This is a genomic window from Variovorax sp. J22R115 (genome assembly GCF_030317005.1).
Classification (GTDB): Bacteria; Pseudomonadota; Gammaproteobacteria; order Burkholderiales; family Burkholderiaceae_C; genus Variovorax.
In genome coordinates this window covers 109936-165877 of the sequence record NZ_JASZYM010000009.1, presented here as the reverse complement: position 1 = coordinate 165877, position 55942 = coordinate 109936, and the positions used below count along the sequence as shown (strand labels likewise).

Here is a 55942-nt window from a genome sequence, read left to right as displayed (position 1 = left end):
CTTCGGGCCACGCGTTCGATGGCTCGTCGATCGCCGGTTGGAAGGGCATCGAAGCATCGGACATGCAACTCATGCCCGACCCGAACACGGCCAACATCGACCCCTTCTTCGAAGAAACGACGCTCATCCTGACCTGTGACGTGGTTGATCCTTCGGATGGCAAGCCCTATGAGCGCGACCCGCGTTCGCTCGCCAAGCGCGCCGAGGCCTACATGAAGGCATCGGGCCTGGGCGACACCGCCTTCTTCGGACCGGAGCCCGAGTTCTTCGTGTTCGACGGCGTACGTTGGCAGAACGACATGTCCGGCTGCTCCGTGAAGATCGAATCCGAAGAAGCAGCCTGGAATACGGGCAAGGAATTCGAGCACGGGAACACGGGCCACCGGCCTGCGGTCAAGGGTGGCTACTTCCCGGTGCCGCCGGTCGACAGTTTCCAGGACATGCGATCCGAAATGTGCCTGGTGCTCGAGTCGCTCGGCATCCCGGTCGAAGTGCATCACCATGAAGTGGCCAACGCCGGCCAGATGGAACTCGGCACCAAGTTCAGCACGCTGATCCAGCGCGCCGACTGGGTCCAACTGCAGAAATACGTGATCCACAACGTGGCCCATGCCTACGGCAAGACCGCCACCTTCATGCCCAAGCCGATCGTTGGTGACAACGGCTCCGGCATGCACGTGCACCAGTCGGTCTGGAAGGACGGCAAGAACCTCTTCGCCGGCGACGGTTATGCCGGCCTGAGCGACTTCGCACTGCACTACATCGGCGGCATCATCAAGCACGCTCGCGCGCTGAACGCCATCACGAACCCCGGCACCAACAGCTACAAGCGCCTGGTCCCCGGTTTCGAAGCCCCGGTGAAGCTGGCCTACTCGGCCAAGAACCGCTCGGCATCGATCCGCATTCCGTTCGTGGCGAACCCGAAGGGCCGTCGCGTCGAAGCCCGCTTCCCCGATCCGCTGATGAACCCGTACCTCGGTTTCGCAGCGCTGCTGATGGCCGGCCTCGACGGCGTGGAAAACAAGATCCATCCAGGCGAAGCCGCGAGCAAGGATCTCTACCATCTGCCGCCGGAAGAAGACGCGATGATCCCGACCGTGTGCCACAGCCTTGATCAGGCGCTGGATTACCTCGACAAGGACCGTGCGTTCCTGACGAAGGGCGGCGTCTTCACCGATTCGTACATCGACGCGTACATCGACCTCAAGATGCAGGAAGTCACGCGCTTCCGCATGGCGACCCATCCGGTCGAGTTCGACATGTACTACTCGCTCTGAGCCTGCCCCAGGCCAGCGTTAAAAAGGACGGCAATTGCCGTCCTTTTTCTTTGGGTGGGAACACCAGCATGGCACTCGTATCGAATTGCACGAAAATGCCGCATTGCTGCGCACTCCAACCATGACCATGAAGACTCTTTCCGTTTTCCTGCTGACCGCGTTCGCCGCGGCCGGTGTTCACGTGCAAGCCCAGGCGCAGGAGCGCGTCTGGCGTTGCGGCAACGAATACACGAACAACGCGACCCAGGCGCAACAGCGCGGTTGCAAGCTGATGGAGGGCGGCAATGTCACCGTCGTGCAGGGCAACCGGCCGATTGCTTCGGCCGCACCGAGCAGCGCGGTTCGTGCCCCGGCAAGCGCAAGCAGCCCGGCGGGCAGCCCGCGCGTCGACGGTGCCGACCAGCGCGCGCGGGACGGCGAGGCCCGCTCGGTGCTCGAATCCGAACTCAGGAAGGCGCAGGATCGGCAAGCCCAGCTGCTCAAGGAATACAACAACGGCGAGCCCGAAAAGCAGGGCAGCGAAGGTCGCAATTACCAGAAGTACCTCGATCGCGTAGCCGACATGAAAGCCGAGCTCGCGCGCAACGAGAGCGACATCGCCGGCATCCAGCGCGAAATCGGCCGGCTGAAATGACGCTCTCCCCTAGACTGCGCGCACTTCGTGTCGCTGCGCCAACCCCCTGCCGGGGGCAACGCCTGCGGCCCGGCAAAGCCGGTTCGGCGGCGTTCCGGGAAGGAATTCCTTCGCGTGGCTTTTGGTAAATCCGCCGGACCGGGCAAACGCTTTCAGGCCTTCGACCTGCTCTCGACGCTGATTGCCGTGGTACGCACCGACGGTTCGGTGTTGTTCGCGAATTCCGGGCTCGAAGACGCGCTCGGGACCTCGCGCCGCACGCTCGAGGGCTCGCAATTCGGCGCCTGCTTTCATGAGCCGCAGGTGTTGCGCACCGCCATCGACGGTGCGCGCAGCAATGACTTCGCCACGCTGCGCTACGAGGCCCTGCTGCGGCGCGTCAACCACGAGCTGATGCCGGTGCAGGTGACGCTCGCGCAGAGCGACAAGGCAGGCGAGTTGATCATCGAGATGTCGCCACTCGAACAGCAGGTGCGGCAAGACCGCGAAGAGCGCCTGCTCGACCAGGCGCAGGCCAACAAGGAACTGATCCGCAACCTCGCGCACGAAATCAAGAACCCGCTCGGCGGCATTCGCGGCGCGGCGCAGTTGCTGCAGATGGAGGTCGAGTCACGCGACCTCATCGAGTACACGCAAGTCATCATCCACGAGGCCGACCGGCTGCAGACGCTGGTGGATCGACTGCTGGCGCCGCACCGGCGGCCGCACGTGGTGGGCGACGTCAACATCCACGAGGTCTGCGAACGCGTGCGCTCGGTGATCCTGGCCGAGTTTCCGCGCGACCTGCACATCGAGCGAGATTTCGACGTGTCCATCCCCGAGTTTCGCGGCGACCGGGAGCAACTCATTCAGGCCACGCTCAACATCGTCCACAACGCCGCCCAGGCGCTGGCGGAACGGCGTGCAGCGGGTGATGCGCAGATCACTTTCAAGACCCGCATCGCGCGTCAGGTTATCTTCAATAAGCAGTGGTATCGACTGGCACTGGAATTGCATGTCGTCGACAATGGACCGGGCGTGCCGGACGCGATCAAGGACCGCATTTTTTACCCGCTGGTGTCGGGCAGGGAAGGCGGGACTGGCTTGGGATTGACGCTTGCGCAGACTTTTGTGCAACAGCATCACGGAGTGATCGAGTGCGACAGCGTCCCGGGCCGGACCGATTTCAAGATACTGATACCGCTGCCCTAGCAGCCACGCAACAAGGAGCTGCATGAAGCCGATCTGGATAGTGGATGATGACCAATCGATCCGCTTTGTGCTGGAAAAAGCGCTACTGCGCGAAGACCTGCCAACCCGTAGCTTCACCAACACGCGCGAAGTTCTCGCCGCACTCGAAGCCGCCGCCGACGACGAACTGCAGGGCCCGCAGGTCCTGGTGAGCGACATCCGCATGCCCGGCGGCTCCGGCCTCGATTTGCTCGACAAGATCAAGGCCAAGCACCCCGGACTTCCGGTCATCATCATGACCGCGTTCTCCGATCTCGACAGTGCCGTCTCTGCCTTCCAGGGCGGCGCCTTCGAATACCTGCCGAAGCCTTTCGATCTGCCGCGCGCAGTGGAGCTGATTCGTCGCGCCGTCGACGAGAGCCAGCGCGAGGAGGTCGCCGAGGAACGCATGGCGGCCGCGCCCGAGATGCTCGGACAGGCTCCTGCGATGCAGGACGTGTTCCGTGCGATCGGGCGACTGTCGCAAAGCAATGTGACCGTGCTGATCACCGGCGAGTCGGGTTCCGGCAAGGAGCTTGTGGCGCGTGCGCTGCACAAGCATTCGCCGCGCGCGAACGGGCCCTTCGTCGCGATCAACACCGCGGCCATTCCCAAGGACCTTCTCGAAAGCGAGCTGTTCGGCCACGAGCGCGGCGCCTTCACCGGCGCGCAGACGATGCGGCGCGGCCGTTTTGAACAGGCCGAGGGAGGCACCCTGTTTCTGGACGAGATCGGCGACATGCCTTTCGATCTCCAGACGCGCCTGCTGCGCGTGCTGAGCGACGGGCATTTCTATCGCGTGGGCGGCCACAACTCCGTCAAGGCGAATGTGCGCGTGATCGCGGCGACGCACCAGGACTTGGAGCAGCGCGTCAAGCTCGGCGGCTTCCGCGAAGACCTCTTTCACCGGCTCAATGTGATCCGGCTGCGGCTGCCGGCATTGCGCGAGCGCGGCGAGGACGTGCCTGCGCTCACGCGCCACTTCCTGCAGCAGAGCGCCAAGCAGCTGGGCGTGGAGCCCAAGCGCATTTCGGATGCGGCGCTCGCGCAGTTGGCGACCTTCGGTTTTCCAGGCAACGTGCGGCAGCTCGAGAACATCTGCCATTGGCTGACGGTGATGGCGCCGGCGCAGCTTATAGAGGCCAAGGACCTGCCGCCCGAAGTGGCGGCCGGCGCACACGTCGAAGCGCCCGCGGCTGCAGCGGCCGTTGTATCGGCGCCGGCTTCCACGATCGAGCGCGACCCCGTGGCAGTTGGCGCCACAGCGGCCGTGGCACCTGCAACGCTGCCCCCGCCGGTCGCCGGCACTGCCGCGGCAGCGTGGGAAAGCGGGCTCGAACTCGAAGCGCAGAGCATGCTGGCGGCCGGTCGTACCGACGTATGGGATGCGCTATCGCGCCGCTTCGAATCACGCCTGATCCTCACGGCGCTGGCGAATACGCGAGGCCGCCGCATCGAGGCCGCGCAGAAACTCGGCATCGGGCGCAACACCATCACGCGCAAGATCCAGGAACTGGGCCTGGAATGATCCGATGACTGACGCTGGGTCAGCGGTTGCGCTGACCCAGCGTCAGCGTGTCGAGCTGGAATTGCCCGCTCTTGTCCCAGAGCCACGTGTCGACGTAGGTGTGGCTGCCCACCTTGCCGGGGTTCGGCAGGGGTGATGCATCCTTGATCAGCTTCTCGATCATCGGGGCCACCTCCGGCGCATGGCTCGGCGTGCGACTGAAGTACACCCCCGTGACCTTGCCCGTGCTGTCGACGTCGGTCTCGGTCACGACCACTGCATACACCAACGGCGGAATCTTGCCCTTGTAGATGCGCTTGGGATAGGTCTTGTAGATGTAGGTCGCGCCGACCTTGCGATAGGCCTTCACTGCGGGGGTCTGTGAGGTGATGAGCCTCTCGGGCGGTACCTTTGCGGAGGGGCCGTCATCCTTCGCGGCCTGGGCAGGCGCCTCGCTCGTCCCATCCTTTTTCAGTGCCTCGCAGCCTGCAAGGCCGAGGGAGACGACAAGAACCGCCAGGATGGGAGTGTGTTTCATGGTGCCAGATCCAGTATCACAGGGGCGTGATCGCTTGGCTTTTCCCATTTGCGCGGCACACGATCGATCACGCAGCCCTTGACGCGCGGGATCAGCGGTTGGCTCACCAGGATGTGGTCGATGCGCAATCCGCGATTCTTCTGATAGCCCAGCATGCGGTAGTCCCACCACGAGTAGCTCTTCTCGGGCTGGTCGAAGAGACGGAAGCTGTCCGTCATGCCCAGCTTCAGCAAGTCCATGAAGTGCTCGCGCTCCGCGGTGGTGTGGTGGATCGTCTCTGCGAGTCCGACTGGATCGAAGCTGTCGCGGTCTTGCGGCGCGACGTTGAAGTCGCCGAGCAGAACCAGGTTCGGATGGGCGACAAGCTCCTTGCGCAGCCAGTCGCGCAATGCGCTCAGCCAGCGCAACTTGTATTCGAATTTCTCGGTTCCCGGCGCCTGGCCGTTGACGAAGTAGCCGTTGACCACGCGCAACTCGCCGGCCGGCGTGTCGATGGTCGCGCTGATGACGCGGGAGTGCTCGTCGGTGAAGCCGCCGATGTTCTTCACGACGTCGCGCACCGGCGCCAGACTCAGGATCGCAACGCCGTTGTAGGTCTTCTGGCCGAACACGGCGGCGTCATAGCCGGCCGACTTCAGCACTTCGAGCGGAAACTTGTCGTCGCTCATCTTGAGTTCCTGCAGGCACAGCACGTCGACAGGGTTGGCGATGAGCCAGTCGAGCACATGCTGCAGCCGTGCGGTGAGGGAGTTGACGTTCCAGGTGGCGATTTTCATGGGTTGCAGGCTCCAGAGCGTGACGTCTCTGTAACGAAGTTCTCAGCAGTAGTCAGCGCCGTTCGAGCGTGACGAAGCTGAACGGAAGACCGTTGGCGGCAGTGTGAGACTCGCGCTCAATCTCGTGCCAGCCGGGGCCAAATCGGGGCGCCCAGGTGTCGCCTTCGTAGTCGCGCTCGATCTCGGTCACGAGGGCGCGCTGGGCCAGAGGTTCGGCCTCCGCATAGATCTGCGCGCCGCCGATCACCCAGGCCTCGGGCGCGTTGTCGCTCTCGCAGAGCGACAGGGCGGCCTGCAGGCTCGGCACGTGCTCCGCACCGTCGCTCCGCCAGTCAGCCTGACGCGTGATGACGATGTTGCGCCGCCCGGGCAGGGGCCGGAATCTTGGAGGTAGTGAATCCCAGGTCTTGCGTCCCATGATCACCGGCGCACCCGCCGTCTGCTTCTTGAAATGCGCCAGGTCCTCGGGCAGATGCCAGGGCATCACGCCGTTGAGGCCGATCACGCCGTTGGCTGCGCGCGCGAGAATCAGGTTGATGCGGGTGCCCATGGTCAGACAGCGACGGGCGCCTTGATGCCGGGATGAGGGTCGTAGCCGATCACCTCGAAGTCCTCGTACTCGTAGTCGAAAATCGATGCAGGCTTGCGCTTGATGACCAGCGTCGGGTACGGCCGGGGCTCACGACTGAGTTGGAGCGCCACCTGTTCCGCGTGATTGCTGTAGATGTGGCAATCGCCGCCGGTCCAGATGAAGTCGCCCACGTCGAGATCACATTGCTGGGCGATCATGTGCGTGAGCAGCGCGTAGCTCGCGATGTTGAATGGCACGCCCAGGAAGATGTCCGCGCTGCGCTGGTAGAGCTGGCAGCTGAGCTTGCCGCGTTCGCCGGCCGCTTGCGGCGGCGCCACGTAGAACTGGAAGAACGCGTGGCAGGGCATCAGGGCCATCTTCGACAGCTCGGCCACGTTCCATGCGCTCACGATGATGCGGCGCGAATCGGGGTTGGTCTTGAGCGTGTCGATCACCTGCTGGATCTGGTCGATGTGGCCGCCATCCGGCGTCGGCCAACTGCGCCACTGCATGCCGTACACCGGTCCGAGATCGCCGTCTTCGCGTGCCCACTCGTCCCAGATCGTGACGCCGCGTTCCTTCAGCCAGTTGTTGTTGCTCGACCCGGTCAGGAACCAGAGCAGTTCCTGGACGATGGAGCGGAGGTGCACCTTCTTTGTGGTGATGAGCGGAAAGCCTTCGGTGAGGTCGAAGCGCATCTGGTAGCCGAAAACGCTTTTCGTGCCGGTGCCGGTGCGGTCGCCTTTTTGCACGCCCGTCGTGTCGACGTGTCGCATGAAATCTTCGTATTGGGAACGGGTGGGGCGGTTCATTGGGAAGTCTCCGTCCGGATCACGCGACCCGGATTCAGGATGTTCTGCGGGTCGAGCCCGCGCTTGATGGCGCGCATCATGCCGAGGGCCACGGGCGACTTGTGCTTTTCGAGTTTGTCGACCTTCAGCGACCCGACGCCGTGCTCGGCGGAGAACGATCCGTCGAACTTCTCGACCGCGTCGTACACCAGCGTGTTGATGCGATCTTCATGGTCGCGCAGGAAGGCCGAGTTGTCGCCACCGGCCGGCGCCTGCACGTTGTAGTGCAAGTTGCCGTCGCCCAGATGGCCGAAGTTCACGAGCCGGACGCCGGGGATCTCGCGCTCGAGGAGTGCGTCGGTATCGGCTACGAAATCGGGGATGCGCGACACCGCGATCGAGATGTCGTGCTTGATGTTCAGCCCTTCTTCGGCCTGCGCCAGCGGAATGCTCTCGCGGACATGCCAGAGCTGATGCGCCTGCGTGAGGTTTTCGGCGACCACGGCGTCGCTCACGCAACCCGCCTCGAAGGCGGTTTCAAGCAGCGCCTCGAAGCGGGCGCGGGCGTGGTCCTCCGACTCGTTGTCGGAGTTCTCCAGCAGCACGCAATAGGGCACCGCCTCGTCCTCGATGAACGGAACTCGCATCGCGGGGAAGTGCTTGGCCACCAGGCTCAAGGCGAACTTGCCCATGACCTCGAAGCCCGTCAGGCCCGCGCCCAGTCGCTTGTGCGCCAGGCCGAGCAGCGTGACCGCGTGTTGCAGCGAAGGCACTGCCGCCCATGCGGTGAGCTGCGCGGCCGGCAGCGGGTAGAGCTTCATGGTCGCAGCGGTGATGATGCCGAGTGTGCCTTCGCTGCCGATCATCAGGTCGCGCAAGTCGTAGCCGGTATTGTCCTTGCGCAGGCCGCTGGTGCCTTCCCAGATGTCGCCCTGCGGCGTGACGACTTCGAGGCCGAGGCACAGGTCTCGCGTGTTGCCGTAGCGCACGACCTGCGTGCCGCCGGCGTTGGTCGCGAGATTGCCGCCAATGGTGCAGCTGCCTTCGGCGGCGAGGCTGAGCGGAAAGAGGAAGCCGGCATTCCTGGCCGCTTCCTGCAAGGTCTGCAGCACGCAGCCGGCTTCGACGGTCATGGTGAGGTTCGCTGCGTCGATGCTGCGGATTGCATTCATGCGTTGCAGGCTCAGCAGCACCTGGGTGCCGGTGTCGTCCGGGATTGAGCCGACTGCGAGGCCGGTGTTGCCGCCCTGCGGAACGATGGACGTTCCGGCGGCGGCGCACGCCTTGACCACGTCCGCAACCTGCCGCGCGTCGGCCGGCCGCACGACGGCCAGCGCCTTGCCACGCGAGCGCTTGCGCCAGTCCTGTTCCCAGGCGGTTAGATCGCCGTCGGTCAACACATTCGAAGCGCCGACGATGGCGCGCAACTTCTCGATCAGGACGCTCATTGCGTCGCTCCTTCCAGGCTTCGTGCCTGCGCGGCATGGCGCAAGCGAAGCCGAACATGCCATGCACAGGCGGTGAAGAGCGCGAGGCACAGCAGCACCTGGATGAGCGCGAGCACTTGCCCGACGCCGTTGGTGTCGCTCCAGGCGCGCACCACGCCTTCGGTGAAATAGAGCCAGACCATCAGGCTGACCCAGCGGTAGGTGTACATGCGGTTCTTGAGAAGTCCCGCAAGCGGGACGACCAGCGGCAGCACCTTGAGCGCCAGCCACGAGCCGCCCGGACGCAACGGCGCGAGCCACAGCTCCCAGGCGAGGCCGAGCACGATCAGCCCGAGGAGGCTGCCCACAGCCAGCCAGCGCGAGGCGGATACAGACGCGGGAGGAAGAGCGGATGTAGTCAAGAGAAAAAGTCGTTCGCCGTCAGTGCACACCGCGGCACGTACATCGCGCCTTCCAGGGATACCGCAGAACTGGCTTCGCCAGGCTGCAGGTATCGCGCCCTCGCAGGGCTAGGCGAAGCGACACGCAGCGCGCGCAGCCTGGGGGTGAGCCAATCATCCGGCATGATACCGGCCATGAATCGCCGGCAGCTGTGGAGGGACCTTTCGCACTTTCCCTGGGGCAACACCGCCGCAGTGCTGGGCGAGCGTTTCCGCGAAGACCGTCTCGGCCTCACCGCGAGCAGCCTGACCTTCACCACCACCATCGCGATGGTGCCTTTCTTCACCGTGGCGGCGGCGCTGTTCACGGTGTTCCCGATCTTTTCCAAGATGCAGGGCCGGCTGCAGCGTTGGCTGATCGAGAGTCTGATTCCGGACAACATCGCGCGGCAGGTGCTGGGTTACCTCAACCAGTTCGCGAGCAAGGCCAGCGGCCTGGGGGTGGCCGGGCTCGTGGTGCTGTTGGTGACGGCGGTCGCCTTGATCCTCACCATGGACAAGACGCTCAACAACATCTGGCGCGTGCGCAGCCCGCGGCCTCTCGCGCAAAGGGTGCTGATCTATTGGGCCGCGATCACGCTGGGCCCGCTGGTGCTGGCCCTGAGCCTGAGCACCACCGCTTCCTTCTTCTCGGCTTCGCGCGATGTGGTCGGCGTCAGCGTCGTCAAGCTCCTGTTCGATACCTTCGAGTTCGTGTTGCTGGCGGGCGGCATGGCTGCGCTGTATCACTACGTGCCCAATACCCACGTCAAGTGGTCGCATGCGTGGGCCGGCGGGTTTTTCGTCGCGGCGGCGATCGAGATTTCCAAGCGGGTGCTGGGCTACTACCTAAGCCTCGTGCCGACGTATTCAGTGCTGTACGGTGCCTTCGCGACAGTGCCGATTCTTCTGATCTGGATCTATGTGGCGTGGGTCATCGTGCTGTTCGGCGCGGTGATTGCCGCCTACCTGCCCAGCTTGCTGATGGGCGTGGCGCGGCGGGGCGGCATGCCGGGCTGGCCGCTGCAGCTCGCGGTCGAGGTCCTGCAGCACCTGCATCGCGCGAAGAGCAGGGCCGGCAAGGGCCTGGGCGCGGCGGAACTGGTGGCCCGGATGCGGATCGATGCGCTGCAGCTCGCGCCGGTGCTCGAAACCCTCGTCGCCATCGACTGGATCGCCCCGCTCGCCGAGGAGCCGGACAACGAAGACCCGCGCTACGTCCTTCTCGCCGACCCGGCCACGACGGCGCTCGAACCGCTGCTGAAGGAACTGCTCATGCCGCAGGTGCCGCCGCTCGAGAGCTTGTGGCGCAAAGGCCCTTTGGATGCGCTCCTTCTGCAGGATCTGCTGCCGAATCGATAATGGCGCGGCACGTTTCATTCCTTTCTCAACTTTCCCCATCTTGGCCTTGACCGACTTCTCCGCTGCCGCAGACCTCCAACCGACCGGCGACCCGCTGTGGGTCGTTTGCCTGTGTGCCGAGTGGTGCGGCGCCTGCCGCGAGTACCGGCCGCTGTTCGAACAAGTGGCTCGTGCGCATCCCGAATTCCGCTTCGCCTGGGTCGACGTGGAGGACCACGCGGACATCGCCGACGATTTCGACGTCGAGACCTTTCCGACGATGCTGGTCGGCAGCACGGCCGGCACGCGTTTTCTCGGTCCCTTGCTGCCGCACGCGGAAACGCTCGCACGCCTGCTGGGCGCACTGCAGCCGGAGCAGGCTTCGACGCCCGAAGTGACCACGCTGCTCGACGCCCTGGCGCGCGATCCCGAAACCTTCACGGTCGCCTGACCCCTCTGGAGCTCTCATGAAAATCATGCTCTTTGGCGCGACGGGCATGGTGGGGCAGGGAGTGTTGCGCGAATGCCTGGTCGATGGCGACGTGACGCGGGTGCTCTGCGTCGGCCGCAAGCCGACCGGCCAGCAGCATCCGAAGCTCAGCGAACTCGTCGTCCCGGACATGAGCGACTTCTCGGCCGTCGAAGACAAGCTCTCGGGTTTCGATGCCTGTTTCTTCTGCTTGGGCGTCTCCTCCGTCGGCATGAGCGAGGCAGACTACCGTCGCATCACCTACGACCTGACGCTGGCGGCGGCGCAGCCGCTGGCCCGTCTCAACCCGCAGATGACCTTCATCTACGTGTCGGGTGCCGGAACGGACAGCACCGAGCGCGGCCCCACGATGTGGGCGCGCGTCAAGGGCGCGACGGAAAACGCGCTGATGCGTCTGCCCTTCAGGGCCGCGTACATGTTCCGGCCCGGCTTCATCGAGCCGATGCACGGCGTGCGCTCCAAGACGGCTCTCTACCAGGCAGCCTACGTGATCGCGAAGCCGGTATTCGGCCTGCTGCGCCGATGGGCGCCCAGCCGCGTGACGACCAGCGTGCAGGTGGGCCGCGCGATGCTCGTGGCTGCCAAGCGCGGCGCCCCCGCGCCGCTGGTCGAGGTGCCCGACATCAACGCGCTGCGTTGAAGCCGGCGCGCGCCCTCAACTCGTCAGGAACGCGCCCAGCGCGAACAGCACGTCGTCGGGCGCTTCAGTCATCAGCGCATGGCCGGCCTTGACGGTCACGACCTTGGCGTCGCGCGCCTTCGAGGCCAGCGTGCGGGCGGCGCGCGGCGGCGTCATCTGGTCGGATTCGCCTAGGAGGAACAGCGTCGGGCACTGCACCGATGCCATCGCCTGTTCGCCGTTCGCATAGTCGTTGCAAGCCTTGAAGCCGATGTGGAACACGTTGGCGTTCGGATTGCTCGCCAGCACGCGGCGCATGAGGGCACGCGAACCGCCATAGAGCCAGGTGCCCGGGCCCAGCGAGGAGGGCGGCGGCGCCAGCAGCGAGTGCGAGAAGTTGTTGACCATGGTGATCGCGCGTTGCGGATCGTTGAGCGCGCCGTCGAGCAGGGCCGGCGACACGGTCATGGGGTACGCCGTGCCCACGAGCGCCAGATGCGTGACACGCTCCGGCGATCGCGTCGTGGTCTCGAGCGCAATCAGCGAGCCAAAGCTGTGGCCCACCAGCGCGGCCTTGGCGATGCCGGCCGCATCGAGCAGCGCGACGATGAACGCCGCCGCTTCCTCGACCGACGCGGGCGGTGGGCCTTCGCTCTTGCAATGGCCCGGCAGATCCACCGCCAGCACGTTCCAGCCGTGGTTCGCGAACCAGCGGCTCTGGAGGATCCACACGCTGTGGTCATTGAGTACGCCATGGATGAAGACCACGGTCGGCTTGGCGCTGTCGATCGATTTGCCTCCGGTGTAGCAGTAAGCGCGGTGGCCGTTGACGATGAAGTCCATCAGGCACCTGCCTTTTCTGCGGCCTTGAGGGCGCGCTTCAGGTCGTCGATCAGGTCGGCCGGGTCTTCGAGCCCGATCGACAACCGGATGGTGCCTTGCGTAATGCCCGCGCCGGCCAACGCGTCGTCCGTCATGCGGAAATGCGTGGTGCTCGCCGGGTGAATCACGAGGCTGCGGCAGTCGCCCACGTTCGCCAAATGGCTGAACAGCTTGAGCGTCTCGATGAACTTCTTGCCTTGCTCACGGTTGCCCTTGAGATCGAAACTGAAGACTGCGCCGGCGCCCTTCGCGCCATGCCGCAGCAGCTTGTTCGCCAGCGCATGGCTCGGATGCGTCTCCAGCAGCGGATGCCCCACGTGCGCCACGAAGGGATGAGAGGCGAGGAACTCGACCACCTTCTGCGTGTTGTCGATGTGGCGCTCCATGCGCAGCGGCAGCGTCTCGATGCCCTGCAGGATCAGCCACGCGGTATGCGGGCTCATCGAGGCGCCGAAGTCGCGCAGCCCTTCGCGCCGCGCGCGCAACAGGAAGGCGCCGACCGTGCTCTCCTCGCTGAAGACCATGTTGTGGAAGCCGTCATAGGCCTGGGTCAGCTCGGCGAATTTTCCGGAGCGCTCCCAGTCGAAGCTTCCGCCGTCGACCACCACGCCGCCGATCACCGTGCCATGGCCCGACAGGAACTTGGTCGCCGAGTGGTAGACCAGGTCGGCGCCCCAGTCGAAGGGCTTGATCAGGTAGGGCGAGGTCAGCGTCGAATCGACCAGCAGCGGCACCTTGGCGGCATGCGCGATCTCGCTGACGGCCGGAATGTCCAGCACATCGAGACCCGGGTTGCCCACCGTCTCGCCGAACAGCAGCTTGGTCTCCGGCCGGATCGCCGCGCGCCAGCCGTCGAGGTCGCCCGGCTTCACGAAGGTCGTGTCGATGCCGAAGCGGCGCATCGTGTAGTGCAAAAGGTTCTGTGAGCCGCCGTAGAGCGCCGTGCTCGCGACGATGTGCGAGCCCGCGCCCATCAGCGTCGCGATCGACAGATGCAGCGCCGCCTGGCCGCTCGCGGTCGCGATCGCGCCGATGCCGCCTTCGAGTGCCGCCACGCGCTGCTCGAGCACGGCATTCGTCGGGTTGCTGATGCGCGAATAGACGTGGCCCGCCCGCTCGAGATTGAAGAGCGCCGCCGCGTGGTCGCTCGATTCGAAGACGAAGGAAGTGGTCAGGTGGATTGGCACCGCCCGCGCGCCGGTGGCGGGGTCGGGTGCCGCGCCGGCATGCAGTGCCAGCGTGTCGAAGCCGGGGTCGGAATAGCCGGACATGAGCGCCTTTCAATGACGTTGCTGCAATGCCCCGTTACGCGTGCAAATACTGCGACGTCGACGTGGGCGAGTGGATGGGCGGCCATTGTGGGCTATATTCAAATTGGCACGCCGCCGAGTAAGAGAGGAGCAACACGATGAAAGTCAGCGACATCCTGCGCGTCAAGGGCAACACGCTCTTCACTTCCACGCCCGATCAACCCCTGGCTGACGCGGTCAACACCATGGCCGACAAGGACATCGGTTCGCTGGTTGTCATGGAACATGGCGATCTCGTCGGCATGCTCACGTTCCGCGAGGTGATCGTTGCCATCGTCGCCAACGGCGGCCAGGTCGGTGGCACGCTGGTGCGCAAGGCGATGGACGACCATCCCGTGACCTGCACCCTCGAAACCGACCTCGACGAAATCCGCCGCATCATGCTGGACCGCCACGCACGCTACATGCCGGTGATGGACAAGCGCATGCTGATGGGCGTGATCAGCTTCTACGACGTCGCGAAGGCAGTGGTCGACAGCCAGAACTTCGAGAACAAGATGTTGAAGGCGTACATTCGCGACTGGCCCGCGGAAGACGAATCTTCCTAGGCTCGCCCCCAGGCTGCGCGCACTTCGTCTCGCTTCACCAACTCAATGGAGCTCGGCCGCCGTGTGGATCGTCTCGCGCACGCGCGGATAGATCTGCGTATTCCACTTGCTGCCGCTGAACACACCGTAGTGGCCGACACCCGCTTGCAGGTGGTGGGTCTTGAGGTAGGGGCGCACGCTGGTGCACAGGTCCTGCGCAGCCACGGTCTGCCCGACGGCACAGATGTCGTCACGCTCGCCTTCCACAGTCAGCAATGCCGTTTTGCGGATGGCCGAGGGGTCGACCTTTCGGTCGCCCACCGTGAGTTCGCCGCGCGGTAGGTCGTAGGTCTGGAACACCCGTTCCACCGTCTCCAGATAGAACTCGGCCGGCAGGTCGTTCACCGCCAGGTACTCGTCGTAGAAGTTGCGGATGGTGGTGGCCTGGTCCAGCTCGCCATCGACCAGATGCTGAAAGAGCTTGGCGAACTGCTGCTTGTGGCGGTCCGGGTTCATGCTCATGAACGCTGAGAGTTGCAGGAAGCCGGGATAGACGCGCCGCATCATGCCGGCATGCGGCCATGGCACGCGGCTGATCAGGTTGCGCTCGAACCAGCCGATGGAGCGCTCGTTGGCGAGCTTGTTCACGGCGGTCGGGTTGATGCGGCAGTCGACCGGGCCGGCCATCAGCGTCAGGCTGCGGGGCGCGGACGGGTTGTCGTCTTCCGACATGAGCGCGGTCGCTGCCAGCGCCGCGACGCAAGGCTGGCATACGGCGACCATGTGCGCGCCGGGGCCGATCGCTTCGAGAAAGCTGATGATCTGCAGCGTGTAGTCGTCGAGGCCGAAACCGCCATGCCAGAGCGGCACGTCGCGCGCGTTGTGCCAGTCGGTGATGTAGACGTCATGGTCGCGCAGCAGGGTGCGCACCGTTTCGCGCAGCAGCGTCGCGAAATGGCCCGACAGTGGTGCGGCCAGCAGCACCGGGGGATGCACCGCGCTGGTGTCCTTGCGAAAGTGCAGCAGCGTGCCGAAGGGCGCGACCAGCGCGGGTTCCTCGTGCACCGCGACTTCCTCGCCGTCGACCATCACGCTCTCGATGTCGTAGGGCGGACGCGCGTGCGTGAGCCGCATGCGCGAGTAGACCTCCATGGCCGCGGCGATCCTGCGGGTCAGGCTGCGGTCGGCCTTCGACTGCCAGAGCGCAGTGCCGAGGTACTGGGCCGCAAGCCGGGATGGCGAAAGCAGGTCGGCGTTGGTTTGGTAGGCCCGGTACAGCATGCATGGGCTGTAGGCAAGTTGCGGGCCAAGCCCGGCGGCGCGGTCGGCGGGGCGCACCGTTCTGGCACAGGCCTTGCACAGCCTTCAGGCCGATCCGGCAGCCGAGGAGCGTCAGCATGGCCAAACCCGTACTCACCATCAGCAGCAAGAACTACGGCGCATGGTCGCTCCGCGGATGGCTGATGTGCCGGCTCGCGGGCCTGGAGTTCACCGAAAAGATCATCCCGCCCGACGATCCGGCGATGAAGGCCGAGATGCTGCTGCTTTCGGCATCGATGCTGGTGCCCTCGCTGCAGCACGGCAGCATCAAGGTCTGGGACACGCTCGCGATCGGCGAGTACCTCAACGAAATCAAGCCCAAGGCCGGGCTGCTGCCTGCCGACGCCAAGGCCCGCGCCCACTGCCGGGCGATCTGCGGCGAGATGCATTCGGGTTTCAGCTCGATGCGCGGCTCGCTGCCGATGAACGTCAAGGCGAAATTCCCCGCCTTCAAGATCTGGTCGCGTGCCCAGTCCGACATCGACCGGGTGGTCGCGATCTGGCGCGAATGCCTGGGCGCATACGGCGGACCCTTCCTGTTCGGTGAGCAGCCGTGCATGGCGGACGCGATGTACGCGCCCGTCGTCACGCGCTTCATGACCTACGACGTGGCGCTCGATCGGGTCTGCACCGCCTATTGCAAGCGGATCATCGAACTGCCTGCGATGCAGGAGTGGATCAAGGCCGCCAAGCAGGAGCCGGACGAAATCGACGAGCTCGACGCCGAGTTCTGAACGCCTGCCGGTAGGCGTTCCGTCTCAGGCCGCTGGCTTGCGGAACATGCGCAGGTCGAGCGTCGCCTCGTTGCCCAGCCACATCGCGTGCGCCGTGTGGTCGAGGTAGTCGTCACCGGTCAGGCCGTGCACGAAGATGTCGAGCCCGTTGCGATGGGTGTCCAGCCAGCCGATGACTTCGTCGAATTCCGCGGCATCGAAGGCGATTTGGCAGCTCCAGTGTGGATGCGGGCCGACCAGCTTTTCATGCACCCGACCGACCACCACCAGCAGATTTCGCCCGGCTTCCTCGGCCACCTGTCGCGCCTGGGCGACGGTGTCCGGACCGAAATAGATATGAGCGTGGTACTGCGGGTAGAGGTTTTCGGGGCGGCGAGGCATGGTGAACTCCGGGGAGGATGAAGCTTACGCCTCCGTCCGCTCATCGGTAACAAGCGCTTGCTGCATCGGCGACGGAAAGATGGAATACTGTTGTTTCATACAGTATTTTGGGTGACGATCATGGCCGATGTTTTTATCCCGCTGCATGCCCTGAAGGGCCGGGGCGCGGCCACGCGCCTGCCGCATCGCTTCGAGCGCGACACGCGCAACGCCTTCGACGACGGCTGGGGCACGCTCGAGGAAGGCGCGGCCGACGCCGAGGGCTTGCCGCCGCTCGCCACAGAAGTGCGCTTCGAAAACGTCAGGTCGGTGCTCACCCACAACGATTCGCCCGACGTGCCCTTCGACAGTTCGCTCAATCCCTATCGAGGGTGCGAGCACGGATGCATCTACTGCTTCGCCCGTCCGACCCACAGCTACCTCAATCTGTCGCCAGGGCTCGATTTCGAAACCAAGCTGATCGCCAAGCGCAACATCGCCGAGGTGCTGCGCGCCGAACTGGGCCGCAAGAGCTACGTGCCCAGCCCCATCGTGATCGGCACCGCAACGGATTGCTATCAGCCGATCGAGCGCGAACTGCGGCTCACGCGATCGGTGATCGAACTGCTGAAGGAAACGCGCCACCCCTTCGGCCTCGTTACCAAGTCCAGCGCGGTGGAGCACGACCTCGACCTGATCGCGCCGATGGCGGCCGAGCACCTGGCGGCCGTGTACGTCACCATCACCACGCTGGACGGCGAACTCGCGCGCAAGCTCGAACCGCGCGCGGCCGCGCCGCACCGCCGGTTGCGCACCGTGCGGACGCTGGCCGAAGCGGGCGTGCCGGTGGGCGTGAGCGTGGGGCCGCAGATTCCCTTCGTCAACGAGGACATGGAGCAGGTGCTCGAAGCGGCCTGGGAGGCTGGGGCGCGCAGCGCCTTCTACACGGTGATCCGTCTGCCTTGGGAAGTCGCGCCGCTCTTCAAGCAATGGCTGGAGCTGCATTACCCGCAGCGTGCGGGCCGCATCATGGCGCGCATCCGCGAGATGCGCGGGGGCAAGGATTACGACGCCGACTTCGCGACCCGCATGAAAGGCAGCGGGTTGTGGGCCGACCTGATCCGTCAGCGCTTTGAGAAGGCGACGCAGCGCATCGGCTTTGGCCGGGATCGCACCACGTTCGATCTCAGCGCGTTCCGACCACCTGGCGCAGCGGGGCAGGGCAGCCTGTTCTAGCTTCGGTCGCGCCGCGGGGCTCGACGCCGCACCAGTCGCCGCCGAGCGCCTTCACTAGAAAGACCGAGGTCAGCATGCGCTGGCCGTTGATCTGCGCGGCTTGGCGTTCGGTGTTGAGCAGGGCCTGCTGGGCGGTGATCACATCGAGATAGATCGACGCGCCGCCCTCGTAGCGGCTGGCCGCCATTTCCAGCACGCGGCGCGAACTCGCGACGGCCGCGAGTGCCTGCGTCGATGCGCGGTCCAGCGAGGCCAGGCCGGTAATGCCGTCCTCGGCCTCCTGCATTGCAGTCAGGACGACCCGGCGGTAGTTGGCCACGGCGGCGTCATAGCCGGCACGCGTGAAATCGACGTTGGCGCGAATGCGGCCGCCATCAAAGATCGTCTGCGTGGCGGAAACGCCGATCGACCACAGAAGGCTGTTGGCGTCGAGCAAGGTCGAGATCGTGCGGCTGTCGAGGCCGCCGGTCGGCAACAGCATCACGCTCGGATAGAAGGCTGCGGTGGCGACGCCGATCTGCGCATTGGCAGCCGCCATCGCGCGCTCGGCGGACGCGACGTCGGGCCGACGCTCCAACGCATCGGACGGTACGCCGATGGGAATCGCTGGCGGCTCGAGCGGCTTGAGATCGGGCGCGATCGAGAACACGGGCGCGGGCGTTCCGCTCAGCGTGGCGATCGCGTGTTCGTACTGGGAGCGCTGCTTCTTCAGCACGTCCACTTGTGTCAGGGTGTTGTCGAGCAGTGCTTGCTGCTGCGCCACGTCCAGGCCGGACACGGCGCCCAATTCGTGGCGGTCGGTCACGAACTCCAGCGCTCGGCGCTGCAGCGCGATGGAGCGCGCCAGCACGTCCAGTTCCACGTCGATCGACCGCAGGTTGAAGTAGCTCGACGCCAGGTCGGTCGTGAGCAGCAGGCGCGTGTTCTCGAGGTCGGCAGTCGACTGGGCAGCCGACGCTGTTGCGCCTTCGACGGATCGCTGTACGCGCCCTGCGAGGTCGAGCTCGTAGCTCGCCGTGAGCGACAGGGCGAAGTCGTTCTGCACCGTCGAGAAATTCGGGGCGTTGTAGTTGGTGAGCGGACGGTTCTCGGAGATCTGGAAACGCGCCGCGCGCGCGCCGAGCCCGACTTGCGGATAGCGGGCGGCCTCGCTGCCAGCGAGGGATGCACGCGCCTGCGCCAGCCGCGCGGCGGCGAGGTCCAGCGTCGGGTTGTTGGCCAGTGCCTTCTGCTGCAGCGCATCGAGCTGCGCATCGCCGAAACGCTGCCACCACGGGCCCTTGTCCTCGGCGTCGCTGGGCGTTCCCTGGCGCCACGGCTCTTCGAGCCGCCAGGTCACCGGCACGTCGACGGGCGGCTTCCGGTAGTCTGGCCCTGCAACGCAGCCCGCCAGCAGCGCGACCGCCAGAATCGAGATCCGCGGCAAGCTCACGCCGGTTCCTTGGCAACCACGACGACATCGCCCTCGGCCAGCGAATCGGACGGATTCAGCACCAGCCGGTCAGTGGCGCCGAGGCCATCGAGCACTTCGACCGTTTCTCCATAGTTGCGGCCGAGCTGCACGGTGCGCAGGTGGACGCGCCCCTGCGCATCGACCACTGCCACGCGCGTACCTTCGGCCCGGAAGATCAGCGCGTTGGCCGGAATGGTGAGCGACTGGCTGGCCGCGAGCGGCAGCGAAACCTGGACGTAAGCGCCGGGGAGCAGGGTGCCGTCCTTGTTGGGCAGCGACACCTCGACCTGCATCATCCGCGTGGTCGTGTCGATCGCGCCCGAGGTGCGCGCCACTTCGCCCTTGAAACTCTGGCCGCGCAGTTCTGCCTGGGTGACCACGACCGGCTGCCCCGCCTTGATGAGTTGGGCATAGGCCTGCGGCACGTTGATGTACACCCGCAGCGGATCGGTCTGCGCGAGCATGAACAGGGCCCGCCCGCCGCCACCGCCGCCGGCATCGATCAGGTCGCCCACGTCGACGTTGCGCCGCGTGATCACGCCGGCGAAGGGCGCCAGCACGCGCTTGAATCCCTCGGTCTGCCGCAGCCGCTGCATGTTGGCATCGGCGGCGGCCAGGTTCGCGGTGGATTGCGCGAGCGCGCTGCGGCGTTCGTCCAGGTCCTGCTGCGAGACCACATCCTTCTTGCGCAGGTTTTCCCAGCGCGCGACCGTGCTCTTCGCCAGTTCCAGACCGGAGGCTGCCTGCTGTCGCGCCGCGATGGCCTGGGAGAGCTGCTGGTCGATTTCCGGCGTCTCGATTTCGGCCAGGAGTTCGCCCTTTTCGACGCGGCTGCCGATGTCCTTGGTCCAGCGCCGCAGGTAGCCGCTGGCGCGCGCCGAAATCGGCGACTGCACGAAGCCCTGCAGCGTGCCTGGCAGCGCCAGCGTCTGGCCGGCGGCAGCCGTCTGGGGCAGGGCGGTCTTGACGTACTGCGCGGCGCGCTCGGCGGTGCCGGCCTCCAGTGCGCGCGCATTGCTCATGCGGACGAACACGGTGCGCGCGGCGCCGACGGCCAGCAGAGCGAGCACGATGAGCACCACGATCCGGGTGCGGCGCACGATCTGCCGGCGCTTCGGCAGCTCGTGGTGATCGCCGTCCTCATCGACGGCGATCGGGTGGATGGCCAATGCCGCGTGGCGTTGCTCCGACATGTTTTCAGGTCTCCTGGGGCTCGGCCCCGAGCGAGGGTGGTGCAGATGAGGCGGCGTTGCGCGCCGCCTGGCGGTGCGCACGGCGGCTGTGGATTTCGGCGAAGACTGCCGGTACGAAGAACAGCGTCGACACCGTGGCGAACAGCAGGCCGCCGATCACGGCGCGGCCGAGCGGCGCGTTCTGCTCGGCACCTTCGCCGAGCCCCAGCGCCATCGGGATCATGCCGATGATCATCGCCAGCGCCGTCATCAGCACCGGCCGGATGCGCGTGGCGCCGGCTTCGAGCGCGGCCGACAATGGAGGCGTGCCTGCCGAAAGCCGCTCGCGCGCGAAGGCCACAAGCAGGATGCTGTTCGCCGTCGCGACGCCCATGGTCATGATCGCCCCCGTCAATGCCGGCACGCTGAGCGTCGTGCCGGTGATGAATAGCATCCACGCGATGCCGGCCAATGCCGCCGGCAGCGCGGTGATGATGATGGCAGCATCGATCCACGACTGGAAGGTGACCACGATCAACAGATAGACCAGCACGATCGCCATCGCCAGCCCGATTCCAAGTCCGATGAAGGACGACTGCATGGTCTGCACCTGGCCGCGGACCGTGACCTGGCTGCCGCGCGAGAGCTTGGGTCTCATCTCGTCGACCAGCGCCTGCACCTTGGACGCCACGCTCGCGAGGTCGGTCCCCTGGACACTGACGTACACATCGACCACCGGGCTGATGTTGTAGCGAGAGACCACCGCCGGCTGCCTGCCGGGCTGGGCGTCGACCAGGTTGCCCAGCAACTGCGGCGCGTTGCCGGAAGCCGCGGCTCCGCCGCCTGCGCCGACCGGGATGTTGAGCAGCGAATCAAGCGAGTCCACGTTGTACTGCGGCGACTGCACTGCGATGTTGTAGACCACGCCGTTCTGCGGGTTGAGCCAGAAGGCCGGCGCCGTCTGCGAACTGCCGGACAGCGCGATCAGCACGTTCTGCCCGACGTTCGCCGCCGTCAGCCCGAACTGCTGCAGCCGCGTGCGGTCCATCTGCAGGTTCAGGCCGGGGCCGTCAAGCCGTTGGTGCACGTGCGCATCGACCGCGCCGGGAATCTGCCGGATGGCCTTGACCAGTTCCGCCGCGAGGGCAGCGTTGGCGTTGACGTCGTTGCCGCTGAACTGCACGTCGATCGCGGCGGGCAGGCCGAAATTGAGAATCTGCGTGACGATGTCCGCCGGCTGGAAGAAGAACTCCGTGCCCGGAAAACGCTTGGGCAACTCCGCACGCAGCAGCGACACGAACTCTTCGGTCGGCCTGTGCCCGTCGCGCAGCGAGAGGAGGATTTCGCCGTCCAGCGTGCCGATGGTGCCGGCATTGCTGTAGGAGAGGTTGATGCCGCTGTTGGGCACGCCGAGGTTGTCGAGGATGGTCTCGAGCTGGTCCTTGGGAATCAGCTGCCGGATGGCCGCTTCGACTTCGTCGGCCAGTCGCGCCGTTTCCTCGATGCGGGTACCGGTGGGGGCGCGCATGTGGAGGCGGATCTGCCCCGCGTCCACGCCGGGGAAGAAGTCACGCCCGAGCACCGGATACAGCAGGCACGACAGAACGCAGAAACCCAGGAAGAGCGCGATGAACTGGCCGCGCTTCGCCAGCAGGGCCGACAGCACGAGCGTGTAGGCGCGCCGTACGCGCTCGAAGCGGCGGTCGAAGCTGCGGTACACGCGCTGCAGCAGGCTCGGCCCGGTTTCGGCTGCGGCCTTGGCGTGCACGCCCCCCATCAGCAGCATCACCAGCGTCGGCACCAGCGTGCGCGAAAGGATGTATGACGCGAGCATCGCGAACACCACCGCTTCCGCCAGCGGCACGAAGAGGAAGCGCGCCACGCCCGACAGGAAGAACATCGGCACGAACACGATGCAGATGCACAGCGTCGACACGAAAGCCGCGGGGCCGATCTCGCCGGCGCCGACCAGGATGGCCTCGTTGAGCTCGGTGCCCATGTGCAGATGGCGCTCGATGTTCTCGATCGTCACGATCGCCTGGTCGACCAGGATGCCGACCGAGAGCGCAAGGCCGCCCAGCGTCATGAGGTTGAGCGTCTGGCCCAGCGCATAGAGCACGAGGATGGACGCCAGGATCGACAGCGGAATCGTCAGCGCGATGATCAGCGTGCTGCGCCAGTTGCCCAGGAAGAGCAGCACCATCGCCGCCGTGAGCGCCGCGGCGATGATGGCTTCGGCCACCACGCCCTGCACGGCGGCCTTGACGAAGACCGACTGGTCGAAGAGCGGCGTGATCTTGATGTCCGCCGGCATGCCCTGCGCCGCGACGGGCAGCAGTGCGCGCAGGTTGGAGACGATGTCCAGCGTCGATGCGCCACCGTTCTTCAGCACCGACAACAGGACGCCGCGCACGCCGTCCTGCCGCACCACGTTGGTCTGCGGCGAAAACCCGTCGCGCACGTTCGCCACGTCGCGCAGGTAGGTGGTCGCGCCGGCGGAAGTGCGAACCGGCAAGTCGTTGAGACCGGCGATGGCTTCGGGCGAGCCGTTCATGCGCACGCTGTATTCGGTGGCGCCGAACTTGGCCGTGCCCGACGGCAGGATCAGGTTCTGCGCATTGACCGCGTTGACCACGTCGGTGGGCGACAGGCCGCGCGCCTGCATCGCCTGGGTGTCGAGGTCGACCGAGATGAGCCGGTTCTTGCCGCCGTAGGGGAAGGGCACCGCCACGCCGGGCACGGTGATGAGTTGCGGCCGCAGCTGATTGATCGCCGCGTCGAACAGCGCATTCTCCGGGCGCGTGGGACTCGACAGCGCGAGCTGGATGACCGGAATGCTCGATGCCGAATACTTGATGACCAGCGGCGGCGTGATCCCCGGCGGCAACTGGCGGACCTGCGTTTGCATCGAGGCCACCACCTGAGCGATGGCCGTCTCGATGTTCGCCGTCGGCTGAAAGAAGACCTTGATGACGGTCACGCCCGCCAGCGACTGCGACTCGATGTGCTCGATGTCGCTGACCGTCGTGGTCAGGCTGCGCTCGGTTTGACCGGCGATGCGCTGGCCCATCTCCTGGGCCGGCAGTCCGCCGTAGTTCCAGATGATGCTGATGACCGGAATATTGATTTCCGGAAAGATGTCGGTCGCCATTCGAAGCAACACGAACGGCGTGGCCAGCACGATGAGCATCGCCATCACGATGAAGGTGTACGGGCGACGCAGAGCCAGCTGAACCATGGAAACGACTTGTTACTTATCGACAACGAGGCCGCCATCATAAGGAGAGATGGCAACACAATGGAGCCTATGCAGCAGCTTTACGTTCCCGGCGGCGACAGCTTTCACTGGCTGGTGGTGATGGGCGTTTCGGGCTGCGGCAAGTCCAGCCTGGGTGCAGAACTGGCGCGCGAACTGGCGCTGCCGCTGATCGAAGGTGACGACTTCCACTCGCCGGAAAGCGTGAGCAAGATGCGCGCCGGCATTGCTCTGACCGATGCTGACCGTGCTGGCTGGCTCGCCACCTTGGGCCGGGAGCTGGCCAGCCATCCGGAGGGCGCGGTGCTCACTTGCTCGGCGCTCAAGCGCGATTACCGCGACCGGCTCCGCGCCGCCGTGCCAGGGCTGCGCTTCGTGTTCCTGGCGTTGACGCGCGAAGAGTCCGAGCGGCGGGTCGCGTCGCGGGCCGGTGCCCACATGTTCCCGGCCAGCCTGGTCGCCAACCAATTCGCGACGCTGGAGTCACCCGTGGGTGAGTCGGGTGTGCTGGAAGTCGATGCGACGGCGCTGAGGGCGGAACTCGTCGCGCAGACGCGCGCCTGGCTCGCTGGACCCGCCCCGCTGAGCTAGGCGCCGACGCGGAGCCCGAGCGCGTCGAACACCCGGATCGCCGCGTACGAGTCGTTGGCTGCGTAGCGCAGCTGCGCGTCGGTGAGCTGCCGGTTGGCCCAGTTCGACGTCGTGGCCTTGCGCGACTTGATGAATCGGCGGTTGAACACCAGTGCCACGGCGGTCTTCACGCCCACGGACTTGCGATAACCGCGGTGGCGGAATTCACTGTCGATATCGAATACGGCTTGGGGCTCCACGCCGAAGCGCTGGCGGATCAGGCCCAGATCGCTCGACAGGCCGAATCCCACTTTCGTAAGTTCGGTCGACGCGAGCAAGGCACCCAGCTCGCCGTGGAACTCCGTGCGATGCAACTGGAACAGCCAAGCCTCGTGGAGCGTCGCGAACTGGATCACATGCGGGCCACCGGACACCTCGAACTTCGCGAAGGTCGGTTTCGATTCGGTGTCGAAGCCCACCACGCCGCTCGCGAGCAGCGCCTTCGTCGCGTCTTGGGCTTCCCGAAGCGTGGTGACCACCCGGATGTCCTGCAGTCCGAGGCCTTCGAATGGTTCGAGCAGCGCGATTTGCTCGCGTCCGGGCAGCGGAGGAAGGTCTTTATTCATGAGGCGGCGGTGGCCGAAGCGGCTCGCAGGAGCTTGCTGTGATGGGCGAGGTGATCAGCGATGAAGCTCTGGATGAAGTAATAGCCGTGGTCGTAGCCCTCGTGCCGCCGCATGGTCAGCGCTTGTCCGGCTGCGAAGCATGCAGCCTCGAACAAGTGCGGATGCAATTGCTCGGCCAGGAATTTGTCGGCCAGGCCCTGGTCGACCAGGATGCCTTCCGGATAGGGCGCGACCACTTGCGATTGCATCAGCGCCGAGGCGTCGTGCGCCAGCCACGCGCTGCGGTCATTGCCGAGGTAGCCGCTGAACGCCTTCTCGCCCCACGGGCACTGAGAAGGTGCGCAGATCGGCGCGAAGGCCGACAGCGACTTGAACCGCCCCGGATGCCGCAGTGCGAGCGTCAGCGCCCCATGGCCGCCCATCGAGTGGCCGAAGATGCCGATGCGCTTCGCATCGATCGGAAAGGCTTGCGTGGCGAGCGGGAGCAGCTCATGGATCAGCCAGCTCTCCATGCGCCAGTGCTCGGCCCAGGGTTCGGCGGTCGCGTCCAGATAGAAGCCGGCGCCGATGCCGAAGTCCCAGCTCGACGTCGCGCCCTCGATGCCCTCGACCGCCTGCCCGCGGGGGCTGGTGTCCGGCGCGATCAATGCAAGACCCAGATCGGCCGCGACGCGCTGCGCGCCGGCCTTCACCATGAAGGTCTCCTCGTTGCATGTCAGACCTGCGAGGTACATCACGGCGGGCACGGGTCCATGCTCCGCTTGCGGCGGCAGGTACACCGAGAAGCGCATCGGCAGGCCGATCTCTCGCGAGGCGTGTTCGTGGAATCGCTGCACGCCGCCGAAGCAGCGGTGTTCCGAAAGAGTCTTCAGGTTGTCTGTCATGTCTTGCGTGCGGGTACGAGTTCGAGTACCGCATCGGCGAACACGCGCGGTACCTCCTGCGGCATGTTGTGGCCGACGCCGGGCACGACGCGGTGCGAACGGGGTCCGGTGAAGTGGTGCGCATGCGCGGAGGCATCGGCCACCGGCCGAACGCCATCGTCGGCGCCATCGAAGGTGATGGTCGGCACGGTGATGGACGGTTGCGCGGCCAGCCGAGCCTCGATGGCGGCATAGGCCGGGTCGCCCGGCACGAGACCGAAGCGGTGACGGTACGAGTGGATCACGATCTCGACGAAATCCGGATGGTCGAAGGCTGCTGCACTGCGCTCGAAGGTCGCATCGTCGAACTTCCAGGTCGGCGACCAGAGTCGCCAGAGCAGCCGGGCGATGCCGCGGCGATCGGCCGCGAGCCCGGCACGTCCGCGCTCGCTGTGGAAGTAGTACTGGTACCAGAGCCGGTGTTCGTTCTCCGCGACCTCCGGCTCCATCGCCCTGGCGATGTTCTGGATGTTGTAGCTGTTGAAGGACACCAGCCCCGCGCAGCGCTCGGGCCAGAGCGCCGCTACCACGCATGCGGCGCGACCGCCCCAGTCGTAGCCGGCCAGCACCGCGCGCGGGATCGCTAGCGCATCCAGCAGCGCGAGCAGGTCTGCGCCCAGCGCGGCCTGTTCGCCGGAGCGCGGCGTCGCGGCGCTCAGAAAGCGCGTGGCGCCGTAGCCTCGCAGGTACGGCACGATCACCCGGCATCCCGCATCGGCCAGCATGGGGGCGACTTCGACGTAGCTGTGGACGTCGTAGGGGAAGCCATGCATGAGCAGCACCGGCGGCCCATCTGGCGGACCAGCCTCGAAGTACGAGACGTCCAGCACGCCGGCTCGGATGGTGCGCAGTGCGTCCATACGGGTCATGGCAGTGCTAGTACAGGACCACGCCGCGGATCGACTCGCCGCGCTTCATGAGGTCGAAGCCCTTGTTGATGTCTTCCAGCGGCATGGTGTGGGTGATCAGGTCGTCGATGTTGATCTTGTTTTCCATGTACCAGTCGACGATCTTGGGCACGTCGGTGCGTCCGCGCGCGCCGCCGAAGGCCGAGCCTTCCCACTTGCGGCCGGTCACGAGCTGGAAGGGGCGCGTGCTGATCTCCGCACCCGCCTCGGCCACGCCGATGATGATGCTGCGGCCCCAGCCCTTGTGCGTGCATTCCAGCGCCTGGCGCATCACCTGCGTGTTGCCGATGCACTCGAAGCTGTAGTCCGCGCCGCCATCGGTGAGCTGGACGATGGCGTCCACCACGTTGGGCGTGTCCTTCGGGTTGATGAAGTGCGTCATGCCGAACTTGCGGGCCATCGCCTCGCGCGCGGGGTTCAGGTCGACACCGATGATCTTGTCTGCGCCCACCATCTTCGCGCCCTGGATCACGTTCAGGCCGATACCTCCGAGGCCGAACACGACCACGTTCGCGCCGGCTTCCACCTTGGCCGTGAAGATCACCGCACCGATGCCGGTGGTCACGCCGCAGCCGATGTAGCAGACCTTGTCGAAGGGCGCGTCCTCGCGGATCTTGGCCAGCGAGATCTCGGGCGCGACCGTGTAGTTGCTGAAGGTGCTGGTGCCCATGTAGTGGAAGATGGGCTTGCCGTCCAGGCTGAAGCGGCTGCTGCCGTCGGGCATCAGGCCCTTGCCCTGGGTGCCGCGGATCAGCTGGCACAGGTTGGTCTTGCGCGAGAGGCAGAACTTGCACTGACGGCATTCGGGTGTGTAGAGCGGGATGACGTGGTCGCCCTTCTTGAGCGTGGTCACGCCGGGGCCGACGTCGACCACGATGCCTGCGCCTTCATGGCCGAGGATCGCCGGGAAGATGCCTTCGGGATCGGCGCCCGACAGCGTGTAGTAGTCGGTGTGGCAGATGCCCGTGGCCTTGATCTCGACCAGCACCTCGCCGAACCGGGGGCCTTCGAGGTCGACGGTCTCGATGGTCAGGGGCGCGGCGGATTTCCAGGTGACGGCGGCTTTGGTTTTCATGGGTCCTTGGGGGTTCGATTCGGGAACCGGGCACTATAAGATGCCCGGCACAGGAGCGTCACATCATGAAGAAAATCCTTGTCCTCAACGGCCCGAACCTGAACCTGCTCGGAACGCGGGAACCTGCTCAATACGGCTATGAAACACTGGCTGACGTCGAGCGCATGTGCGCCGAGACGGGCGCCAAGCTCGGCGTGGAAATCGAGTGCCGACAGTCCAACCACGAAGGCCAACTGATCGACTGGATTCATGAGGCGGGCCGCGAGGTGGCGGCGAGTCGCATGCTCGGCGTGGTCATGAATCCCGGCGCCTACACGCACACGTCGATCGCGTTGCACGATGCGATCAAGGGCGCGAACGTGCCACTGATCGAGCTGCACATTTCCAACGTGCATGCGCGCGAGGAGTTCCGGCATCACTCGTACATTTCGCCCGCCGCGCGCGGGATCATCGTCGGCTTCGGCGTGAAGGGCTATCCGCTCGCCATCGAGGCGCTGGTGCGCGTGAGCGAGCCGAAGTGAAGATCAAGTCCGTCCAGCCCTTCATCCTGCACGTGCCGGTCACCGGCAGCCAGATCGCCGACAGCACGCACAGCATCACGCATTGGGGCGTGGTCGGCGCGCAGATCGAAACCGAAGACGGCCTGAAGGGCTACGGCTTCACCGGCACGCACGCGCATCTGCCCGGCGACCAGCTCATCACGCGCTGCATCGAGACCTGCCATGCGCCGCTGCTGGTCGGGGAGGCCGCGAACGACGTGCACCGGCTGTGGCTCAAGCTCGCGCGCAACCCCGCGCTGCAATGGATCGGCCGCGCCGGCATCACCACGCTGTCGCTCGCGGCGATCGACATCGCGCTGTGGGACCTGAAGGCCAAGGCCGCCGGCGTGCCGCTCTGGAAGCTCCTCGGTGGCCAGGTTCGACAGAAGGTCCGGGCCTACAACACCGACATCGGCTGGCTCAGCATCGCGGACGACAAGCTGGTCGAAGGCGCACGGCGTGCGGTGGAGGACGGCTTCACCGGCATCAAGATCAAGGTCGGTTCGACCGTGGACCGTGACCTGCGCCGGCTCGAGGCGGTGCGACAGGCGATCGGGCCGGAAGTCACGCTGGCGGTCGACGGCAACGGCAAGTGGAGCCTGGCGGATTGCCTGCGCTTCTGCCGCAGCGCGGAGGCGTCCGATGTGTTCTGGTTCGAAGAGCCGCTGTGGTACGACGACGTCAAGGGCCATGCGCAACTGGCGCGCGCCACGCAAATTCCGGTCGCGCTCGGCGAACAGCTCTACACGGCCGACGCGTTTTCGGAGTTCTTCGCGCAGCAGGCGATCCATTGGGTGCAGCCCGACGTGACGCGCATGGGCGGCATCACTGAAGTTCTCCAGGTGTGCGAGGCTGCACATGCGTTCCGGCTGCCGGTTGCGCCGCATGCGGGCGATATGAGCCAGGTCCATGTGCATCTGAGCTATGCACACCCAGCCTGCGAGGTGCTGGAGTACATCCCCTGGATCAAGGCCTGCTTCACCGATCCTGCTGAAGTGGTGGACGGCCATTTCGTGCTGCCGCAAGAGCCCGGCGCCGGAACCACCCCGACCTCCGATGCATGGCAGAAGTACCGCCAGGCCACCGCATGATGAGCGAACGGGCAGGCTTGTTCGAAGGCGCGGACGGCGCGTTGCGCTGTCGATGGTGCGAATCGACGCAGATCTATAGGGACTACCACGACAGCGAATGGGGCTTTCCGGTCACGGACGACCGGCGCCTTTTCGAGAAGCTGTGCCTTGAAGGCTTCCAGGCCGGCCTGAGCTGGCTGACCATCCTCAACAAGCGGGAGGCCTTCCGCCGCGGATTTGCGCAGTTCGAGGCCGAGCGGGTGTCGCGCTTCGGCGCCGATGATGTGGCCCGGCTGCTCGCTGATACCGGTATCGTGCGGCATCGCGGCAAGATCGAGTCGACCATCAACAACGCGCAGCGCGTGCTTGAACTGCGCGGGGAGTTCGGCTCGCTGGCTGCCTATGCGTGGCGATTCGAACCCGAAGCCGCCTCTCGTCCGAAGCGCATCACGCACGAGGCCTTGCGAGCGATGACGACTTCAGCCGAATCGGCGGCGATGTCCAAGGACTTGAAGAAGCGCGGATGGAGCTTTGTCGGCCCGACGACCGTCTATGCCTTCATGCAGGCCATGGGTCTGGTCAACGATCACGTCGAGGGCTGTCACGCCCGTGAGCAGGCGCTGAAAGCGCGCGCCACGCTCGAACTGCCACGCTGATCGCCCAGGCTGCTATGCAGCCTGCGGCCCCGGAACCTTGCGATGATTCACGCGGCCCTGGCTGTCGACGCTCTCCAGATGGACATCGAAGCCCCACAGCCGCGCCACATGCTTGAGCACTTCCTGTGAATCGTCGTGCAGCGGGCGGTTGTTGTGCTGCGTGTGGCGCAGCGTGAGCGAGCGGTCGCCGCGCAGGTTGACGCTCCACACCTGGATGTTGGGCTCGCGGTGGTTGAGGTCGTACTGGCGAGACAGCGATTCACGCAGTTGGCGGTAGCCGCTATCGTCGTGAATGGCCGACACCTCGAGTTCGGGCTCGCTTTCCTGGTCGCGCACCGCAAAAAAGCGGAAATCGCGCATCAGCTTGGGCGAGAGGAATTGGCCGATGAAACTCTCGTCCTTGAAATTGCGCATGGCATAGTCAAACGAGGTCAGCCAAGGGGTGCCCGCCAGATCGGGGAACCAGCGCTTGTCTTCCTCGGTCGGTTTCTCGCAAATGCGCCGGAGGTCGGTGTACATCGCGAATCCCAGGGCATAGGGATTGATGCCGCTGTACGCGCGGTGGCCGATGGGTGGCTGAAAGACCACGTTGGTGTGCGACTGCAGCCACTCCATCATGAAGCCGTCCGCCAGGAGGCCTTCGTCGTAGAGCGTGTTGAGCAGGGTGTAGTGCCAGAAGGTGGCCCAACCCTCGTTCATTACCTGCGTCTGGCGCTGCGGATAGAAGTACTGCCCGATTTTGCGCACGATACGCACCACTTCGCGTTGCCACGGGTCCAACAATGGTGCATTTTTCTCGATGAAGTACAGCAAGTTCTCCTGCGGCTCCGCGGGGAAGCGCTTGGAGGCCTCTTCCTCCTCGGCGCTGCGCCCACTGCGGCGGGGAAGGGTGCGCCACAGGTCATTGACCTGCTGCTGGAGGTGATGCTCGCGCTCCTCGCGGCGCGCCTGTTCCTGGCTGAGCGACAGCCTTTGAGGGCGGCGATAGCGATCGACGCCGTGGTTCATCAGCGCATGGCACGAGTCCAACAGGTCCTCGACGGCGGATACGCCGTGGCGTTCTTCGCACTCGGCGATGTATTTCCGCGCGTAGACCAGGTAGTCGATGATGGACGAGGCGTCCGTCCACATCTTGAAGAGGTAGTTGCCCTTGAAGAAGCTGTTGTGGCCATAGGCCGCATGGGCGATCACCAGGGCCTGCATCGCCATAGTGTTCTCTTCCATGAGGTAGGCGATGCACGGATCGGAATTGATGACAATCTCGTAGGCCAAGCCCATATGGCCGCGGCGGTAGTTCTTTTCAGTGGATATGAACTGCTTGCCGTAGGACCAGTGACGGTAGATGACCGGCATGCCGACCGACGCATAGGCGTCCATCATCTGCTCGGCCGTGATGATCTCGAGCTGGTTGGCGTACGTGTCAAGCTTGTAGCCGCTTGCCACGCGGGCGATTTCGCTGTGGTATTGCTCGATCAGCTCGAAGGTCCAATCCGACGGGCTGGGCAACGGAGTACGGGTCTTCGCGTTCACGCCGGTCCTCTCTCTTTCTTGAACAGATCGCGAAATACGGGGTAGATGTCCTGCACGTCGGCCACCTTGCGCATCGCGAAGTTTTTGTGCGAGCCGACCAGCTGGGTGTATTCCTCCCACATGTTCTGCTCGGCCTCGGCTACCTGTACATAGGCGTAGTAGCGCACCACCGGCAGCAGGTGCTCGCTCAGGAGTTCGCGGCAGCGGCCGCTGTCCTGGTGCCAGTTGTCACCGTCGCTGGCCTGTGCGCCGTAGATGTTCCATTCGCCGCTGGGGTAGCGCGCGCGGATGATGTCGTTCATCAAGGTCAAGGCGCTGGAGACCACGGTGCCGCCGGTCTCGGTGGCATGGAAGAATTCTTCCTCGGTGACTTCGGCGGCCTGCGTGTGGTGGCGGATGAAGACGAGGTCGATCTTCTCGTAGTGCCGCGTCAGGAACATGTACAGAAGCATGAAGAAGCGCTTGGACATGTCCTTGCGCGCTTCGTCCATGGAACCCGAGACGTCCATCAGGCAGAACATCACCGCCTTGGCGGAAGGCACCGGCACTTTCACGCGGTTGCGATAGCGCAGGTCGATCGGGTCGAGGTAGGGCACGCGCCGGGCCTTGGCGCGCAGCTCTTCGAGCTTGGCTTCGGTTTCGCGGATCTCGCGTTGCACCAGCGCGTCGGACGCGCGTGGACTGCGCTGCAGATGCAGCAAGTGCGCCTCGAGTTCGCGAATCTCGCGCCGCGAGTCACCGCCCAGCGCGATGCGCCGCGCCAGTGCGCCTCGCATCGAGCGCACCACGTGCAGGTTGCTCGGATTGCCATCGCTGACGAAGCCGGCGCGGTGGCTCTTCCATTCCGGCACCTCGGCCAGCTGGGTGCGGATCAGGTGGGGCAGGGCGAGGTCCTCGAAGAAGACCCGCATGAACTCTTCCTTGGTCAGGCGGAAGACGAAGTCGTCCTCACCGCCTTCGCCGTCTCCAGCCTGCGAGCCGCTGCCCGATCCGCCGCCGCCTTGCGGCCGCTCGATGCGGTCGCCCTTGACGTACTCCTTGTTGCCCGGATGCACGTACTCGCGGTCGCCGCCCTGGCCATGGCCGAACACCGGCTCGGACACATCGCGCTTGGGCAGCGTGATGTCCTCGCCCTGTTCGAGATCGCGGATGCCGCGACCGCTGACGGCACGGCGCACGGCTTCACCGATCTGCTCGCGGTAGCGCCGCAGGAAACGCTCGCGGTTGCCAATGGACTTGTTCTTGCCCGACAACCGGCGGTCGATGATCTGCTGCAGCATGGCCACGGCCGGAACTCCTTCAGCTCATCATGAGCTCTTGCGAACGCGTAAATACCACTCGCACAGCAGACGCACCTGTTTGGCGGTGTAGCCCTTCTGCACCATGCGATTGACGAAGTCCTCGTGCTTCTTGAGCTCGTCGGCGCTGCTCTTGGCATTGAAGCTGATGACGGGCAGCAACTCCTCGGTGTTGGAGAACATCTTCTTCTCGATCACCGTGCGCAGCTTTTCGTAGCTGGTCCACAGGGGGTTCTTGCCCGCGTTGCCGGCGCGTGCGCGCAGCACGAAGTTCACGATCTCGTTGCGGAAGTCCTTGGGGTTGCTGATGCCCGCGGGCTTCTCGATCTTCTCGAGCTCGGCGTTGAGCGATCCGCGGTCGAAGACTTCGCCGGTGTCCTGGTCGCGGTACTCCTGGTCCTGGATCCAGTAGTCCGCGTAGGTCACGTAGCGGTCGAAGATGTTCTGTCCGTACTCAGAGTAGCTTTCGAGGTATGCCGTCTGGATCTCCTTGCCGATGAACTCCGCATAGCGCGGCGCCATCAGCTCCTTGATGTAGGACAGGTACTTCTGCTCCGTCTCGGGCGCGAACTGCTCTCGCTCGATCTGCTGCTCGAGCACATACATGAGGTGCACCGGGTTGGCCGCGACCTCGCTGCTGTCGAAGTTGAAGACCTTGGAGATGATCTTGAAGGCAAAGCGCGTCGAGGTGCCGCTCATGCCCTCGTCGACGCCCGCGTAATCGCGGTACTCCTGGATGGACTTGGCCTTGGGGTCGGTGTCCTTCAGGTTGTCGCCGTCGTAGACCTGCATCTTGCTGAAGATGCTGGAGTTCTCGGGCTCCTTGAGACGTGTGAGCACCGAGAACTGCGCCATCATGCGCAGCGTGCCAGGCGCGCACGGCGCAGCCGCGAGCGACGAGTTACGCACGAGCTTCTCGTAGATCTTGATCTCCTCGGACACGCGCAGGCAGTACGGCACCTTGACGATGTAGATGCGGTCAAGGAAGGCTTCGTTGTTCTTGTTGTTGCGGAAGGCTTTCCATTCGCTCTCGTTGCTGTGCGCGAGCACGATGCCGTCGAAGGGGATGGCGCCAAAACCTTCGGTGCCCTTGAAGTTGCCTTCCTGGGTGGCCGTCAGCAGCGGATGCAGCACCTTGATGGGTGCCTTGAACATTTCGACGAACTCCAGCAGTCCCTGGTTGGCCAGGCAGAGGCCTCCAGAGTAGGCGTACGCATCGGGATCGTCCTGAGCGTAGTCCTCGAGCTTGCGGATGTCGATCTTGCCGACCAGCGAGGAGATGTCCTGGTTGTTTTCGTCGCCCGGCTCGGTCTTGGCAACGGCGATCTGGCGCAGTACCGAGGGGTAGCGCTTCACGACCTGGAACTTGCGGATGTCGCCGCCGAACTCTTCGAGGCGCTTCACGGCCCAGGGCGAGAGGATGCGCTGGAGGTACCGGCGAGGGATGCCGTATTCCTTCTCGAGGATCTCGCCGTCTTCCGTCGCGTCGAAGAGACCGAGCGGCGTTTCGTTGACCGGCGAACCCTTGATCGAATAGAAGGGAACGTGCTCCATCAACTGCTTCAGGCGCTCGGCGATCGAGCTCTTGCCGCCGCCCACCGGGCCGAGCAGATAGAGGATCTGCTTCTTCTCTTCCAGCCCTTGCGCGCCGTGCCGGAAGTACGACACCACCTGCTCGATGGCATCCTCCATGCCGTAGAACTCGCGGAAGGCCGGGTAGATCTTGATGACCTTGTTGGCGAAGATGCGCGACAGCCTGGAGTCGTTGCGCGTATCCACCAGTTCGGGTTCACCGATGGCTTCGAGCATACGTTCAGCCGCGGTGGCGTACGCCATGGGCTCCCGTTTGCAGATCTCAAGGTATTCCTGCAGGGACAGGACCTCTTCGCGCGTACGCTCGTAACGAGCGGCGAAGTTGCTGATGACATCCATAGACACCTCCATCGAGTCAGCGGGGCGCTGCCCGGAGTCTCCGTGCTGCACACGTTGCATCGTTCGCAGGAATGGTGCCAGGTGATGTGTGCACGCTTTGGATCGACTCCTCAAGCAGGAACTTGGTTAAAGCATAGAACAAAGAACGCCTCCAGCAAATTGCTTTTCTTGCTTTTCCGTTAAGAACAACAAGAAGGTGAAAAAGTTCATGGGAAAGGCCAGTGCTGTCGTCGAAACAATCACAAGTCCGGGCGCGTGCGCCGGACACACCGACGCCAATCTTCCTGCGTGCGCGGTGGCGAAGCTGTCGGATTTCGTCATCTGCACATGTCCGTTCCTTCCATATGACATCAAGGTCTATTTGCGATCCAACGCCCGTGCATGGCCGTCGGCGTACGCACAAACGCGCAAAGCGCGACAATTCTCGTGAACTATTTCCAAGCCAGCGGGCGCACAAAAAAAAGCGGCCGTCGGGGCCGCCTTTTTGCGCATTGGTTTTCGCACCTGTCTGGCATCGCTACTCGACCTTGCCGATCTTGCGGACCGCGTCGGTCATCGTGTTCGCATCGGCATGCCAGTACGTCTGGAACTCGGGTGCGTCGAGGTAGGCCAGGGGGCTGCCGGCGCGCTCGATCACCTGCGCCACGGCAGGGTCTGCGGCGACCTTCGCAGAGGCGGCGCGCAGCTTGCGCACGATCTCGTCCGGCGTACCGGCGGGCACGAAGAGGCCCGACCACTGTGCGAACTTCACCTTGTAGCCGGCTTGTTCGAGGCTCGGCACGTCCGGCAGCGCGGCCAGCGGCTTGTCGCCCCAATGCGCCAGCGCGCGAAGCTTGCCGGCCTTGATCTGCTGCACCACGGTCGACGGCCCGCTTGCCACCGCATCGACCTGCCCCGCGAGCAACGCGACGATGGCGGGTCCTGCGCCGGTGTAAGGGATGTGCGTCATCCGGAATCCGGCGGAGTTCTTCAGCATCTCCATCGGCACGTGCATGGTGCCGTAGTTGCCAGAACTTCCGTAGTTGTAAGTGCCGGGCTTGACCCGCGCATCGGCGATGAACTGCGACAAGGTCTTCCAGGGCGCATCAGCGCGCACGACCAGCACGGTCGGATCCGCGGTGAAGCGGGCGATCGGCTTGAACTGGTTCATCTGATAGGCGGGCTTGCGTTCGAGGATCGCATCGGCCTCGGGAAGGATCGAGATCGATGACAGGCTCAGCAGCACCGTGTAGCCGTCCGCCGGCGCGCGGGCCACGAAGCCAATGCCGACCGCGCCGCCGGCGCCGGCCTTGTTTTCCACGATCACGGTCTGTTTCAGTTCGCGCGACAAGGATTCGGCCACCGGCCGTGCCACCGTGTCGGCAACGCCACCGGGAGGGAAGGGCACGATCATCGTGATCGGCTTCTCGGGCCAGCCCCCCTGGGCAAGTGCCGCAGTGGCGGCGCAGCACGCGGCCGCCAGGAGCGCGGCGCGCAGCAGCGCGCGTCGGGGTTGATGCATGTGTTTGTCTCCGTTGTGTTTCGTGGGGTGGGTCAGACGAACCGGTTTTCCAGGGTGCCGAGCCCGTCGATCTCGATGCGGACCACGTCGCCCGCCTTCAGGTACTTCGGCGGCGTCAGCCCCATGCCGACGCCGGCCGGCGTGCCGGTCGCGATCACGTCGCCCGGATGGAGCGTGATGCCGCGCGAGCAGGTTTCGATCAGCGTCGGAATGTCGAAGATGAAGTCGGTGGTCTGTCCGTCCTGCCGCAGTTCGCCGTTGACCCAGCAACGCACCCGGGTGCGCGTCCCGTCCATCTCGTCGGCGGTCACGATCCATGGACCCATCGGGCAGAAGGTGTCGAAGGACTTGCCCAGGTCCCACTGCTGGTGGCGCATCTGCACGTCGCGCGCCGTCACGTCGTTGACGATGGTGTAGCCGAACACGTGCGACAGCGCATCCTCGCGCGAGATGTTGCGGCCGCCCTTGCCGATGACCACGGCCAGCTCGGCCTCGTAGTCGATCTGCGCCGAGATGGACTCGCCCGGCAGCCGGACCTCATCGTTCGGCCCGATCACGCACTCGGGCACCTTGGTGAACACGATGGGCCAGGTATCGACCTTGGCTGCGTTGTTCTTGAAAACCGAAGCCGAGAGTTCTTTCGCGTGTGCGTGGTAATTGCGGCCCACGCAGAAAATGTTGCGGCGCGGCATGGGCAGCGGCGCTTCCAGCCTGACGTCGCTCAGCGGGACGGGCTCGCCGGTCGGCGGGAGTTGCGTGGCGCCGGAGGCGCGTTCCTCGACGAGCGAGAGTGCGCCGCGGCGAGTTCGGGGTGGGTCGAACCGGAACGCCCTGACCGTCGCGCCATCCGGCGAAACAAGGCCCACGTGCCGGCGGCCTTGGTACTGATATGTAGCGATGCGCAAAATGATCTCCTGAATGTCGACCAAATGCTACCAATCCGATACCAAGTGCACAATAGAAGTTGCGCCGGGATCGGATTGATACGATCGGTGCACCCCACTCAACCCATCCGTTCTTGCGATCGTGCAAAGTGCCCTGACCCTCCGGGAAGCCATTCTCGAGAACCTCCAATCGCGCGCATGGCGAGCGGGCCACCGCCTGCCGACCGAGCGCGAGTTGAGCGGGCAGTTCGGACTCAGCCGGTCGGCCGTTCGCCGCGTCCTCGCGGACCTGAAGGGAAGGGGGCTCATCACACAGACGGTGGGCAGCGGCACCTACGTCAGCGAAGAAGTAGTGCAGGCGTTGGCGAACATCACCCGTGGGGGCGCGCCGCTCGCGACCAGCCCTGCGGAACTGATGAGTGCGCGTCTCGTGCTGGAGCCCGCGATCATCGCGATGGTGGTCGGCAATGCCACCCATGCCGACTTCGACCGAATGGAGAACTGCTGCGAAAGGGGCGAGGCGGCGGACACCATCGAGGAGTTCGAGTTGTGGGATGGCAAACTGCACGAGGCCATCGCCGATGCCGCGCACAACGCCTTCATCTCGGCCGTCTTCCAGCGGATGAACGAAGCGCGGGCGCAAAGCGAGTGGGGCATGCTCAAGCGCAGGAGCGCCACACCCGAGCGCCGTCTGGACTACGAGCGCGAACATCGCGAACTCGTTGCCGCCTTGAAGGACCGCGACGGCGCCCGCGCCAATGAACTCTGCATTGGCCACCTGACGCACGTGCGGCGCAATCTGCTTGGGTATTGACCCGGCACCGGCCCCTTGCGGACAAACCCGGCCCCGCATTGACCCTGGCGGCGTCGCTCGCTATATTGGTTCTCGATTGGCATATGCGGATACCAATTCATACCAATCGTTGCGATATCGGACGGCGACCCGCATCCCCCCGCCTGGAGACAACCGTGAAGACACCGTCGGCTCGAAGTCTGCGTCCGAACCATCGCTGGTGGGCCGCTGCCTTGCTGGCGGTGGCGCCGTGGGTCGCCGCGCAGGACTATCCCTCGCGGCCCGTGCGCGTCGTCGTGCCCTTCGCCGCTGGCGGACCCGCCGACGTGTATGCGCGCTTCCTCGCCACGCGCTTGCAGGAGGCGCTAGGCCAGGGATTCGTGGTCGACAACCGGCCCGGCGCCGGCTCGGTGATCGGCACCGACGCCGTGGCAAAGAGCCCGGCCGACGGCTACACGCTGCTGCTCATGTCGAACGCTCACACGGTCAACGAATCGCTGATCCCCAACAAGCCGTTCCAACTGATGCGCGACTTCGTGCCGGTCGCCGCCATCAACTACTCGGACCTGGTGCTCGTCACGCGAAGCGGGCTGCCAGTCGACAACCTGGGGCAACTGATCGCGCTCGCCAAGTCGAAGCCCGGCGCGCTGTCCTATGCATCCTCCGGTCCCGGGACGCCGTACCACATGGCCGGCGAACTCTTCAAGGCGATGGCAGGCGTCTCGATCCTGCACATTCCCTATCGGGGCAGCGCCGGTGCACGCACCGACGTCCTGGGTGGTCAAGTCGACATGATGTTCGACGCCGTGCCGACCATGACGGAGCACGTCCGCAGCGGCAAGGTCAAGGCCGTGGCGACCACTGGCCTGTCGCGTTCCGCCGTGATGCCGGACGTGCCGACCGTCAACGAAGCCGGCGTACCCAAGTACGAAGCCACGATCTGGCTCGGTTTGATGGCACCCAAGGGCACGCCCGCCGCGATCGTCGATCGGCTGAACGCCGAAGTCGTCAAGATCGTGTCCAACCCCGAGGTGGTCCGCGCCTGGAAAGCGCAGGGCGCGACGCCGCTGACCATGAACGTGGCCGATTTCACGCGCTACATGAACGAAGACATCGACAAGTGGTCGCGCATCGTGAAGATCTCCGGCGCCAAGGCGGACCAATGAACATTCTTTGCGCCGGCGCCGCTCAGGGCCTGGTCAAGGCTTTGCAGGGTGTGTTCCTGGAGTTGACAGGTGCCAAGGTCGAAGGACGCTTCGGCGCCGTTGGCGCGATGAAGGAGGCACTGCTCGCGGGAGAGCCCTGCGACGTGATGATCGTCACCGAGGCCATGATCTCCTCGTTGCAGGCCGACGGACGGCTGGCGCCGGGCTCGGAAGCCGCGCTCGGCCGCGTGCGCACCGGCATCGCGGTCCGCGCCGGCGATGCGGTGCCCGCCATGGCCTCGCCCGACGACTTGAAGGCCGCACTGCTCGCAGCGAGCTCGATCTATCTCCCGGACATGCAGCGCTCGACCGCCGGCATCCACTGCTCCGCCGTGCTGGTGGAGCTCGGGATCGCCGAGGCAGTCTCTTCGCGCCTGCGCACGTTTCCGAACGGCGGTACCGCCATGCGCGAACTCGCCGCCGACCGCCATCCCGGCGCGATCGGTTGCACGCAGGTCACCGAGATCAGGTACACGCCGGGTGTGGCGCTGGTGGGGGCGTTGCCCGAGGCGTTTGAACTGGCCACGGTCTATGCAGCCGCGGTCAGCGCCGCGACCCGCCAACCGGACCTTGCCCGGCGCTTTGTGGAACTGATCGCGGGTCCTCGATCACGCTGCCTTCGCGAGCAGGGCGGCTTCGAATTCACCGCGTCCATGCCATCGGGCGGACGCCTTCCTGGCTGATTCGACGCTCGGCGCTGGGCAAGGTCGACCTGATCCTCGTGACGCACGGTCACGGCGACCATTACCTCGAGGCAAGGACGAGACACACGTGGGCGGCGAACCCTGTGGTTTCGTCATTGAGATCCAAGGGCCGGCGAAGCCAGGCCCATTCGTGAAACACCGCGGAACCGGCTCCGCCGGGCCGCCGGTGTTGCCCCCGGCAGGGGGTAGGCGAAGCGACACGAAGTGCGCGTAGCCTGGGGGCGAGCCCTGTCTAGCTGAAAAACTCTTTGGCCTTGTCGAACCAGCCCTTGTCGGTGGGGCTGTGCTTCTCTCCGCCCTTCTTGAGCGATTCGTCGAGTTCCTTCAGCAGCTTGCGCTGGTGCTCTGTCAGCTTGACCGGCGTTTCCACGCGCACATGGCAGTACAGGTCTCCGGGGTAGGTCGAGCGAACGCCCTTGATCCCCTTGCCGCGCAGCCGGAACTGCTTGCCGCTCTGGGTGCCGTCGGGAATGTCGATCGCCGCCGCGCCCTTGAGCGTCGGCACCTTGATCTCGCCGCCCAGCGCGGCGGTCGTGATGCTGACCGGCACCACGCAGTGCAGGTCGTCGCCGTCGCGCTCGAACAAGTCGTGCTTCTTCAAGCGGATCTCTATATAGAGATCGCCGGGCGGGCCACCGTTGGTGCCGGGCTCGCCGTTGCCCGTGCTGCGGATGCGCATGCCGTCGTCGATGCCGGCGGGGATCTTCACTTCCAGCGTCTTGTTGTTCTTGATCTTTCCCTGGCCGTGGCAGGTCGCGCACGGTTCCGGAATGATCTTGCCTGTTCCATGGCAGGTCGGGCAGGTCTGCTGCACGCTGAAGAAGCCCTGGCGCATTTGCACGGCGCCTTGGCCGTGGCAGGTGGTGCAGGTGATGGGCTTGGTGCCGGGTTTGGCGCCCGTGCCTTTGCAGGTGCCGCAGTCGTCCCAGCTCGGGATGCGGATCTGCGCATCCTTGCCCTCGGCGGCTTCCTCGAGGGTGACCTCCATCGCGTAGCTCAGGTCGCTGCCGCGGAACACCTGGCGTCCGCCGCCCTGGCGGCCGCCGCGCTGGCCGAACACGTCGCCGAAGATGTCACCGAAGGCTTCCGCGAAGCCGCCAAAGCCCTCCGCGCCCGGGCCGCCGCGCATGTTGGGGTCGACGCCCGCGTGGCCGTATTGGTCGTAGGCGGCGCGCTTCTGCGGGTCCGACAGCATTTCGTAGGCTTCCTTGACCTCCTTGAATTTGGTCTCGGCGTCCTTGGAGTCCCCATGGTTGCGGTCAGGATGGTGCTTCATCGCAAGCTTGCGATAAGCCTTCTTGATTTCCTCCTCGCTTGCGTTCTTGGGAACACCGAGGGTTTCGTAGTAGTCGTGTTTGGTGGCCATGGTCGGGGTCGGGCGGAGTCGTCGTCAGAATGCCGGGTCAGGAAGCGGAAAAGGCTGGACCACCTTGCAGCGGGTCCAGCCTCGTGTCAGGGAATGAAGATCAGCCCTTCTTGACTTCCTTCACTTCGGCGTCGACCACGTTGTCGTCCGCCGGAGCGCTCGCAGCTTCCGGGCCAGCGCCTGCCGCGCCGCCCGCCGCACCGGCGGCGGCCTGCGCGTCGGCGTACATCTTTTCGCCAAGCTTCTGGCTGGCGCTCATCAGCGTGTTGGTCTTTTCGTCGATCGCGGCCTTGTCTTCACCCTTCAGGGCTTCCTCGACGTCCTTGATCGCGGCTTCGATCTTTTCCTTCTCGCCGGCATCCAGGCTGGCGCCGTGTTCGCCGAGCGACTTCTTCACGCTGTGGACCATGGCTTCGCCCTGGTTGCGGGCCTGGGCCAGTTCGACCTTCTTCTTATCCTCGGCCGCGTTGAGTTCGGCGTCCTTCACCATCTTCTGGATCTCGTCTTCCGACAGGCCCGAGTTCGCCTTGATGGTGATCTTGTTTTCCTTGCCGGTGCCCTTGTCCTTGGCGCCGACGTGCAGGATGCCGTTGGCGTCGATGTCGAAGCTCACCTCGATCTGCGGCGTGCCGCGCGAAGCCGGCGGGATGCCTTCGAGGTTGAACTCGCCGAGCAGCTTGTTGCCCGAGGCGATCTCGCGTTCGCCCTGGAACACCTTGATCGTCACGGCCGGCTGGTTGTCTTCGGCGGTCGAGAAGGTCTGTGCGAACTTGGTCGGGATCGTGGTGTTCTTCGTGATCATCTTGGTCATCACGCCACCCATCGTCTCGATGCCGAGCGACAGCGGGGTCACGTCGAGCAGCAGCACGTCCTTGCGATCGCCGGAGAGCACCTGGCCTTGAATGGCGGCGCCGACGGCCACGGCTTCATCGGGGTTGACGTCCTTGCGCGGTTCCTTGCCGAAGAACTCCTTGACCTTGTCCTGCACCTTGGGCATGCGGGTCATGCCGCCGACCAGGATCACGTCGCTGATGTCGGTCACGCTGACACCGGCATCCTTGATGGCGGTGCGGCAGGGCGCGATGGTGCGTTCGATCAACTCGTCCACCAGGCTTTCGAGCTTGGCGCGCGACAGCTTGATATTCAGGTGCTTCGGGCCCGATGCGTCGGCCGTGATGTACGGCAGGTTGATGTCGGTGGCGGCGCCGTTCGACAGCTCGATCTTGGCCTTTTCGGCCGCTTCCTTCAGGCGCTGCAGCGCGAGCACGTCTTTGCTCAGGTCGACGCCCTGGTCCTTCTTGAACTCGGAAATGATGTAGTCGATGATGCGCTGGTCGAAGTCTTCGCCGCCGAGGAAGGTGTCGCCGTTGGTCGACAGCACCTCGAACTGCTTCTCGCCGTCCACGTCCGCGATCTCAATGATCGAGATGTCGAAGGTGCCTCCGCCGAGGTCATATACGGCGATCTTGCGATCGGCCTTGTCGTGCTTGTCGAGGCCGAAGGCAAGCGCAGCCGCGGTGGGCTCGTTGATGATGCGCTTGACGTCGAGGCCCGCGATTCGGCCGGCGTCCTTCGTGGCTTGGCGCTGGCTGTCGTTGAAGTAAGCCGGCACGGTGATCACCGCTTCGGTCACGGCTTCGCCGAGATAGTCTTCGGCGGTCTTCTTCATCTTGCGCAGGATTTCGGCGCTGATCTGCTGGGGAGCGAGCTTTTTGCCGCGCACTTCGACCCATGCGTCGCCGTTGTCGGCCTTGGTGATGGTGTAGGGCATCAAGTCGATGTCCTTCTGCACTTCCTTTTCCTCGAACTTGCGGCCGATCAGGCGCTTGACCGCGTAGATCGTGTTCTTGGGATTGGTCACCGCCTGGCGCTTGGCCGAGGCGCCGACCAGCACTTCGCCGTCTTCCTGGTAGGCCACGATGGAGGGCGTCGTGCGGGCGCCTTCCGAGTTCTCGATCACACGCGTGGTGTTGCCTTCCATGATCGACACGCACGAATTGGTGGTGCCGAGGTCGATGCCGATGATTCTGGCCATGTTTTTTCTCCTGGGATCTGAAATGAGGTTGTTGTGAACTTGTGGATAACCCGGTTCGATTCAAGGGGATGAAGCGGGGATTTCCTGTGGGTTTCTTGTTGGTTGTCAGCTCGGGCTGCTGACGGTCACGAGCGCAGGGCGCAGGATCCGGTCGGCGATGGTGTAGCCCTTTTGCAGCACGCTGGCGATGGTGTTGGGCTCCTGGCCGGGCACCGGCACCACGGAGATCGCCTGGTGCAGGTGCGGATCGAATTTGCTGCCCGCCGGCGGAGCGATTTCGATGACCTTGTTGCGCTCCAGTGCACTCTTGAGTTGACGCAAGGTGGCTTCGGTGCCTTCGCGCAGATGCTCCGACGTGGCATCCTGAATCGCCAGGCCGGCCTCCAGGCTGTCCAGCACCGGCAGCAGGCTCTCGGCGAAACCTTCGATTGCGAACTTGCGGCCCTTGGAGACTTCCTCGTCCGCGCGGCGGCGGGCGTTCTGCACGTCGGCCTGCGCACGGAGGATCTGGTCGGCCAGTTCGGCGTTCTTGGCTTGCAGCGCGGCGATTTCGCCCTGGGCCGCGGCCAGCGCGTCGGCTTCGTTCGCGGCCTGTGCGGCCTCCAACTCTTCCGGGCTGGGCTCGCCCTGCAGGTTCTGTGGATTTTCTTGAAGGTTTTTCGGGTCAGTCATGCTCAAAAAGCCGGCGCCACGCCGGAAAACAGGTGAAAACGAACAATAGGCAGCCATTTGAGGCCTGCCTGGGTGTTTTCAAGCAAAAAAATGCGCCTGTGAGGGCGCATTTCGGGGGGACGGGGAATCCCGGTCTCGTCAGTGCGCGTCCAGGAGCTCGACGTCGAACTTCAGGGTGGCGTTCGGGGGAATCACGCCGCCAGCGCCGCGCGCGCCGTAGCCGAGGGACGCCGGGATGATCAGCGTGCGCTTGCCGCCGATCTTCATGCCGGCAACGCCTTCATCCCAACCCTTGATGACCTGGCCAGCGCCGAGCGAGAAGGCGAAGGGATCGTTGCGGTCGTGGCTCGAATCGAACTTGGCGCCTTGCACTCCGTCGTTGTAGAGCCAGCCGGTGTAGTGCACGTGCACGTGATGGCCGGGCTTGGCCTCGGCGCCGTCGCCGACAGTGGTGTCTTCGTATTGCAGGCCGGAGGGAGTGGTGGGCATGGAGCGCTCCTTTGGGAATGGGGAAGGAAACCGCGCAGTTTAACGAGGCCGCGTGACCGGCCCTGGCGCGAGGCGCCCCCGCTTCAGCTTGGCGCGACCGGAGGCGGCGTCTTCTTGACCTGGCTCTGCTGCCATTTGCCGGCGAAGGCCTGCAGGTCGGAAAGCCGCTTGAGCAGGTCCTGCCCGCTGAGCGTCAGGCTGTAGCCGTCGGTACCGTGATTCACGAGGCCCGCCTCGCGAAGCTCCTTGATGCGGGTGTTGAGCGTGTTGGGCGTGATGTTGCCGACGCTGTCCTGCAGCAGGCGAAAGGTCTGGGCATGTCCGTCCCGCAGGGCCCAGAGGACGCGCAGCGCGTAGCGGGCTTCCAGCAGCGCAAGCAATTGGCTGATGGCTGCGTTTTCCTTGCTACTCATCGACTTCATCTCCTCGGGACGCCGCGGCTTGTTTTTTGTGACTGGCTCATGACCACTCGAAACGGCCGGCGACTATAGCCCAGAAGAATTGCTGCTACAAGTTTTATAGCTGCGAAGGCAAGCCGGCCGTGGGCTGCAGCCGCGCACTTCAGTGCGCCGGGAAGTTGGCCATGGCTTCGCCGAGGCGTATCGGGCGGGCCGGTGCCCATGCGGGATTGAAGTCCAGCTGCGGGGCGGGAAAGAGCATCACGACCGTCGACCCGAGCAGGAAGCGGCCCATCTCGTCGCCTTTCCGGAGCACGATCTGCTGGTCGTCGTAGCGCCATTCGCGCACTTCGCTGCCGCGCGGGGGATTCACCACGCCGTGCCACACCGTCGCCATGCTGCCGACGATGGTCGCGCCGACGAGCACCAGGACGAACGGACCCGCCGCCGATTCGAACACGCACACCACCCGCTCGTTGCGCGCGAAGAGTCCGGGCACGCCTCGGGCGGTGGTCGGGTTGACGGAAAAGAGATCGCCCGGCACGTAGATCATCCGCAGCAGCCGACCGTTGCAGGGCATGTGGATGCGGTGGTAATCCTTCGGGCTCAGGTAAAGCGTGGCGAAGCTGCCATGCTCGAACTGCGCGGCGAGCGTCGCGTCGCCGCCGACCAGCGCGGTGGTCGAGTAGCGGTGGTTCTTGGCCTGGAAGATCTGGTCGCCTTCGACGGGACCGAACTGGCTGATCGCGCCGTCGACCGGCGACACCAGATCGGCCTGTGCCAGCGGACGCGCGCCGGGCTTCAGCGCGCGCGTGAAGAACTCGTTGAAGCTCGGGTAGCTCGCGATGTCGCTGTCCAGCGCCTCGTCCATGTTGACGTCGTACTTCGCGACGAAGCGCTTGATGATCCAGGTCGTGACAGCGCCGCGTTCCTTGCCCGCAACCCAGCCGGCAAAAGAAGTCAGCGCCTGCTTAGGAAACAGGTACTGCGGCAGGACGGGCAAGCGATCGGACAAGGGGTCTTCCCAGAAAAGCGGTGGGCGATTCTATCGACCACCTTCCGCGCATTCCGCAGGACGAGGCCTACTCCGCCTTGATGTTGGCGGCCTTGATCACCTGCGCCCACTTGTCGACTTCGGCCTTCTGGAAGGCTGCGATCTGGGCAGTGGTCATGTCGGCGGGCTCCATGCCGAAGCCCTTGAGCTTTTCCTGCATATCCGGCTGGGCCAGGATCGTGCGGATTTCCTTGTGCAGGCGATCGACGATGGGCGCTGGCGTGCCGGCCGGCACGAAGATCGCCTGCCATGACACCACCTCGAAATCCTTGAGGCCTGGAACGCCCGATTCGGCGACTGTCGGCACATCCGGCATCGATGCCAGCCGCTTGCTGGACGTGACGGCGATCGCGCGCAGCTTGCCGCTCTGGATGTGCGGACCTGCCACCACGGTGGTGTCGAACATCATGTCGACCTGGCCGCCGATCACGTCCTGCATCGCCGGGCCGCTGCCTTTGTAGGGAATGTGGGTGAACTTGACGCCCGACTTGTAGGCCAGCAGTTCCAGCGCCAGGTGCTGCGACGTGCCCGTTCCGGCGGAGGCCGAAGAGAGGCCGCCCGACTTGGCCTTGCTGGCCTCCAGCACGTCCTTCAGGGTCTTGTAGGGGCTTGCCTGATTGACCACGAGCACGACAGGATTGGTCCCGATCAGCGTGACCGGCGCGAAGGACTTCTGTGGGTCGTAGCCGATCTTGGGATAAAGGCTGACGTTGATTGCGTGCGAGCTGATCGTGCCGCCCAGCATCGTGTAGCCATCGGGTGCCGCGCGCGAGGCGATCTCGGAGCCGACGCTGCCGCCGGCACCGCCCTTGTTGTCGATGACGACCGTGGTGCTCAGCGCCGGGCCGAGCTTCTGGCCGATCAGCCGACCCAGCACGTCGGTGGTGCCGCCGGCTGGAAAGGGGACGAGGTAGGTGATGGCCTTGCCCGTGGGCCATTGGTTCTGTGCGAAAGCGGTCAGGGCCGAGAGGCCGCCGGCGAGCGAGGCGAGCGCGGTATGGATGAGCGTGCGGCGTTGCATGGTTGTCTCCGTTGAAAGGTGGATGCCGCGCTTCTTGTCGTTGGGTCGCGGCCCGTCGGAACTCAGGGCATGTACTGCCCGCCGTTCACTTCGATGATCTGTCCCGTCACATAACCCGAGAGCTGTGCCGAAGCGAGATAGAGGAAGGCGCCCACGCAATCGTCCGGCTCGCCGATGCGCGCCATCGGGATGGCAGCCTTGAACGATTCGAGCAGTTGCGGCGTGGAGAAGCGGTCGTGGAAGGGCGTCTGGATCACGCCGGGCGCCACGGCGTTGACGCGGATGTTGTCGGGCGCCAACTCCTTGGCAAGGCCGTGCGTTGCGGTGCTGACGAAACCCTTCGCGCCCGCGTACAGGTACGCGCCCGGGCCGCCGCCGTTGCGCGCCGCGATCGACGACACATTGATGATGCTGCCGCCGCGCCCCTGCGCGCGCATCAGCGGCACGACCTCGCGGCAGAACGCCAGCACGAACGTGCGTTGATGTGCATCACTTCGTCGAAGAGTGCATCGTCGAAATCGGCAATCGGCAGCCGCTTGACGAGGCTGCCCGCGTTGTTGACCAGCACGTCGATGCCGCCGAGCCGTTCGTCGGCTTCAGCCACGACACGCCGAATCGCCGCACTGTCGCGCACGTCCGCCTGCAGCGCAAAGGCGTCGCCGCCGGCGGCCTGGATCGTCGCGACCACCTTGTTGGCGGCATCTGCCGAGCTGTTGTAGTGCACAGCCACGCGCATGCCGCGCTGGGCATAGCCAATGGCGACGGCGGCGCCGATGCCCGTGCTTGCGCCGGTGACGAGGGCGCTGCGGCCCTTGAGGTCTTCCATATTTCGTTCTCCTTCAGGTGACGGGGGCGGGGTTGAACAGCACCAGCGCGTTGTGCAGCTTCCAGTGCTCGGCCCAGGTCTTCTTCCGCCCGCTCGCGACGTCGAGCATCAGATGGAACATCTCCCAGCCGACATCGGCAATGGTCTTCTCGCCCGTGGCGATCGTCCCGGCGTTGACGTCCATCAGGTCGTGCCAGCGGCGGGCCAGGTCGCTGCGCGTGGCGACCTTGATCACCGGCACCTCGGCCAGCCCGTAGGGCGTGCCCCGGCCGGTGGTGAAGACATGCAGGTTGATGCCCGCAGCCAGCTGCAGCGTGCCGCAGATGAAATCGCTGGCCGGCGTCGCCGCGTAGATCAGGCCCTTCTGCCTGACCTTCTCGCCGGGCGCGATCACGCCCGATATCGGTGACTTGCCCGACTTCACGATCGAGCCCATCGCTTTCTCGACGATGTTGGACAGCCCGCCCTTCTTGTTGCCGGGCGTGGTGTTGGCGCTGCGGTCGACCCGCCCCTTGTCCAGGTAGGCGTCGTACCAGGCCATCTCGCGGATCATCGCCTCGGCCACCTCGGGCGTGGTGGCGCGCGAGGTCAGCTGGTCGATGCCGTCGCGCACTTCAGTGACTTCCGAGAACATCACGGTCGCACCGGCACGCACCAGCAGGTCGGTGCAGAAGCCCACCGCCGGGTTGGCCGTGACGCCGGAGAAGGCGTCGCTGCCGCCGCACTGCACGCCGACCACGAGTTCGCTCGCGGGCACCGTCTCGCGGCGGCGGGCGTTCAGGCGCTCCAGATGCTCTTCCGCCTGCCGCATGATCGAATCGACCATCGACATGAAGCCGACGTGCGCGTCGTCCTGCAGGCACACGACGTCGAGCTGGCTCTCCGCGTTGTCGCCGACGTCGGCCACGTTGCGCTCGTCGATCAGCGGGATGGTGCCCGGCGGCATCAGGCGCTCGGGCTGGAGCTTCTCGCAGCCCAGGCTCACCACCATGACCTCGCCGCCGAAGTTGGGGTTCAGGCTGATGTTGCGCAGCGTGCGGATCGGGATGACGGCGTCCGGCGCATCGATGGCGACGCCGCAGCCGTAGCCGTGTTCGAGCGCCACGACATCGTCGACGTGGGGATACTTCGGCAGCAGCTCGGACTTGATGCGCTGGACGGCGAACTCCGTCACCCCGGCCACGCACTGCACGGTCTGCGTGATCGCCAGGATGTTGCGCGAGCCGACCGAGCCGTCCGGGTTGCGGTAGCCCTCGAAGGTGTAGCCCTCCAACGGCGGCTGCGGCTCGGGCTTGACCGTGGCGATCGGCAGGCCGGTGAGTTCGCGCGCCGCGGGCATCTTGAGCAGCCGCTCGTGCACCCAGCTGCCGGCGGCGATCGCCTTGAGCGCATAGCCGATCACGACGTTGTAGCGACGGACCTCGCCGCCTTCGGGGATGTCCACCAAGGCCACCTTGTGCGCCTGGGGAACCTTGTCCACCAGCGTCAGGCCCGAGGGGAACACGGTGCCGGCCGGCAGCCCGCCGTCATTGGCGACGATCGCGACGTTGTCGCGGTCGTGCATCGTGATGTAGAGCGGCGGCTTCGCGGTTTCCGGCATCTCGGTCCTTCAACGTGGTGTCACTTGACCACCATAAACAGGCTCGGAAGCCATGTCGAGAAGGCGGGAACAAAAGTCACGACGCCTAGCGCAAAGATCAGCGCACCGTAGAAGGGCCAGATCGTCTTCATCACCGTGCCGACCGACACACCGCCGATCGCGCAGCCGACGAATTGCGTCGTGCCCACAGGCGGCGTGTTGAGGCCCAGCGCGCAGTTGATCAGCATCACGACACCGAACTGCACCGAGGTCATGCCGTACTGCTGCGCGATGGGCAGGAAGATGGGCGTGCACAGCAGGATGGTGGCTGCCATGTCCAGGAAGGTGCCCAGCACGAACAGGATGATGTTGATCAGCAGGAAGATCATCCAGGGCGTGGTCGTGACTTGCGACAGCATCTTCCCCGTGAGCTCAGCCACGCCGTAGAGGCTGATGAGATAGCCGAAGGTACTGGAGATGCCGATCAGCAGCAGGATCACGCCGGTGGTGCGCACCGCCTTCGATGCGGCCTTGACGAAGTGTTCCCACTTCAGCGTGCGGTAGATGAAGATCGTCAGCGCCAGCGCGTACAGCACTGCGACGGCAGCCGATTCGGTCGCGGTGAACACGCCCGACAGGATCCCGCCGAGGATCAGCACCACGATGAACAGACCCGGCAATGCGGCTGCGAACGAACGGGCCACGATGTCCCAGCCGGGGAAGGTGCCGGACGGGTAGCCGCGCTTCACCGCCACCAGATAGGCCGCCGCGAGGTTGCTGATCGTCAGCACCGCGGCGGGCAGCAATGCCGCGAGGATCAGCGCCGCGATCGAGACCTTGCCGCCTGCGGCGAGCGAATAGATGATCAGGTTGTGACTGGTCGGCATCAGGGCACCGACGAGGGCCGCGTGCGTCGTCACGTTGACGGCGTAGTCGGCGTGGTAGCCCTCCTTTTTCATCATCGGGATCATCACCGCGCCCATTGCCGAGACGTCCGCCACGGGCGACCCCGAGACGCCGCCGAACAAGGTGCAGGCCACCACGTTCGACATGCCGAGGCCGCCGCGCACGTGGCCCACGAGATCCCGCGCAAAGTTGACGATGCGGTCCGCGATGCCGCCATAGAGCATCAGTTCGCCGGCGAAGATGAAGAACGGAATCGCGAGGAACGAGAAGATCCCCATGCCGGAAGTCATCTGCTGGAAGCCGACTTCCAGCGGAAGGCCTTCATAGAGCAGGGTGGACAGGGCCGACAGGCCGATGGAGAACGCGACCGGTACGCCCAGCAGCAGGAAGACCGTGAAGGAGATGCAGAGGATCAGGAGAGGAATGGTCATTGCTCAGCCCCAGGCGGGTTCGACTTCGCGGCCTTTGGCGAGCGCGATGATGTGTTCGATCGAGAACATCACGATCAGGACGCCGGACACTGCGGCCGGCACGTATTTCCAGCCTTCGGAGATCCACAGCGTGGGAAGGCGATAGCCCCAGACCGATTCCGCCAGCGAGGCGCAATTCCACGCCATCGCGGCGCCGAAGATGAGGATCAGGAAATGGATCAGGAATTCCATCTTCAGGCGCAGCCAGTCGGGCGCCAGAACGAGGAAGGATTCGAGCCCGATGTGGCCCGCATCGCGCACGCCCACGGCGACGCCGAGCATGGTGACGTAGAGCACCAGCAGCAGCGCGAGGCTTTCTGCCCAGGTAGGTGTGTTGTTCAGGACATAGCGGCCGAACACCTGCCAGCTCACGGCGGCGATCACCGCGACGAGGCCGAAGATGCCCAGCCACATGCAGGCGCGAGCCAGCGTGCGGCAGATTTTCGTGTACATGATGTGCCTTTGCCCCTCTCGCGTGCGGAGAGGGGCAGAGAGGGAGAGACCGGAGTTACTTCGTGTCCTGGACGCGCTTGACGAGATCCTTGAGCTTCGCGTCGACGATGAACTTGTCGTACACCGGCTTCATCGCCGCCTGGAACGGGGCCTTGTCGATCTCGATGATCTCGGCGCCGCCGGCCTTCACGGTCGCGAGCGACTTCACTTCACGCTCTTCCCACTGCTTGCGCATGTAGGGCACCGATTCCTTGGCGGCTTGGCGGATCCAGCCTTGCTCCTCGGGCGAGAGCTTGTCCCATGCACGCTTGGAGAACAGCAGCATCTCGGGCGCCATCGAGTGCTCGGTCTTGGTGTAGTACTTGGCGACTTCGAAGGCCCGTGCGCTTTCATAGGTTGGGTAGTTGTTCTCGGCGGCGTCGATCAGGCCGGTCTTGAGGCCGGTGTAGACCTCGCCCATCGGCATCGGCGTGGCGTTGGCGCCCATGGCTTCGAGCATCGAGACCCACAGGTCGGACTGCTGCACGCGGACCTTCAGGCCCTTCATGTCGGCGAAGCTGCGCACCGGCTTCTTGGCGGTGAACATCGAGCGCGCGCCGCTGTCGTAGTAGGCGAGGCCGATGAAGCCCTGCTTCTCGCAGGACTTGAGGATCTCTTCGCCGATCGGGCCGTCGAGCACCTTGTGCAGATGGTCCACCGAACGGAACAGGAAGGGCATGGTCGGCACCTGCGTCTCGGCGCAGATGTTGTTCATCGGCGCGATGTTGACGCGCACCATCTGGAGAGCTCCGATCTTGGCCTGCTCGATGGTGTCCTTCTCGCTGCCCAGGGCGCTGTTGTTGAACACCTTGATGGTGTCCTTGCCGCCCGAGAGCTGCTTGAGACGCTCGCTCATGAACTTGACCGCGGTGACCGTCGGGTAGTCGTCGGGATGAATGTCGGCCGACCGGAACTCCGTGGCCTGTGCGGCCATCGCGGTCATGCAGGCCGCGATGGCGACGATGAGTGCGTGTTTATGTACCTTCATTTGTCTTCCTCTGCTGGTGGTTGTCGTGAAAATGAAATCTGGATTCAGGCACCGAACATCGGTTCGGGGATGCCCTGGGTTCCCGGGCGCAGCGCGAAGACGCCACCGGCCAGGGGTTGATCGGAGAGGTCGCCGCCGGGGCGGATCGACGTGACGAACAGCGTGTCGAGCTTCGGGCCCCCGAAGGCGCACATCGCGGGCTTCTTGACGGGCACGGCGAGCGAGCGGTCGAGCTTGCCCTCGGGCGTGAAGCGGTGCACCAGGCCGGCGTCGTTGCCGCAGATCCAGTAGCAGCCGTCGGCGTCGACCGCCGCGCCGTCGGGCCGGCCGGGCAGGGAATTCATGTCGACGAACACGCGCCGGTCGGAGGGCGTTCCGGTAGCGATGTCGTAGTCGAACGCCCAGATCGTCTGCACGCTGGGATGCGAGTCGGACAGATACATGGTGCGGCCGTCGGGGCTGAAGGCGAGGCCGTTGGGGACGATGAAATCCTCCAACTGGACCGTCGGCATTGTGTCGGCCTTGTCCTGGCGATAGACGCGTCCGACGCGTGAGCCGGCCGCCATGTCCATCAGCATCGTGCCGGCCCAGAAGCGGCCCTGGCGGTCGCAGCGGCCGTCGTTGAAGCGCATGCCCGGCGCAGCGTGCGTGACGGGCGCGAGCCGCAGGGCTTCGATCCGTCCGTCGTCCAGCGCCTCGATGGAGAAGATGCCGCTCTCCATGCCGGCAATCCAGGCGCCCGGCGCGTCGGCCCGCGGCGCGATGCAGGCTGGCATTTCATTGGATGCCCACTGCGTGTGGCCGTCGGTGGACCAACGGTGGAGGGCACGGCCGGGAATGTCGACCCAGTACAGGGCCTCTTCGGCCACGGACCAGACGGGGCTTTCGCCCGTGCCGCAGCGCGCATCGACCACGAGTTCAGCGTTGGCGGACATAGCGCTCAATCGCCGAAGGGGCCCTGGGCCGTGAAGGCGCCACCCTGGTAGATGGCGTTCGGATCGGTGGGCGCGACGGGCGGTTGCGCCTCGACCTTCGCGCGGAAGACTTCGGAACTGTCCTGCGGCACGAATCCCAGGTGGGCCGCGGCATCGTTGTCCCACCAGACGTCACGGTTGGCGGACATGCCGTAGACCACCGTGTGCTTCACGTCGGGCGTGAAGAGCGATTTCTCGATGAGCTGGGTGAGGTCGCGGTAGCTGAGCCAGGTGCTCATCATCCGGCGGTTGGCCGGCTCGGGGAACGAGGAGCCGATACGGATGCTGACGGTCTCGATGCCCCAGCGGTCGAAGTAGAACTGCGCAACGTCTTCGCCGAAGGATTTCGAGAGGCCGTAGTAGCCGTCGGGACGTCGCGCGACATGGGCGTCCAGGTGTTCGCTCTGCTTGTAGAAGCCGATCACGTGGTTGGAGCTGGCAAAGACCACGCGCTTCACACCGTGGCGGCGAGCGGCTTCATAGATATGGAACACGCCCTTGATGTTGGCCTCGAGGATCTCTTCGAAGGGGCGTTCCACCGAAACGCCGCCCAGGTGCACGATGGCATCGCACCCGGCGACGAGAACGTCGACGGCCGCCTTGTCGGCGAGGTTGCAGGGCACGACTTCTTCATGCGGCCCTTCCGCCGGGGGCAGCGCTGCGATGTCAGAGACGCGCAGCACGTCGGCGTAGGGGCGCAGGCGGTCGCGCAGCACTTTGCCAAGGCCGCCGGCGGCGCCCGTCAAGAGCAGTCGGCTGACGCGCGGCGCGTTGGGAGATGTCTCGCTCATGGATGTCTGGTCTCTGGTCGTAAGTTATCTGTTGTCATACAACATCGCGGCGATTATCATCATGGCATGTCGAGCCTGTCAACGGGGTCTACCGCAACGACCGAACAACCTGCCTTCGGCGCGAATCCGCGCCGGAGGGTCCGTGGACTGGCCCATGGCCTGGTGGACGATCTGGGCGAGAAAATCCGCAGCCAGCAACTGCGCCCAGGCGACAAGTTGCCGACCGAGTCGGCCATCATGCAGGCCTATGGCGTGAGCCGCACCGTGGTGCGCGAGGCGCTGTCGAAGCTGCAGGCGGCCGGACTCGTGGAAACGCATCACGGCATCGGAACCTTCGTTCTTCCGCCGCGCGCGGCGGGCATGTTCCGCCTCGATGCCTCGGACATCGCCACCTCGGTCGACGTGCTTGCGGTGCTGGAACTGCGCATCAGCCTCGAAACCGAATCGGCCGGCCTGGCTGCGACGCGGCGCACCGAAGATCAGTTGCTCGCCATGCGCGAGGCGCTGGATGATTTCGAGCGCAACGTCGCGGTGGCGGGGGACACGGTGGCGCCCGATTTCCGCTTCCATCTCCAGATCGCGCAGGCGACAGGCAACTCGTATTTCGCGGACATCATGAGCCATCTAGGCACCACGATCATCCCGCGCACGCGCATCACCGCCATCCGTAACCATGACCGGCGTGGGGAGTACCTGACTCGCGTGAACCGCGAGCATGAAGAGATCTACGCGGCCATTGCGCGGCGGGATCCGGAGTCGGCCCGCGCGGCCATGCGCATTCACTTGACGAACAGCCGCGAGCGCCTGCGCATTGCCCAGGAGGCCGCCAAGAACGCCGCCGAGCCCGCGCCATCCGGCGACGCGGCTGGCGCGACCCCCGTCGCACCTGCGACTTGATTCGATTTTCGTGACAGGGCTGGACATCGCGCGACACTAGTTGTACGATGACTGACGACATTCAGGTGTTGCCCGGCCAGCGACGGACAACACGCAGTTCATCCATTCAATCGCATCCGGAGACACACAAATGACCTTGAATCGACGCGAACTCATGCTCGGCGCAGCGGGAGCAGCGGCGGGCCTCATGGCTGCTGGCGGCGCACAGGCAGCCGATGCCTGGCCTGCAAGGCCGATCCGCATCGTCGTGCCGTACCCGCCGGGCGGGTCGTCTGACATCATTGCCCGCTCCATCAGCCAGCCGCTGTCGGAGGCGCTCAAGCAATCAGTCATCGTCGAGAACAGGGCCGGTGCCAATGGCAACCTCGGCGCGGATCTTGTTTCGAAGGCGCCGGGCGACGGCTACACGCTGCTGTTGTGCGACGTTGGCGCGCTGGCGATCAGCCCCTCTGTCTACACCAAGCTCTCTTTCGACCCGTCCAAGGATCTGCGCGGCGTCACCATGCTGGCCTATTCGCCGCATCTGCTGGTGGTCCATCCCTCGGTGCAGGCCAACAATCTCAAGGAACTGATAGCGCTGTCGAAGAAGTCCGATCTGAACTTCGCGGTGACGGCCACCGGCAGCGCACCGCACCTCGCGGGCGTTGCGCTCGAACGCGCGAGCGGCGCGCGCTGGCAGTACGTGCCCTACAAAGGGGGCGTGCAGGCGGTGCAGGACACCGTCGCCGGCCAGACTCAGGTGCTCATGAACGGCATGCTCGCGACGCTTCCGCACGTGCAGAGCGGCAAGCTCAAGGTGCTGGGCGTGTCCAAGGGCACGCGCATGCCTCTGATCGGGGACGTGCCGACCATTGCGGAGCAGGGCGTTTCCGGCTTCGAATCCGGGACTTGGCAGGGCGT

The 55942-nt window shown here is 65.1% G+C and carries 55 protein-coding genes and 1 pseudogene (2 of these 56 running past the window's edge); 19 read left to right on the top strand and 37 right to left on the bottom strand.

Annotated features, from left to right (window positions below):
* The 4 genes from glnA to ntrC all read left to right on the top strand — a co-directional run.
* Positions 1–1277: the 3' portion of a type I glutamate--ammonia ligase gene (gene glnA / locus QTI04_RS17475; RefSeq protein WP_286599796.1), read on the top strand. The gene continues 139 nt to the left of window position 1, outside the view; the window shows 1277 of its 1416 coding nt (coding positions 140–1416); its start codon lies beyond the left edge, outside the window; the stop codon is at positions 1275–1277.
* A gap of 127 nt (positions 1278–1404) precedes the next feature.
* The gene (locus tag QTI04_RS17470) at positions 1405–1911 is read left to right on the top strand and encodes a hypothetical protein (RefSeq protein ID WP_286599798.1); all 507 of its coding nucleotides are present in this window, start codon (positions 1405–1407) and stop codon (positions 1909–1911) included.
* A 114-nt stretch (positions 1912–2025) separates the two neighbouring features.
* On the top strand, positions 2026–3102 hold the full coding sequence (gene glnL / locus QTI04_RS17465; RefSeq protein WP_286616726.1) for a nitrogen regulation protein NR(II): 1077 nt from the start codon (positions 2026–2028) through the stop codon (positions 3100–3102).
* Positions 3103–3124: 22 nt separating this feature from the next.
* On the top strand, positions 3125–4648 hold the full coding sequence (gene ntrC / locus QTI04_RS17460) for a nitrogen regulation protein NR(I) (protein WP_286599800.1): 1524 nt from the start codon (positions 3125–3127) through the stop codon (positions 4646–4648).
* Between the two features lie 19 nt (positions 4649–4667).
* On the opposite strand, the gene QTI04_RS17455 is transcribed toward ntrC, so the two are convergent.
* From QTI04_RS17455 to QTI04_RS17430, 6 genes are read right to left on the bottom strand one after another with little or no spacing between them, the layout of a single operon-like run.
* Complete coding sequence (locus tag QTI04_RS17455) at positions 4668–5165, bottom strand: hypothetical protein (RefSeq protein ID WP_286599801.1); 498 nt, start codon at positions 5163–5165, stop codon at positions 4668–4670.
* Positions 5162–5941 (bottom strand): exodeoxyribonuclease III, encoded by a 780-nt coding sequence (xth, locus tag QTI04_RS17450; RefSeq protein ID WP_286616725.1) that lies wholly within the window; start codon positions 5939–5941, stop codon positions 5162–5164. The genes QTI04_RS17455 and xth overlap by 4 nt, the downstream gene beginning before the upstream one ends.
* A gap of 52 nt (positions 5942–5993) precedes the next feature.
* Complete coding sequence (locus tag QTI04_RS17445) at positions 5994–6491, bottom strand: dihydrofolate reductase (RefSeq protein WP_286616724.1); 498 nt, start codon at positions 6489–6491, stop codon at positions 5994–5996.
* 2 nt (positions 6492–6493) lie between these two features.
* On the bottom strand, positions 6494–7324 hold the full coding sequence (locus QTI04_RS17440; protein ID WP_286616723.1) for a thymidylate synthase: 831 nt from the start codon (positions 7322–7324) through the stop codon (positions 6494–6496).
* Positions 7321–8751: an FAD-binding oxidoreductase gene (locus QTI04_RS17435; RefSeq protein ID WP_286616722.1), complete on the bottom strand. Its 1431-nt coding sequence runs from the start codon at positions 8749–8751 to the stop codon at positions 7321–7323. Before QTI04_RS17435 ends, QTI04_RS17440 begins: the two co-directional genes overlap by 4 nt.
* Positions 8748–9152, bottom strand: a complete 405-nt coding sequence (locus tag QTI04_RS17430; protein ID WP_286616721.1) for a DUF2069 domain-containing protein — start codon at positions 9150–9152, stop codon at positions 8748–8750. The genes QTI04_RS17435 and QTI04_RS17430 overlap by 4 nt, the downstream gene beginning before the upstream one ends.
* Before the next feature lie 162 nt (positions 9153–9314).
* Between QTI04_RS17430 and QTI04_RS17425 the strand changes: the two genes are divergently transcribed.
* From QTI04_RS17425 to QTI04_RS17415, 3 genes are read left to right on the top strand one after another with little or no spacing between them, the layout of a single operon-like run.
* On the top strand, positions 9315–10532 hold the full coding sequence (locus QTI04_RS17425; protein WP_286616854.1) for a YihY family inner membrane protein: 1218 nt from the start codon (positions 9315–9317) through the stop codon (positions 10530–10532).
* A 46-nt stretch (positions 10533–10578) separates the two neighbouring features.
* Positions 10579–10962 carry a thioredoxin family protein gene (locus QTI04_RS17420; RefSeq protein WP_286616720.1) on the top strand — a complete coding sequence of 128 codons (384 nt, stop codon included), beginning with the start codon at positions 10579–10581 and terminating at the stop codon, positions 10960–10962.
* A 16-nt stretch (positions 10963–10978) separates the two neighbouring features.
* Positions 10979–11641, top strand: coding sequence for an NAD(P)H-binding protein (locus QTI04_RS17415; protein ID WP_286616719.1), 663 nt, complete (start codon positions 10979–10981; stop codon positions 11639–11641).
* Positions 11642–11656: 15 nt separating this feature from the next.
* On the opposite strand, the gene QTI04_RS17410 is transcribed toward QTI04_RS17415, so the two are convergent.
* Positions 11657–12463, bottom strand: a complete 807-nt coding sequence (locus tag QTI04_RS17410; RefSeq protein WP_286616716.1) for an alpha/beta fold hydrolase — start codon at positions 12461–12463, stop codon at positions 11657–11659.
* Positions 12463–13773 carry an O-acetylhomoserine aminocarboxypropyltransferase gene (locus tag QTI04_RS17405; protein WP_286599813.1) on the bottom strand — a complete coding sequence of 437 codons (1311 nt, stop codon included), beginning with the start codon at positions 13771–13773 and terminating at the stop codon, positions 12463–12465. The genes QTI04_RS17410 and QTI04_RS17405 overlap by 1 nt, the downstream gene beginning before the upstream one ends.
* 137 nt (positions 13774–13910) lie before the next feature.
* On the opposite strand from QTI04_RS17405, the gene QTI04_RS17400 reads away from it, so the two are divergent.
* Entirely contained in the window at positions 13911–14360 is a 450-nt protein-coding gene (locus tag QTI04_RS17400) for a CBS domain-containing protein (RefSeq protein ID WP_286599814.1), read from the top strand.
* A 42-nt stretch (positions 14361–14402) separates the two neighbouring features.
* On the opposite strand, the gene QTI04_RS17395 is transcribed toward QTI04_RS17400, so the two are convergent.
* Entirely contained in the window at positions 14403–15620 is a 1218-nt protein-coding gene (locus tag QTI04_RS17395) for a polyhydroxyalkanoate depolymerase (RefSeq protein WP_286616715.1), read from the bottom strand.
* Positions 15621–15736: 116 nt separating this feature from the next.
* On the opposite strand from QTI04_RS17395, the gene QTI04_RS17390 reads away from it, so the two are divergent.
* A complete protein-coding gene (locus QTI04_RS17390; protein ID WP_286599819.1) occupies positions 15737–16393 on the top strand; it encodes a glutathione S-transferase family protein in 657 nt (218 codons plus the stop codon).
* Between the two features lie 24 nt (positions 16394–16417).
* Here QTI04_RS17390 and QTI04_RS17385 read toward each other — a convergent pair whose 3' ends face one another.
* Positions 16418–16774 (bottom strand): DOPA 4,5-dioxygenase family protein, encoded by a 357-nt coding sequence (locus tag QTI04_RS17385; RefSeq protein ID WP_286599821.1) that lies wholly within the window; start codon positions 16772–16774, stop codon positions 16418–16420.
* A 120-nt stretch (positions 16775–16894) separates the two neighbouring features.
* Between QTI04_RS17385 and QTI04_RS17380 the strand changes: the two genes are divergently transcribed.
* Complete coding sequence (locus QTI04_RS17380) at positions 16895–17989, top strand: PA0069 family radical SAM protein (protein WP_286599823.1); 1095 nt, start codon at positions 16895–16897, stop codon at positions 17987–17989.
* Here QTI04_RS17380 and QTI04_RS17375 read toward each other — a convergent pair.
* The 3 genes from QTI04_RS17375 to QTI04_RS17365 are packed head-to-tail and all read right to left on the bottom strand — an operon-like array spanning position 17940 to position 23852.
* On the bottom strand, positions 17940–19421 hold the full coding sequence (locus QTI04_RS17375) for an efflux transporter outer membrane subunit (RefSeq protein ID WP_286616714.1): 1482 nt from the start codon (positions 19419–19421) through the stop codon (positions 17940–17942). The two genes, QTI04_RS17380 and QTI04_RS17375, sit on opposite strands and share 50 nt — an antisense overlap.
* Positions 19418–20635 carry an efflux RND transporter periplasmic adaptor subunit gene (locus QTI04_RS17370; RefSeq protein ID WP_286599827.1) on the bottom strand — a complete coding sequence of 406 codons (1218 nt, stop codon included), beginning with the start codon at positions 20633–20635 and terminating at the stop codon, positions 19418–19420. The genes QTI04_RS17375 and QTI04_RS17370 overlap by 4 nt, the downstream gene beginning before the upstream one ends.
* Before the next feature lie 4 nt (positions 20636–20639).
* The gene (locus tag QTI04_RS17365; RefSeq protein ID WP_286616711.1) at positions 20640–23852 is read right to left on the bottom strand and encodes an efflux RND transporter permease subunit; all 3213 of its coding nucleotides are present in this window, start codon (positions 23850–23852) and stop codon (positions 20640–20642) included.
* A 120-nt stretch (positions 23853–23972) separates the two neighbouring features.
* Between QTI04_RS17365 and QTI04_RS17360 the strand changes: the two genes are divergently transcribed.
* Positions 23973–24461, top strand: coding sequence for a gluconokinase (locus tag QTI04_RS17360; protein ID WP_286616852.1), 489 nt, complete (start codon positions 23973–23975; stop codon positions 24459–24461).
* Here the strand turns inward: QTI04_RS17360 and QTI04_RS17355 are convergent.
* Genes QTI04_RS17355 through QTI04_RS17340 form a run of 4 tightly spaced genes read right to left on the bottom strand, consistent with a single transcriptional unit; the run spans position 24458 to position 27972 of the window.
* Positions 24458–25066, bottom strand: a complete 609-nt coding sequence (locus QTI04_RS17355; RefSeq protein WP_286616710.1) for a 3'-5' exonuclease — start codon at positions 25064–25066, stop codon at positions 24458–24460. The genes QTI04_RS17360 and QTI04_RS17355 overlap by 4 nt on opposite strands.
* Positions 25063–25950 (bottom strand): S-formylglutathione hydrolase, encoded by an 888-nt coding sequence (fghA, locus tag QTI04_RS17350; protein WP_286616709.1) that lies wholly within the window; start codon positions 25948–25950, stop codon positions 25063–25065. Before fghA ends, QTI04_RS17355 begins: the two co-directional genes overlap by 4 nt.
* Complete coding sequence (locus QTI04_RS17345) at positions 25947–26858, bottom strand: alpha/beta fold hydrolase (RefSeq protein ID WP_286616708.1); 912 nt, start codon at positions 26856–26858, stop codon at positions 25947–25949. Before QTI04_RS17345 ends, fghA begins: the two co-directional genes overlap by 4 nt.
* A gap of 7 nt (positions 26859–26865) precedes the next feature.
* Entirely contained in the window at positions 26866–27972 is a 1107-nt protein-coding gene (locus QTI04_RS17340; protein WP_286616707.1) for an S-(hydroxymethyl)glutathione dehydrogenase/class III alcohol dehydrogenase, read from the bottom strand.
* Positions 27973–28037: 65 nt separating this feature from the next.
* Between QTI04_RS17340 and aroQ the strand changes: the two genes are divergently transcribed.
* Genes aroQ through QTI04_RS17325 form a run of 3 tightly spaced genes read left to right on the top strand, consistent with a single transcriptional unit; the run spans position 28038 to position 30237 of the window.
* The gene (aroQ, locus tag QTI04_RS17335; protein WP_286616705.1) at positions 28038–28493 is read left to right on the top strand and encodes a type II 3-dehydroquinate dehydratase; all 456 of its coding nucleotides are present in this window, start codon (positions 28038–28040) and stop codon (positions 28491–28493) included.
* The gene (locus QTI04_RS17330; RefSeq protein WP_286616704.1) at positions 28490–29602 is read left to right on the top strand and encodes a mandelate racemase/muconate lactonizing enzyme family protein; all 1113 of its coding nucleotides are present in this window, start codon (positions 28490–28492) and stop codon (positions 29600–29602) included. Before aroQ ends, QTI04_RS17330 begins: the two co-directional genes overlap by 4 nt.
* Positions 29602–30237, top strand: coding sequence for a DNA-3-methyladenine glycosylase I (locus QTI04_RS17325; protein ID WP_286599840.1), 636 nt, complete (start codon positions 29602–29604; stop codon positions 30235–30237). Before QTI04_RS17330 ends, QTI04_RS17325 begins: the two co-directional genes overlap by 1 nt.
* A gap of 12 nt (positions 30238–30249) precedes the next feature.
* On the opposite strand, the gene QTI04_RS17320 is transcribed toward QTI04_RS17325, so the two are convergent.
* From QTI04_RS17320 to QTI04_RS17295, 6 genes are all read right to left on the bottom strand, one after another.
* A complete protein-coding gene (locus QTI04_RS17320) occupies positions 30250–31767 on the bottom strand; it encodes a SpoVR family protein (protein WP_286599842.1) in 1518 nt (505 codons plus the stop codon).
* On the bottom strand, positions 31764–33053 hold the full coding sequence (locus tag QTI04_RS17315; RefSeq protein ID WP_286599843.1) for a YeaH/YhbH family protein: 1290 nt from the start codon (positions 33051–33053) through the stop codon (positions 31764–31766). The genes QTI04_RS17320 and QTI04_RS17315 overlap by 4 nt, the downstream gene beginning before the upstream one ends.
* A gap of 21 nt (positions 33054–33074) precedes the next feature.
* The gene (locus QTI04_RS17310; protein ID WP_286599844.1) at positions 33075–34997 is read right to left on the bottom strand and encodes a PrkA family serine protein kinase; all 1923 of its coding nucleotides are present in this window, start codon (positions 34995–34997) and stop codon (positions 33075–33077) included.
* Between the two features lie 126 nt (positions 34998–35123).
* The gene (locus QTI04_RS17305) at positions 35124–35318 is read right to left on the bottom strand and encodes a hypothetical protein (protein ID WP_286616702.1); all 195 of its coding nucleotides are present in this window, start codon (positions 35316–35318) and stop codon (positions 35124–35126) included.
* Between the two features lie 196 nt (positions 35319–35514).
* The gene (locus QTI04_RS17300) at positions 35515–36498 is read right to left on the bottom strand and encodes a tripartite tricarboxylate transporter substrate binding protein (protein WP_286616701.1); all 984 of its coding nucleotides are present in this window, start codon (positions 36496–36498) and stop codon (positions 35515–35517) included.
* Between the two features lie 32 nt (positions 36499–36530).
* Entirely contained in the window at positions 36531–37403 is an 873-nt protein-coding gene (locus tag QTI04_RS17295; protein ID WP_286599846.1) for a fumarylacetoacetate hydrolase family protein, read from the bottom strand.
* A gap of 121 nt (positions 37404–37524) precedes the next feature.
* Here QTI04_RS17295 and QTI04_RS17290 point away from each other — a divergent pair, with 121 nt between their 5' ends.
* From QTI04_RS17290 to QTI04_RS17280, 3 genes are all read left to right on the top strand, one after another.
* The gene (locus tag QTI04_RS17290; RefSeq protein WP_286616700.1) at positions 37525–38196 is read left to right on the top strand and encodes a FadR/GntR family transcriptional regulator; all 672 of its coding nucleotides are present in this window, start codon (positions 37525–37527) and stop codon (positions 38194–38196) included.
* Between the two features lie 155 nt (positions 38197–38351).
* The gene (locus QTI04_RS17285; protein WP_286616699.1) at positions 38352–39341 is read left to right on the top strand and encodes a tripartite tricarboxylate transporter substrate binding protein; all 990 of its coding nucleotides are present in this window, start codon (positions 38352–38354) and stop codon (positions 39339–39341) included.
* Positions 39338–40063 (top strand): substrate-binding domain-containing protein, encoded by a 726-nt coding sequence (locus QTI04_RS17280; protein WP_286616698.1) that lies wholly within the window; start codon positions 39338–39340, stop codon positions 40061–40063. Before QTI04_RS17285 ends, QTI04_RS17280 begins: the two co-directional genes overlap by 4 nt.
* Before the next feature lie 253 nt (positions 40064–40316).
* Here QTI04_RS17280 and dnaJ read toward each other — a convergent pair whose 3' ends face one another.
* The 14 genes and pseudogenes from dnaJ to QTI04_RS17210 form a co-directional block, all read right to left on the bottom strand.
* Entirely contained in the window at positions 40317–41450 is a 1134-nt protein-coding gene (gene dnaJ / locus QTI04_RS17275) for a molecular chaperone DnaJ (RefSeq protein WP_286599851.1), read from the bottom strand.
* 100 nt (positions 41451–41550) lie between these two features.
* The gene (gene dnaK / locus QTI04_RS17270) at positions 41551–43509 is read right to left on the bottom strand and encodes a molecular chaperone DnaK (protein ID WP_286616851.1); all 1959 of its coding nucleotides are present in this window, start codon (positions 43507–43509) and stop codon (positions 41551–41553) included.
* An 81-nt stretch (positions 43510–43590) separates the two neighbouring features.
* The gene (gene grpE / locus QTI04_RS17265; protein ID WP_286616696.1) at positions 43591–44157 is read right to left on the bottom strand and encodes a nucleotide exchange factor GrpE; all 567 of its coding nucleotides are present in this window, start codon (positions 44155–44157) and stop codon (positions 43591–43593) included.
* Positions 44158–44295: 138 nt separating this feature from the next.
* The gene (locus QTI04_RS17260; protein ID WP_286599854.1) at positions 44296–44646 is read right to left on the bottom strand and encodes an FKBP-type peptidyl-prolyl cis-trans isomerase; all 351 of its coding nucleotides are present in this window, start codon (positions 44644–44646) and stop codon (positions 44296–44298) included.
* 83 nt (positions 44647–44729) lie between these two features.
* Complete coding sequence (locus QTI04_RS17255; RefSeq protein ID WP_286599855.1) at positions 44730–45059, bottom strand: helix-turn-helix domain-containing protein; 330 nt, start codon at positions 45057–45059, stop codon at positions 44730–44732.
* 148 nt (positions 45060–45207) lie between these two features.
* A complete protein-coding gene (gene asd / locus QTI04_RS17250) occupies positions 45208–46059 on the bottom strand; it encodes an archaetidylserine decarboxylase (protein ID WP_286616695.1) in 852 nt (283 codons plus the stop codon).
* A 67-nt stretch (positions 46060–46126) separates the two neighbouring features.
* Entirely contained in the window at positions 46127–47119 is a 993-nt protein-coding gene (locus QTI04_RS17245) for a tripartite tricarboxylate transporter substrate binding protein (protein WP_286616694.1), read from the bottom strand.
* Positions 47120–47181: 62 nt separating this feature from the next.
* Positions 47182–47945 (bottom strand): annotated as a pseudogene (locus QTI04_RS17240) (SDR family NAD(P)-dependent oxidoreductase).
* 13 nt (positions 47946–47958) lie between these two features.
* A complete protein-coding gene (garD, locus tag QTI04_RS17235) occupies positions 47959–49545 on the bottom strand; it encodes a galactarate dehydratase (RefSeq protein ID WP_286616692.1) in 1587 nt (528 codons plus the stop codon).
* 20 nt (positions 49546–49565) lie between these two features.
* Positions 49566–50861 carry a TRAP transporter large permease gene (locus QTI04_RS17230; protein WP_286599862.1) on the bottom strand — a complete coding sequence of 432 codons (1296 nt, stop codon included), beginning with the start codon at positions 50859–50861 and terminating at the stop codon, positions 49566–49568.
* A gap of 3 nt (positions 50862–50864) precedes the next feature.
* A complete protein-coding gene (locus tag QTI04_RS17225; RefSeq protein ID WP_286599863.1) occupies positions 50865–51353 on the bottom strand; it encodes a TRAP transporter small permease in 489 nt (162 codons plus the stop codon).
* Between the two features lie 55 nt (positions 51354–51408).
* Positions 51409–52380: a TRAP transporter substrate-binding protein gene (locus tag QTI04_RS17220; RefSeq protein ID WP_286599864.1), complete on the bottom strand. Its 972-nt coding sequence runs from the start codon at positions 52378–52380 to the stop codon at positions 51409–51411.
* Positions 52381–52424: 44 nt separating this feature from the next.
* Positions 52425–53315 (bottom strand): SMP-30/gluconolactonase/LRE family protein, encoded by an 891-nt coding sequence (locus QTI04_RS17215; protein WP_286616691.1) that lies wholly within the window; start codon positions 53313–53315, stop codon positions 52425–52427.
* Between the two features lie 5 nt (positions 53316–53320).
* Complete coding sequence (locus QTI04_RS17210; protein WP_286599867.1) at positions 53321–54145, bottom strand: NAD(P)-dependent oxidoreductase; 825 nt, start codon at positions 54143–54145, stop codon at positions 53321–53323.
* Positions 54146–54211: 66 nt separating this feature from the next.
* On the opposite strand from QTI04_RS17210, the gene QTI04_RS17205 reads away from it, so the two are divergent.
* Both QTI04_RS17205 and QTI04_RS17200 read left to right on the top strand, forming a co-directional pair.
* On the top strand, positions 54212–55042 hold the full coding sequence (locus QTI04_RS17205; protein WP_286599868.1) for a FadR/GntR family transcriptional regulator: 831 nt from the start codon (positions 54212–54214) through the stop codon (positions 55040–55042).
* Between the two features lie 130 nt (positions 55043–55172).
* A protein-coding gene (locus QTI04_RS17200; RefSeq protein ID WP_286599869.1) for a tripartite tricarboxylate transporter substrate binding protein crosses the window boundary here: on the top strand, positions 55173–55942 show its 5' portion. It continues 211 nt past the right edge of the window; the window shows 770 of its 981 coding nt (coding positions 1–770); its start codon is at positions 55173–55175; its stop codon lies off the right edge, out of view.

What these genes read in the sequence shown, in the direction of transcription:
- QTI04_RS17435 (WP_286616722.1), bottom strand. Translation starts at nt 8,751, where the DNA reads ATGAGCGTCCTGATCGAGAAGTTGCGCGCCATCGTCGGCGCTTCGAAT.
- QTI04_RS17355 (WP_286616710.1), bottom strand. Translation starts at nt 25,066, where the DNA reads ATGAATAAAGACCTTCCTCCGCTGCCCGGACGCGAGCAAATCGCGCTG.
- QTI04_RS17280 (WP_286616698.1), top strand. Translation starts at nt 39,338, where the DNA reads ATGAACATTCTTTGCGCCGGCGCCGCTCAGGGCCTGGTCAAGGCTTTG.
- QTI04_RS17365 (WP_286616711.1), bottom strand. Translation starts at nt 23,852, where the DNA reads ATGGTTCAGCTGGCTCTGCGTCGCCCGTACACCTTCATCGTGATGGCG.
- QTI04_RS17395 (WP_286616715.1), bottom strand. Translation starts at nt 15,620, where the DNA reads ATGCTGTACCGGGCCTACCAAACCAACGCCGACCTGCTTTCGCCATCC.
- QTI04_RS17405 (WP_286599813.1), bottom strand. Translation starts at nt 13,773, where the DNA reads ATGTCCGGCTATTCCGACCCCGGCTTCGACACGCTGGCACTGCATGCC.
- QTI04_RS17245 (WP_286616694.1), bottom strand. Translation starts at nt 47,119, where the DNA reads ATGCAACGCCGCACGCTCATCCATACCGCGCTCGCCTCGCTCGCCGGC.
- QTI04_RS17260 (WP_286599854.1), bottom strand. Translation starts at nt 44,646, where the DNA reads ATGCCCACCACTCCCTCCGGCCTGCAATACGAAGACACCACTGTCGGC.
- QTI04_RS17360 (WP_286616852.1), top strand. Translation starts at nt 23,973, where the DNA reads ATGGGCGTTTCGGGCTGCGGCAAGTCCAGCCTGGGTGCAGAACTGGCG.
- fghA (WP_286616709.1), bottom strand. Translation starts at nt 25,950, where the DNA reads ATGACAGACAACCTGAAGACTCTTTCGGAACACCGCTGCTTCGGCGGC.
- QTI04_RS17470 (WP_286599798.1), top strand. Translation starts at nt 1,405, where the DNA reads ATGAAGACTCTTTCCGTTTTCCTGCTGACCGCGTTCGCCGCGGCCGGT.
- QTI04_RS17205 (WP_286599868.1), top strand. Translation starts at nt 54,212, where the DNA reads ATGTCGAGCCTGTCAACGGGGTCTACCGCAACGACCGAACAACCTGCC.
- QTI04_RS17400 (WP_286599814.1), top strand. Translation starts at nt 13,911, where the DNA reads ATGAAAGTCAGCGACATCCTGCGCGTCAAGGGCAACACGCTCTTCACT.
- QTI04_RS17310 (WP_286599844.1), bottom strand. Translation starts at nt 34,997, where the DNA reads ATGGATGTCATCAGCAACTTCGCCGCTCGTTACGAGCGTACGCGCGAA.
- QTI04_RS17370 (WP_286599827.1), bottom strand. Translation starts at nt 20,635, where the DNA reads ATGTCGGAGCAACGCCACGCGGCATTGGCCATCCACCCGATCGCCGTC.
- QTI04_RS17210 (WP_286599867.1), bottom strand. Translation starts at nt 54,145, where the DNA reads ATGAGCGAGACATCTCCCAACGCGCCGCGCGTCAGCCGACTGCTCTTG.
- QTI04_RS17385 (WP_286599821.1), bottom strand. Translation starts at nt 16,774, where the DNA reads ATGCCTCGCCGCCCCGAAAACCTCTACCCGCAGTACCACGCTCATATC.
- QTI04_RS17220 (WP_286599864.1), bottom strand. Translation starts at nt 52,380, where the DNA reads ATGAAGGTACATAAACACGCACTCATCGTCGCCATCGCGGCCTGCATG.
- garD (WP_286616692.1), bottom strand. Translation starts at nt 49,545, where the DNA reads ATGCCGGAAACCGCGAAGCCGCCGCTCTACATCACGATGCACGACCGC.
- QTI04_RS17225 (WP_286599863.1), bottom strand. Translation starts at nt 51,353, where the DNA reads ATGTACACGAAAATCTGCCGCACGCTGGCTCGCGCCTGCATGTGGCTG.
- QTI04_RS17215 (WP_286616691.1), bottom strand. Translation starts at nt 53,315, where the DNA reads ATGTCCGCCAACGCTGAACTCGTGGTCGATGCGCGCTGCGGCACGGGC.
- QTI04_RS17415 (WP_286616719.1), top strand. Translation starts at nt 10,979, where the DNA reads ATGAAAATCATGCTCTTTGGCGCGACGGGCATGGTGGGGCAGGGAGTG.
- QTI04_RS17325 (WP_286599840.1), top strand. Translation starts at nt 29,602, where the DNA reads ATGAGCGAACGGGCAGGCTTGTTCGAAGGCGCGGACGGCGCGTTGCGC.
- ntrC (WP_286599800.1), top strand. Translation starts at nt 3,125, where the DNA reads ATGAAGCCGATCTGGATAGTGGATGATGACCAATCGATCCGCTTTGTG.
- dnaJ (WP_286599851.1), bottom strand. Translation starts at nt 41,450, where the DNA reads ATGGCCACCAAACACGACTACTACGAAACCCTCGGTGTTCCCAAGAAC.
- QTI04_RS17410 (WP_286616716.1), bottom strand. Translation starts at nt 12,463, where the DNA reads ATGGACTTCATCGTCAACGGCCACCGCGCTTACTGCTACACCGGAGGC.
- QTI04_RS17455 (WP_286599801.1), bottom strand. Translation starts at nt 5,165, where the DNA reads ATGAAACACACTCCCATCCTGGCGGTTCTTGTCGTCTCCCTCGGCCTT.
- QTI04_RS17305 (WP_286616702.1), bottom strand. Translation starts at nt 35,318, where the DNA reads ATGACGAAATCCGACAGCTTCGCCACCGCGCACGCAGGAAGATTGGCG.
- QTI04_RS17345 (WP_286616708.1), bottom strand. Translation starts at nt 26,858, where the DNA reads ATGACCCGTATGGACGCACTGCGCACCATCCGAGCCGGCGTGCTGGAC.
- QTI04_RS17440 (WP_286616723.1), bottom strand. Translation starts at nt 7,324, where the DNA reads ATGAACCGCCCCACCCGTTCCCAATACGAAGATTTCATGCGACACGTC.
- QTI04_RS17255 (WP_286599855.1), bottom strand. Translation starts at nt 45,059, where the DNA reads ATGAGTAGCAAGGAAAACGCAGCCATCAGCCAATTGCTTGCGCTGCTG.
- QTI04_RS17445 (WP_286616724.1), bottom strand. Translation starts at nt 6,491, where the DNA reads ATGGGCACCCGCATCAACCTGATTCTCGCGCGCGCAGCCAACGGCGTG.
- QTI04_RS17230 (WP_286599862.1), bottom strand. Translation starts at nt 50,861, where the DNA reads ATGACCATTCCTCTCCTGATCCTCTGCATCTCCTTCACGGTCTTCCTG.
- QTI04_RS17300 (WP_286616701.1), bottom strand. Translation starts at nt 36,498, where the DNA reads ATGCATCAACCCCGACGCGCGCTGCTGCGCGCCGCGCTCCTGGCGGCC.
- QTI04_RS17390 (WP_286599819.1), top strand. Translation starts at nt 15,737, where the DNA reads ATGGCCAAACCCGTACTCACCATCAGCAGCAAGAACTACGGCGCATGG.
- QTI04_RS17425 (WP_286616854.1), top strand. Translation starts at nt 9,315, where the DNA reads ATGATACCGGCCATGAATCGCCGGCAGCTGTGGAGGGACCTTTCGCAC.
- QTI04_RS17340 (WP_286616707.1), bottom strand. Translation starts at nt 27,972, where the DNA reads ATGAAAACCAAAGCCGCCGTCACCTGGAAATCCGCCGCGCCCCTGACC.
- xth (WP_286616725.1), bottom strand. Translation starts at nt 5,941, where the DNA reads ATGAAAATCGCCACCTGGAACGTCAACTCCCTCACCGCACGGCTGCAG.
- aroQ (WP_286616705.1), top strand. Translation starts at nt 28,038, where the DNA reads ATGAAGAAAATCCTTGTCCTCAACGGCCCGAACCTGAACCTGCTCGGA.
- QTI04_RS17380 (WP_286599823.1), top strand. Translation starts at nt 16,895, where the DNA reads ATGGCCGATGTTTTTATCCCGCTGCATGCCCTGAAGGGCCGGGGCGCG.
- grpE (WP_286616696.1), bottom strand. Translation starts at nt 44,157, where the DNA reads ATGACTGACCCGAAAAACCTTCAAGAAAATCCACAGAACCTGCAGGGC.